49 protein-coding genes (2 of these 49 running past the window's edge) are annotated in these 56580 nt (G+C 72.0%); 15 read left to right on the top strand and 34 right to left on the bottom strand.

Annotated elements, in window-relative coordinates; genetic code table 11:
- Nucleotides 1-58, top strand: the 3' portion of a protein-coding gene (locus tag ACQF4J_RS11390) for a lysylphosphatidylglycerol synthase domain-containing protein (RefSeq protein ID WP_351567496.1). Its footprint begins 884 nt before the window's first position; 58 of the gene's 942 nt are visible here — the last part of the coding sequence; its start codon lies beyond the left edge, outside the window; its stop codon occupies nucleotides 56-58.
- Between the two features lie 31 nt (nucleotides 59-89).
- Here the strand turns inward: ACQF4J_RS11390 and ACQF4J_RS11395 are convergent, their stop codons facing one another.
- The 3 genes from ACQF4J_RS11395 to ACQF4J_RS11405 are packed head-to-tail and all read right to left on the bottom strand — an operon-like array spanning nucleotide 90 to nucleotide 2184.
- Nucleotides 90-857 (bottom strand): phosphatase PAP2 family protein, encoded by a 768-nt coding sequence (locus tag ACQF4J_RS11395; RefSeq protein ID WP_427165566.1) that lies wholly within the window; start codon nucleotides 855-857, stop codon nucleotides 90-92.
- A gap of 47 nt (nucleotides 858-904) precedes the next feature.
- Complete coding sequence (locus ACQF4J_RS11400; protein ID WP_351567490.1) at nucleotides 905-1522, bottom strand: phosphatase PAP2 family protein; 618 nt, start codon at nucleotides 1520-1522, stop codon at nucleotides 905-907.
- Nucleotides 1519-2184, bottom strand: coding sequence for a DedA family protein (locus ACQF4J_RS11405; protein WP_351567487.1), 666 nt, complete (start codon nucleotides 2182-2184; stop codon nucleotides 1519-1521). Before ACQF4J_RS11405 ends, ACQF4J_RS11400 begins: the two co-directional genes overlap by 4 nt.
- A 131-nt stretch (nucleotides 2185-2315) precedes the next feature.
- On the opposite strand from ACQF4J_RS11405, the gene ACQF4J_RS11410 reads away from it, so the two are divergent.
- From ACQF4J_RS11410 to ACQF4J_RS11420, 3 genes are all read left to right on the top strand, one after another.
- Nucleotides 2316-2741 carry a BlaI/MecI/CopY family transcriptional regulator gene (locus ACQF4J_RS11410; protein ID WP_351567485.1) on the top strand — a complete coding sequence of 142 codons (426 nt, stop codon included), beginning with the start codon at nucleotides 2316-2318 and terminating at the stop codon, nucleotides 2739-2741.
- Between the two features lie 52 nt (nucleotides 2742-2793).
- Nucleotides 2794-3744 (top strand): M56 family metallopeptidase, encoded by a 951-nt coding sequence (locus tag ACQF4J_RS11415; RefSeq protein ID WP_351567482.1) that lies wholly within the window; start codon nucleotides 2794-2796, stop codon nucleotides 3742-3744.
- A gap of 250 nt (nucleotides 3745-3994) precedes the next feature.
- Nucleotides 3995-5848, top strand: a complete 1854-nt coding sequence (locus ACQF4J_RS11420) for a M1 family aminopeptidase (RefSeq protein ID WP_427165567.1) — start codon at nucleotides 3995-3997, stop codon at nucleotides 5846-5848.
- Between the two features lie 63 nt (nucleotides 5849-5911).
- On the opposite strand, the gene ACQF4J_RS11425 is transcribed toward ACQF4J_RS11420, so the two are convergent.
- The 4 genes from ACQF4J_RS11425 to ACQF4J_RS11440 form a co-directional block, all read right to left on the bottom strand.
- Nucleotides 5912-6703 carry a COG4705 family protein gene (locus tag ACQF4J_RS11425; RefSeq protein ID WP_351803185.1) on the bottom strand — a complete coding sequence of 264 codons (792 nt, stop codon included), beginning with the start codon at nucleotides 6701-6703 and terminating at the stop codon, nucleotides 5912-5914.
- A gap of 227 nt (nucleotides 6704-6930) precedes the next feature.
- Nucleotides 6931-8019: an ABC transporter substrate-binding protein gene (locus ACQF4J_RS11430; protein ID WP_351567473.1), complete on the bottom strand. Its 1089-nt coding sequence runs from the start codon at nucleotides 8017-8019 to the stop codon at nucleotides 6931-6933.
- Nucleotides 8020-8079: 60 nt separating this feature from the next.
- Nucleotides 8080-8958, bottom strand: a complete 879-nt coding sequence (locus tag ACQF4J_RS11435; protein WP_351567470.1) for an ABC transporter permease — start codon at nucleotides 8956-8958, stop codon at nucleotides 8080-8082.
- Nucleotides 8955-9815 carry an ABC transporter ATP-binding protein gene (locus ACQF4J_RS11440; RefSeq protein ID WP_351567467.1) on the bottom strand — a complete coding sequence of 287 codons (861 nt, stop codon included), beginning with the start codon at nucleotides 9813-9815 and terminating at the stop codon, nucleotides 8955-8957. Before ACQF4J_RS11440 ends, ACQF4J_RS11435 begins: the two co-directional genes overlap by 4 nt.
- 246 nt (nucleotides 9816-10061) lie before the next feature.
- On the opposite strand from ACQF4J_RS11440, the gene ACQF4J_RS11445 reads away from it, so the two are divergent.
- Together ACQF4J_RS11445 and ACQF4J_RS11450 are read left to right on the top strand one after the other, a co-directional pair.
- On the top strand, nucleotides 10062-11726 hold the full coding sequence (locus ACQF4J_RS11445; RefSeq protein WP_351567464.1) for a sensor histidine kinase: 1665 nt from the start codon (nucleotides 10062-10064) through the stop codon (nucleotides 11724-11726).
- Entirely contained in the window at nucleotides 11726-12415 is a 690-nt protein-coding gene (locus ACQF4J_RS11450; protein WP_351567462.1) for a response regulator, read from the top strand. Before ACQF4J_RS11445 ends, ACQF4J_RS11450 begins: the two co-directional genes overlap by 1 nt.
- Nucleotides 12416-12433: 18 nt before the next feature.
- Here the strand turns inward: ACQF4J_RS11450 and ACQF4J_RS11455 are convergent, their stop codons facing one another.
- The 4 genes from ACQF4J_RS11455 to ACQF4J_RS11470 all read right to left on the bottom strand — a co-directional run bounded on the left by ACQF4J_RS11455 (nucleotide 12434) and on the right by ACQF4J_RS11470 (nucleotide 17410).
- Complete coding sequence (locus ACQF4J_RS11455) at nucleotides 12434-12943, bottom strand: O-acetyl-ADP-ribose deacetylase (protein ID WP_351567459.1); 510 nt, start codon at nucleotides 12941-12943, stop codon at nucleotides 12434-12436.
- A gap of 69 nt (nucleotides 12944-13012) precedes the next feature.
- A complete protein-coding gene (locus ACQF4J_RS11460) occupies nucleotides 13013-14425 on the bottom strand; it encodes a phytoene desaturase family protein (protein WP_351567456.1) in 1413 nt (470 codons plus the stop codon).
- A 44-nt stretch (nucleotides 14426-14469) separates the two neighbouring features.
- Entirely contained in the window at nucleotides 14470-15402 is a 933-nt protein-coding gene (locus ACQF4J_RS11465; RefSeq protein WP_351567453.1) for an inositol monophosphatase family protein, read from the bottom strand.
- Nucleotides 15403-15580: 178 nt separating this feature from the next.
- Nucleotides 15581-17410: a gamma-glutamyltransferase family protein gene (locus tag ACQF4J_RS11470; protein WP_351567450.1), complete on the bottom strand. Its 1830-nt coding sequence runs from the start codon at nucleotides 17408-17410 to the stop codon at nucleotides 15581-15583.
- Between the two features lie 204 nt (nucleotides 17411-17614).
- Here ACQF4J_RS11470 and ACQF4J_RS11475 point away from each other — a divergent pair, with 204 nt between their 5' ends.
- A complete protein-coding gene (locus tag ACQF4J_RS11475; RefSeq protein WP_351803189.1) occupies nucleotides 17615-18607 on the top strand; it encodes a phospholipase D-like domain-containing protein in 993 nt (330 codons plus the stop codon).
- A 43-nt stretch (nucleotides 18608-18650) separates the two neighbouring features.
- Here ACQF4J_RS11475 and ACQF4J_RS11480 read toward each other — a convergent pair whose 3' ends face one another.
- Together ACQF4J_RS11480 and ACQF4J_RS11485 are read right to left on the bottom strand one after the other, a co-directional pair.
- Nucleotides 18651-19313, bottom strand: coding sequence for a response regulator transcription factor (locus ACQF4J_RS11480; RefSeq protein WP_351567435.1), 663 nt, complete (start codon nucleotides 19311-19313; stop codon nucleotides 18651-18653).
- Between the two features lie 136 nt (nucleotides 19314-19449).
- Complete coding sequence (locus tag ACQF4J_RS11485; protein ID WP_351803191.1) at nucleotides 19450-20556, bottom strand: sensor histidine kinase; 1107 nt, start codon at nucleotides 20554-20556, stop codon at nucleotides 19450-19452.
- A 166-nt stretch (nucleotides 20557-20722) separates the two neighbouring features.
- On the opposite strand from ACQF4J_RS11485, the gene ACQF4J_RS11490 reads away from it, so the two are divergent.
- A complete protein-coding gene (locus ACQF4J_RS11490) occupies nucleotides 20723-21727 on the top strand; it encodes a carboxymuconolactone decarboxylase family protein (protein ID WP_351567429.1) in 1005 nt (334 codons plus the stop codon).
- Nucleotides 21728-21976: 249 nt separating this feature from the next.
- Complete coding sequence (locus ACQF4J_RS11495) at nucleotides 21977-22636, top strand: hypothetical protein (RefSeq protein WP_351567426.1); 660 nt, start codon at nucleotides 21977-21979, stop codon at nucleotides 22634-22636.
- A gap of 26 nt (nucleotides 22637-22662) precedes the next feature.
- On the opposite strand, the gene ACQF4J_RS11500 is transcribed toward ACQF4J_RS11495, so the two are convergent.
- From ACQF4J_RS11500 to ACQF4J_RS11540, 9 genes are all read right to left on the bottom strand, one after another.
- Nucleotides 22663-24189: an NCS1 family nucleobase:cation symporter-1 gene (locus ACQF4J_RS11500; protein WP_351567423.1), complete on the bottom strand. Its 1527-nt coding sequence runs from the start codon at nucleotides 24187-24189 to the stop codon at nucleotides 22663-22665.
- A gap of 279 nt (nucleotides 24190-24468) precedes the next feature.
- Complete coding sequence (locus ACQF4J_RS11505; protein ID WP_351567420.1) at nucleotides 24469-25488, bottom strand: TIGR03842 family LLM class F420-dependent oxidoreductase; 1020 nt, start codon at nucleotides 25486-25488, stop codon at nucleotides 24469-24471.
- Between the two features lie 11 nt (nucleotides 25489-25499).
- Nucleotides 25500-26903 carry a dihydropyrimidinase gene (hydA, locus tag ACQF4J_RS11510; protein WP_351803193.1) on the bottom strand — a complete coding sequence of 468 codons (1404 nt, stop codon included), beginning with the start codon at nucleotides 26901-26903 and terminating at the stop codon, nucleotides 25500-25502.
- Nucleotides 26904-26937: 34 nt separating this feature from the next.
- Nucleotides 26938-27780 (bottom strand): nitrilase-related carbon-nitrogen hydrolase, encoded by an 843-nt coding sequence (locus tag ACQF4J_RS11515; protein WP_142143855.1) that lies wholly within the window; start codon nucleotides 27778-27780, stop codon nucleotides 26938-26940.
- 155 nt (nucleotides 27781-27935) lie between these two features.
- The gene (locus ACQF4J_RS11520; protein ID WP_351567414.1) at nucleotides 27936-29495 is read right to left on the bottom strand and encodes a PucR family transcriptional regulator; all 1560 of its coding nucleotides are present in this window, start codon (nucleotides 29493-29495) and stop codon (nucleotides 27936-27938) included.
- A 157-nt stretch (nucleotides 29496-29652) separates the two neighbouring features.
- Complete coding sequence (locus ACQF4J_RS11525; protein WP_351567411.1) at nucleotides 29653-30936, bottom strand: aspartate aminotransferase family protein; 1284 nt, start codon at nucleotides 30934-30936, stop codon at nucleotides 29653-29655.
- Entirely contained in the window at nucleotides 30933-31775 is an 843-nt protein-coding gene (locus tag ACQF4J_RS11530; protein WP_351567408.1) for a nitrilase-related carbon-nitrogen hydrolase, read from the bottom strand. Before ACQF4J_RS11530 ends, ACQF4J_RS11525 begins: the two co-directional genes overlap by 4 nt.
- A 193-nt stretch (nucleotides 31776-31968) precedes the next feature.
- Nucleotides 31969-33855, bottom strand: a complete 1887-nt coding sequence (locus tag ACQF4J_RS11535; RefSeq protein ID WP_427165568.1) for a hypothetical protein — start codon at nucleotides 33853-33855, stop codon at nucleotides 31969-31971.
- Between the two features lie 126 nt (nucleotides 33856-33981).
- Nucleotides 33982-34233, bottom strand: a complete 252-nt coding sequence (locus ACQF4J_RS11540) for a helix-turn-helix domain-containing protein (RefSeq protein ID WP_351567402.1) — start codon at nucleotides 34231-34233, stop codon at nucleotides 33982-33984.
- Between the two features lie 57 nt (nucleotides 34234-34290).
- On the opposite strand from ACQF4J_RS11540, the gene map reads away from it, so the two are divergent.
- Together map and ACQF4J_RS11550 are read left to right on the top strand one after the other, a co-directional pair.
- Nucleotides 34291-35058, top strand: coding sequence for a type I methionyl aminopeptidase (gene map / locus ACQF4J_RS11545; RefSeq protein ID WP_427165569.1), 768 nt, complete (start codon nucleotides 34291-34293; stop codon nucleotides 35056-35058).
- Nucleotides 35059-35389: 331 nt separating this feature from the next.
- Complete coding sequence (locus tag ACQF4J_RS11550) at nucleotides 35390-37918, top strand: ATP-dependent Clp protease ATP-binding subunit (protein ID WP_351803197.1); 2529 nt, start codon at nucleotides 35390-35392, stop codon at nucleotides 37916-37918.
- Nucleotides 37919-37964: 46 nt separating this feature from the next.
- Here ACQF4J_RS11550 and ggt read toward each other — a convergent pair whose 3' ends face one another.
- The gene (gene ggt / locus ACQF4J_RS11555; RefSeq protein WP_427165570.1) at nucleotides 37965-39767 is read right to left on the bottom strand and encodes a gamma-glutamyltransferase; all 1803 of its coding nucleotides are present in this window, start codon (nucleotides 39765-39767) and stop codon (nucleotides 37965-37967) included.
- Between the two features lie 117 nt (nucleotides 39768-39884).
- Between ggt and ACQF4J_RS11560 the strand changes: the two genes are divergently transcribed.
- Nucleotides 39885-40649, top strand: a complete 765-nt coding sequence (locus tag ACQF4J_RS11560; RefSeq protein ID WP_351567391.1) for a hypothetical protein — start codon at nucleotides 39885-39887, stop codon at nucleotides 40647-40649.
- Between the two features lie 115 nt (nucleotides 40650-40764).
- Nucleotides 40765-42330, top strand: a complete 1566-nt coding sequence (locus ACQF4J_RS11565) for a CocE/NonD family hydrolase (RefSeq protein ID WP_427165571.1) — start codon at nucleotides 40765-40767, stop codon at nucleotides 42328-42330.
- Nucleotides 42331-42378: 48 nt separating this feature from the next.
- On the opposite strand, the gene ACQF4J_RS11570 is transcribed toward ACQF4J_RS11565, so the two are convergent.
- Together ACQF4J_RS11570 and ACQF4J_RS11575 are read right to left on the bottom strand one after the other, a co-directional pair.
- Nucleotides 42379-42549, bottom strand: a complete 171-nt coding sequence (locus ACQF4J_RS11570; RefSeq protein ID WP_351567385.1) for a hypothetical protein — start codon at nucleotides 42547-42549, stop codon at nucleotides 42379-42381.
- 102 nt (nucleotides 42550-42651) lie between these two features.
- On the bottom strand, nucleotides 42652-43059 hold the full coding sequence (locus ACQF4J_RS11575; RefSeq protein ID WP_351567383.1) for a DUF6278 family protein: 408 nt from the start codon (nucleotides 43057-43059) through the stop codon (nucleotides 42652-42654).
- A 166-nt stretch (nucleotides 43060-43225) separates the two neighbouring features.
- Here ACQF4J_RS11575 and ACQF4J_RS11580 point away from each other — a divergent pair, with 166 nt between their 5' ends.
- A complete protein-coding gene (locus ACQF4J_RS11580) occupies nucleotides 43226-44986 on the top strand; it encodes an SGNH/GDSL hydrolase family protein (protein ID WP_427165572.1) in 1761 nt (586 codons plus the stop codon).
- Between the two features lie 4 nt (nucleotides 44987-44990).
- On the opposite strand, the gene ACQF4J_RS11585 is transcribed toward ACQF4J_RS11580, so the two are convergent.
- The 8 genes from ACQF4J_RS11585 to ACQF4J_RS11620 form a co-directional block, all read right to left on the bottom strand.
- Nucleotides 44991-45770, bottom strand: a complete 780-nt coding sequence (locus ACQF4J_RS11585; protein WP_351567379.1) for an exodeoxyribonuclease III — start codon at nucleotides 45768-45770, stop codon at nucleotides 44991-44993.
- 53 nt (nucleotides 45771-45823) lie between these two features.
- Entirely contained in the window at nucleotides 45824-46459 is a 636-nt protein-coding gene (locus tag ACQF4J_RS11590; protein WP_351567376.1) for an MBL fold metallo-hydrolase, read from the bottom strand.
- A gap of 49 nt (nucleotides 46460-46508) precedes the next feature.
- Nucleotides 46509-47819, bottom strand: coding sequence for a 4-carboxymuconolactone decarboxylase (gene pcaC / locus ACQF4J_RS11595; protein WP_427165573.1), 1311 nt, complete (start codon nucleotides 47817-47819; stop codon nucleotides 46509-46511).
- Between the two features lie 144 nt (nucleotides 47820-47963).
- Nucleotides 47964-48731: a respiratory nitrate reductase subunit gamma gene (narI, locus tag ACQF4J_RS11600; RefSeq protein WP_351567370.1), complete on the bottom strand. Its 768-nt coding sequence runs from the start codon at nucleotides 48729-48731 to the stop codon at nucleotides 47964-47966.
- Nucleotides 48728-49375: a nitrate reductase molybdenum cofactor assembly chaperone gene (gene narJ / locus ACQF4J_RS11605; RefSeq protein ID WP_351567367.1), complete on the bottom strand. Its 648-nt coding sequence runs from the start codon at nucleotides 49373-49375 to the stop codon at nucleotides 48728-48730. Before narJ ends, narI begins: the two co-directional genes overlap by 4 nt.
- The gene (gene narH, locus ACQF4J_RS11610; RefSeq protein ID WP_427165574.1) at nucleotides 49372-51045 is read right to left on the bottom strand and encodes a nitrate reductase subunit beta; all 1674 of its coding nucleotides are present in this window, start codon (nucleotides 51043-51045) and stop codon (nucleotides 49372-49374) included. Before narH ends, narJ begins: the two co-directional genes overlap by 4 nt.
- Complete coding sequence (locus ACQF4J_RS11615; protein WP_351803207.1) at nucleotides 51045-54752, bottom strand: nitrate reductase subunit alpha; 3708 nt, start codon at nucleotides 54750-54752, stop codon at nucleotides 51045-51047. The genes narH and ACQF4J_RS11615 overlap by 1 nt, the downstream gene beginning before the upstream one ends.
- Nucleotides 54753-54855: 103 nt before the next feature.
- Nucleotides 54856-55332, bottom strand: coding sequence for a hemerythrin domain-containing protein (locus tag ACQF4J_RS11620; RefSeq protein ID WP_427165575.1), 477 nt, complete (start codon nucleotides 55330-55332; stop codon nucleotides 54856-54858).
- Between the two features lie 185 nt (nucleotides 55333-55517).
- Here ACQF4J_RS11620 and ACQF4J_RS11625 point away from each other — a divergent pair, with 185 nt between their 5' ends.
- Nucleotides 55518-55982, top strand: coding sequence for a pyridoxamine 5'-phosphate oxidase family protein (locus ACQF4J_RS11625; protein WP_351567356.1), 465 nt, complete (start codon nucleotides 55518-55520; stop codon nucleotides 55980-55982).
- Between the two features lie 24 nt (nucleotides 55983-56006).
- Here ACQF4J_RS11625 and ACQF4J_RS11630 read toward each other — a convergent pair whose 3' ends face one another.
- Nucleotides 56007-56580: the 3' portion of an Acg family FMN-binding oxidoreductase gene (locus ACQF4J_RS11630; RefSeq protein WP_427168581.1), read on the bottom strand. Its footprint extends 404 nt past the window's final position; only the last 574 of its 978 coding nucleotides appear in the window; its start codon lies beyond the right edge, outside the window — the gene reads right to left on this strand; its stop codon occupies nucleotides 56007-56009.

Below are 56580 nucleotides of genomic sequence, written 5' to 3' on the forward strand. Positions count from 1 at the left end.
TCCCCTGGTGCCGGGGCTGCTGGTGCTGGGCGGGCTGGTGCGGGCGAAGGCCCTGTGAGGGGCCGGCGGTTCACGCCGCCGACGGGGGCTCAGCCTTCCCGGGACGTCGGCGCGGGCGGCGGTTCGGGTGTGGGCCGGGAGGGCGCCGATGGCGCCCGGGCCTCTTCGGCGTCCTGCGGCGCCGTACCGGACTTCCCGCCCGCCCACGACCACTGCGGCCGCCACCGGGTCAGGGCCCAGCCGCACAGGCTCAGCCAGGCGGTCGCGAGCAGCCAGCCCCCGAGGACGTCGCTGGCCCAGTGCACGCCGAGGTAGACGCGGGTCGCTCCGACGGCGGCCGCCCAGCACACCGCGAGCACACAGGTCGTACGCGCGAGGTCGGGGCGCGAACGGCGGGTGACGGCCCAGCAGAGCAGGCCCGCGGCGAGGGCGGAGGTCGTGGTGTGGCCGGAGGGGAAGGAGTACCCGGAGGCGGACGCGACCCAGTCGGCGGGGTTGGGCCTGGCCCGCGCGAAGGACTCCATCACCGCTTCGCGCACCAGTTGCCCGGCGAGCAGCACGGCCAGGGCGCACGGCACCGTTCTCAGCCGCTCACGGGCATCACGCCCCGCGATCAGCCCGGCCGCGGCGACGATCAGGTACGGCCAGAGTCCCGTCCCGGTCGCGGTGATGCCCCGTGCGAGGGCCTGCGCGACCGGTGGCCGGTGTCCGACGGCCCAGGTGTGCACGGCCCCGTCGCCGGGGAGCGGGACCCCGTGCCGTACGCCCACGAGGACCGCGAGGCAGGCGAACAACGCGGCACAGAGGACTCCGGCCCGGAACGTCCCGGACCGCACCGTCCGACGCGCCTCACTCACGTTGGCCCCTCGACGCCGACGCCCACGACGACTCCTCTCACGTACGGTCAGCCACCGCTCTGCACGCCCGTCACCAGCTCCCCGACCCGGGTCCCGGCCGCCCGTTCCACCAAGGGCGCCGCCCGGTCCGCCAGCAGCATCAGCGGCCATGCGAGCAGGGCGCCGAACGCGAGCCCCACCGCCACGTCGTGCGGATAGTGCACACCGACCCAGACCCGGGAGACGGCCATCAGTACGGCGGCCAGGGCCGCGATGCGGCCCAGGAGCCGGTCGGTCAGGGCCACCGCGACCGCCGCGGCCCCGGCGATCACCGCGTGGTTGCTGGGGAAGGACCAGTCGCCCACCGCCGGGCACGCCTCGACGGTGACCGTGTGCAGCGTGCGGCAGGGCCTGTTCTCGGCGACGGCCGACTTGACCAGGACGTCGACGACGTAGCAGAGCACGACGACCACGGGGGCCGCCAGGGCGCGGACCATCCGGGCCTGCCCGGCGCCGCGGGCCCGCCACCAGGCGGCGAGCATCAGCACGCCGAACAGGGCGAGGCCGTAGTCGGACCAGACGGCGACCGTGGTGTCCACGGCGTGCGGTGTGTCGCGGGCCAGGCGGGTGATCCAGAGGTACAGGCCGCCGTCGACCGAGGCGCCACCGAATGCGAGAGAAGTCATGGGGAGACCTCCGAAGAGGTGCGGCGGGCACGCGCGCGACGTGCCTCGAGAGCGAGCGGGGTCAGGGAGACCAGGACCACGACGGCGACCATGGGCAGGAGATAGCGGTCGACGTTCGGGACCGAGGAGCCCAGGGCGTAGCCGCCGAGCACGAGACCGACCGTCCACACCAGGCCGCCGACCACCTGCCAGAGCGTGAAGGTCCGCACCGGCACGTCCAGCGCCCCGGCCAGTGGGTTCAGCACGGTGCGCACCACCGGCACGAAGCGGGCCAGCACGACCGCCTTCGCGTGGCCGTACCGCGCGAGCAGTACCTCGGCCCGGGCCGCGCCCTCGTGCAGCTTCCTCGCCCTGCTGCGCGCCAGCAGCGCACGGCCTCCGCGGCGCCCTATCCAGTACCCGGTCTGCGCCCCGAGCAGGGCTCCCACCGCGGCCGCGGGCAGCACCTGCCCGAGGGAGAGGTGCACCGATCCGCGGACACCGTTCGCGCACAGCAGTCCCGCCGTGAACAGCAGCGAGTCCCCGGGCAGGAAGAAGCCGACCAGCAGGCCCGTCTCGGCGAACAGCACCGCGGCGACGCCGAGGGCGCCGAACGCGGACAGCAGGGACCCGGCATCCAGGACGTTCACCGCTTGGGCCACGGCGAACTGGGCAGCTGCCATGCGGGCGACCCCTCTCATACTGGAACTCATACTGGAAAGCGGACGGGGCGGGTGGCGGCCCGCTCCGAGCGACTACAGTCATGTAGACCGTCTACTGCACTGTAGACGAATAAGTGTCGAGGAGCGTTCCCATGCCCCACGGGCAGATTGACGAGCCGTTCGACGGCCCGGACGACGGGCGCCCGGAACGGCGGCCGGCGGGCGAGCTGGAGGCGAGCGTCCTGGCCGCGCTGTGGGCGGCCGACGGCCCGCTCACCCCCGGCGCCGTCCAGCTGGAGCTCGGCGACGGACTGGCCCGCACCACCGTCACCACGATTCTCACCCGGCTGCACGCCAAGGGCGCGGTCACCAGGGCGCGCTCCGGGCGCGGCTACGCCTACGCCCCGGCCCAGGACTCCCCCGGCCTGACCGCCCGCCGCATGCACGCCGAACTCGACAAGGACGAGGACCGCGGCACCGTCCTCGCCCGCTTCGTATCCGATCTGAGCCCCGAGGACGAACGGTTGCTGCGCGGACTGCTGGCGGACGGCGCCGCGGGCCCGGACGACACCGCGTGACCGACCGCTCGGAGTCGTCCGGCGCGACGGCGGCCTCTGGAGGAACCCTGTGATGTACGCCGTGTGGCTCCCGCTCCTGGTACCGCTGCTGGCGGTGCCCGTGGCCCGTCGCGGCGCCGAACTGCTGCCGCCGCGGACGGCCGCGTGGGCACTGACCGCCCTGGCGCTGGTGCTCGCCGGCTCCAGTACGGCGGCGCTGGCACTGCTCGCGCTGGACGGCGCCCTGCGGCTGCCCTTCGTGGCGGCGCTCGGCCACTTCTCCCCGCACCTGCTCGGCGGCGGTTCGCCCGCCACCGTGCCGGCCGCGGTCCTCGCCGCCCTCGTGCTGGCCGGCCTGGGCGTGCTGGTGCCCTGGCGGGCCCGCCGCCATCTGCGGGAACTGCGCACCGCCCACCGCCAGTACGGACACCGGCCGAGCGCGGGCGACCTGTGGGTACGGCCCGACGTCCGTCCCGACGCCTACGCGCTGCCCGGCCGGCCCGGGCGCATCGTGGTGACCACCGGGATGCTGCGTGCCCTCAGCGCCCGGGAGCGTGAGGTGCTCTTCGCGCACGAGCGGGCCCATCTCACGGGCCGCCACCATCTCTTCCTCGCCGGCGCGGAGTTGGCCGTGGCGCTGCATCCCGCCCTGCGCGGCCTGCGCGCGCCGCTGTCGTACGCCCTGGAGCGCTGGGCCGACGAGTCCGCCGCGCGGGCGACGGGCGACCGCGCCCTGACCGCCCGCGCGGTCGGCCGCGCCGCGCTCGCCGCCGGCGCGGCGGGCCCCGCGCCCCGGCCGCGACTGTCCCTGACGGCCACCGCGGGGCCGGTCCCCCGCCGTGTCACCGCGCTGCTGAACCGGTCCGCGCCCGTCGGCCGGGCCCTTCCGCGCGCCCTGGCCTGCCTGCTCCTGGCCTGTGTCACGCTGTCGGCCACCGCGGCCCTGGAGGCGGCCACCGACCTCCACCACGGCATCGAGACCGCCCAGGGCGAGACCGGCCACCTCTCCACCCACGGCGGCTGAGAGCGGACCCGAGACCTCCGTCCACGCCGCGGCTCCCGCGTGACCGGCTCACCGGTGACACCCGCCGCGTGAGGGTGCGGCACGACCGTGCCCTTCCCGGCCGGCACGGCAATCCCCGCTGAGCCCCTGTATGTGGCATGCTCCCGACAAGCAGTTCATGCACGCAGTCCACGACCGCCCCCGGCGCACCCCATCCGGCCGGGCGGCCGCCGAGCAGGCCGCAACCCCGGCCGCCGTAAAGGAGTCACGCGTGAGAACCATCCCCCACAGATCCGTCGCCGTGCGCGCCCTCGCCGTCACCGCGCTGGCCGCCGTGTCCCTTCTCCCCGCAGGTCCCGCGACCGCCGCGCCCGACACCGCGGCCGCCTGCACCCCGGCCCAGGTGGTCGCCAACGGCGGCTTCGAGAGCGGTACTTCACCGTGGACGCAGTCGTCCACCAGCGTGATCACCAGCCGCTCCGGCGAGACCGCGCACGGCGGCACCACCTACGCCTGGCTCGACGGCACCGGCGGCACCCACACCGACACGCTCTCCCAGAGCGTCACGATCCCCTCCGGCTGCTCCACCGCCACCGTGTCCTTCTGGCTGCACATCGACACCGCCGAGACGACCTCCTCGACCGCCTACGACAGGCTGACGGCGAAGATCGGCGGCACGACCCTGGCGACGTACTCGAACCTCGACAAGAACACCGGGTACGTGAAGAAGACCCTCGACGTCTCGTCCTTCGCGGGCCAGACGGTCACCCTCGCCTTCACCGGCACCGAGGACTCCAGCCTCCAGACCAGCTTCGTCCTCGACGACGTCGCCCTCGACACCTCGGGCGGCACGACCCCGCCGGCCGACTCGACGCGCACCCCGGCCGCCCCCTCGTACACCGTCAGCCTGAGCAGCAACACCGCCGGCACCGTATGGACCGGCCACGAGAGCGCGACCTTCACCAACGCCTCCTCGACGGCGCTGAGCGAGGTGTACCTGAGGCTGTGGGACAACTACCACGGCACCTGCGACGCCATGCCGATCGCCGTCACGAACGTCAGCGGCGGCACGGCCGGTTCGCTGTCCGTGGGCTGCACGGCCCTGCAGGTGACCCTGCCCACGCCTTTGACGCAGGGGCAGTCCGCCACCATCGGCTTCGACCTGGGCATCACCGTGCCCAGCGGCGCCGACCGGTTCGGCCACGACGGGGCGTTCAGCTTCATCGGCAACGCGCTGCCCGTCCTCGCGGTCAAGGACGGCTCCGGCTGGCACCTGGACCCGTACACGAACAACGGCGAGTCGTTCTACTCCCTCGCCGCCGACTTCAAAGTGACCCTCGACCACCCGAGCGCCCTGCTGGTCCCGGCCACCGGCACCTCCGTCGACACCCCCGGCTCCAGCGGACGCACCGTCACCACGGCGACGGCCTCGAAGGTGCGTGACTTCGCGTGGGCGGCCGGGCCGTTCAGCAAGATCTCCGGCACCTCGTCCGCCGGCACCGCGATCAACGTCTACGCCGTCTCGGGCATCAGCTCCTCCGACGCCCAGTCGATGCTCAGCACGGCGAAGACGGCCGTCGACGCGCACGCCGGGCGCTTCGGGGCCTACCCCTACGGCGAGTTGGACGCCGTCATCGACAACAACTACTGGTTCGGCGGCATGGAGTACCCCGGCTTCGTGCTCGACCTCGTCAGCACCACCGCGCTCACCCACGAGATCGGCCACCAGTGGTGGTACGGCATCGTCGGCGACGACGAGTACAACAGCCCCTGGCTGGACGAGGCGTTCACCGACTACACCACCGACCTCGCTCTCGGCAAGACCGGCACCAACTGCTGGAACAGCGTCTCCTGGGCCTCGTCGGCGGAGAGGATCACCAACTCCATGGCGTACTGGGACGCCCACTCCTCCCGCTACTCCACCGTCGTCTACGGCTACGGCAAGTGCGCCCTGCACGACCTGCGCCGGCTGATCGGCGACACCGCGATGACCAAGTTGCTGAAGGACTACGCCGGTTCGCACTGGTACGGCGTCTCGACCACGGCCGACTTCAAGGCGGCGGCGCAGGCCGCGACGACGACGGACCTGACGTCGTTCTGGAGCACGCACCGCATCGACGGCTGAGGGGCGACCGCACCCCGAGGCTGCCGGCCCTCCGTAGGGCCGGCAGCCTCGGCGTGCGTCGGGTCAGACCGCCGTGCCGCCGGGCGCGTCGCGGCGGGAGAGGGCCAGGTAGCCGACGAAGAAGGCGATGGCCACGGTCCAGGCGAGGGTGACCGGGCCCAGTCCCAGACCGAGGCCGCCCCGGGCGTGCCCGAGGGCCATCCAGTCGGCGAGGGAGGCGCCGAGGGGACGGGTGATGACGTACGCCGTCCAGAAGGCGGGGACGGCCTTCAGGACCGTGAGGCGGTGGGCGACGGCGGGCACGCAGATCGCGACGGCGAAGAGGATCACCGATCCGAGGTAGCCGAAGCCGACGGTCGCGGTGAGGTCCCCGGCGGCGGTGCCGAGGGCGAAGGTGGCGAGGACGGCCGCCCAGTAGAAGGCCTCCCGGCGCCGGGTGCGGATGCCGTGGATGGACAGGGTCCCCTCGACGGCGTACCAGAGGGCGAAGACGGCGGCGAGCGCGGCGAGGAAGAGCGGCGTGGACACCAGGTAGGGCACGCCGAGGCCGACGTGCAGGACGTCGGCGGCCATCGTGCCGAACACGCTGACCATGACGACGGCCGTCCAGTACACCCAGGCGACATAGCGGCGGACGGCGAACTGCACGGCCAGGGAGGCGGCCAGAGCGAGGCCGCCGAGCGCGACGGCGGGCACCGGGCCGAGCAGACGGGCCAGGAGGTCCGAGGCGGTCTCGCCCATTCCGGTGGTGAGCACCTTGACGATCCAGAAGTACACGGTGACTTCCGGCACCTTGTTCGCCATGGTGCGCAGGGGAACGAGTGGCCGGTCGTCGAGGAGGTGCTCTGTGGTCATGCAGCGCACGATGACACAGGGAACTGCCCGCGCCACAGGTGTCTTTGCCATTGCTTTGGGGCTTGTGGTGCATGCCTTTCACCAGGGCGCGACCAGCCTGAACGCAACCTGAACATCCCAGCGAAGTCCCTGGTCAGGCCGGCCGGACGGGTGCTAAGCGGGTCTCGGGGAACGGCGGCGGCCGCCCGGGGTGCGGTGTGCCCGGGCGGCTCCGTGGGTGGCGGGGCTCAGCCGTCGGATCCGGCCGGGGTCGTGGTGGTGGTGAAGCCCTCCTTCTTGTTGGCCGCGACGGCGAACTCGTTGGTGAACGTCTTGCCCAGGTCCACCGACGAGGTCACGTTCCCGACCAGCCGCTCGGTGGCCAGCGCGGTCTTCGGACCGCCGGCCGGCATGATCCCGTCCGGCAGGAACTGGCCCTTGTCCTCGTTCAGGGCGCTGACGTAGTCGGCCTTGGTGACCAGCTGGTTCTGCACGAACGACGACGGCAGCTTGCCGGCGATGTCGGCCGCGCTGTGCGTGTCGATCCAGTGCATGGTGGCCACGAGCGCGTCGACGACCTTCTGCACGGTGTCCTTGTGCGCGTTCACCCAGTCGGTGCGGGCGAGGACGCTCGCGCCCGGGAACGCGCCGCCGAGCGCCGCCTTGGCGCCGTCGGTGGTGGCCAGGTCGACCGCGGAGGTGCCGACGCCCTTCTTCTGGATCGCGGCGACCGTGGGCTGCGTCGTCATGACGCAGTCGGCCTTCCCGTTCTGCAGGGCGGCCACGGCGGTGGAGCCCGCGCCGACCGCGAGCCGGTGGAACTGGTTGGTCTTCACGCCCTTCTCGGCCGCCATGAACTGGGTGAGGGTGTCGGTGCCCGAGCCCAGGTCGGTGACGCCGAGCGTCTTGCCCTTGAAGTCCGCCGCAGACTTCACGCCGCTCTTCTTCGTGCACATCTCCCGCTCTCCGGGCGCTCCGGACAGCTGGACGACGTCCTCGACGGCCTTGCCCTTGGCCTGGAACTCGATCGTGTGGTTGTACCAGGCGCCGGCCATGTCCACCTGGCCCGAGGCCATGGCCTCCTCGGCGCCGACGCCGCCGTTCTGCTCGGTGCTCAGCTCCACCTTGACGCCGTACTTCTTGTAGAGGCCGAGGTTCTGGGCGAGCTGGTAGGGCAGGTAGATCTGCTTGTCGATGCCGCCGACCATGAGCTTGACGGTCGGGGTGGAGCCGCCGGAGCCGGCGGAGACGGAGCTGCCGGAGTTGCTCGAACAGGCGGTGGCGGCGCCGAGGGCGAGGACGGTGACGATCGACGCGGTGAGGGTTCTCTTGAGCATGGCGGGGCCTGCACCTTTCGGGGTACGGGGGTGGGTGGAGAAGGGAGGGAGGCGGGAGCGTCAGAGGCTGTTGGCCTCGGAGGGCGCCGGCGGGCGCCAGGCGAGCAGCCGGTGTTCGAGCTTGCCGATCAGCCACTCGGCGCCGAGCACGATCACCGCGATGACGAGCATCGTGGCGAAGACGCCGTTGGGATCGAAGTTGTTCTGCGCGGTCTTGATGACCAGGCCCAGTCCGCTCTGCGCGCCGAGCACCTCGCCGACCAGCGCGCCGACGATGGCGAACCCGAAGGCGCTGTGCAGGCTCGCGATGATCCAGGTCAGCGCGGAGGGCACGATGACGTGCCGGGTGATCTGCATCCGGGAGGCGCCGAGCACCCGGACGTTGGCCAGGACGTTGCGGTCGACCTCGCGCACGCCCTGGAAGGCGTTGAAGAAGACGATGAAGAACACCAGCACCGCGGCCAGCAGGATCTTCGGTGTGACACCGATACCGAAGGCGACGATGAAGATCGAGCCGAGGACGATGCGCGGGATGGCGTTGACCATCTTGATGTAGGGGCCGAGCACGTCGGAGAGGTAGCGGCTCTGCCCGAGCGCGACACCGAAGACGACCCCGGTGAGCGCGCCGACGACGAAGCCGGCCAGCGCCTCCTGGAGGGTGGTCCAGATGTTCGCGTAGAAGGAGCCGAACTGGGTGCCGTGCCGGAAGAGGTCGACCAGCCGCTGCCAGATGCCCGAGGGCTGCCCGAAGAAGAACGGGTCGACGACGCCCCAGGTGGTGAAGGCCTGCCAGCCGCCGATCACGAAGACCGCGAGGCCGGCCCGGCCGGCCCACACCAGGGCGACCCGGCGCCGGGCGGCGCGCCGCGCGGCGGTCGCGGCCGGGCTCTTGTTCCCGTCGGCGACGGGAACCGCGGGGGCGGTGGACGTCGTGCTCATTCCGTGCCTCCCGCGGTGAGTGCGTAGGCGCGCTCGACCTCTTCGCGCAGCGTGTCCCAGATCTGGTGCTGGAGTTCGATGAAGCGGGGCTGGAAGCGGATCTCCTGGACCGCGCCGCGCGGGCGGGGCAGGTCGATGTCGAAGACCGCCTTGACCGAGCCGGGACCGGACGTCATCACGACCACCCGGTCGGCGAGCGCGACCGCCTCGTCGAGGTCGTGGGTGATGAAGATGACGGTCGGCCGGATCTGCTCCCACAGGCTCAGCAGCTCGGTCGACATGATCGCCTTGGTCTGCACGTCCAGGGCGCCGAACGGCTCGTCCATGATCAGGATCTCGGGTTCGTTGATCAGGGCCGCGGCCATGGCGACGCGCTTGCGCATACCGCCGGAGAGCTGGTGCGGGTAGCGGTCCTCGAAGCCGGCCAGACCGACCCGGCGCAGCCAGTCGCGCGCCGAGGCCTGGGCCCGCTGCCTGGGCACCCCGCGGAAGACGGGGCCCATCAGTACGTTGCCCAGGACGGTCTTCCAGGGCAGCAGCGCGTCGGTCTGGAACATGAAGCTGACGCCGTCGGTGATGCCGTCCACCTCGCGTCCGCCGACCCTGACCGAGCCCTCGCTGGGCCGGTCGAGCCCGGACACCATGCTCAGCGTCGTGGACTTGCCGCAGCCGGTGGGACCCACCACGGCGCAGAACTGGCCCGGCTCCACGGTGAACGACACGCCTTGCAGCGCCGTGAACACCTCACCGGCAGGGGTCAGGAATCGCTTGGTGAGCCCGGAGATCTCGATGCGTGCGTCCTTCTGGTCCGCCGCACCGGCGCCCGGGCTCCTCGCGACATCGTTTCGCGAAGCCATGTGGGGGCCGCTTCCTTCCTTCGTTCGGGGTTCCTCGCAGGCCGAGGAAGGCAGACGCTAGAGGCGGCCGGGTGTTACGTCGCTGTTTCCGAGCTATCTCGCGATAGTCGCGTAAAGCCGGGTTCTGCTCGTTCTGCTCACCGGACGAGGGGTGGGCAGCATCTCGGCCATCGTGCACAATCGCGCCACTCGGGTACGGCGCACCGCTGTCCCGGCAGGACGCACGACCGGCATGAAGAGGCACCCGTGACACCCATCCGTTTCCGGACAGGCCGCGGCGGAAAGCGGAGGCTTTCCACCCGGATCCTCGCCAACCAGCTGGTCATCCTCGCGCTCACCGGCCTGATCGGCTTCGTCCTGTTCGCCTTCGCGCAGCGGGCCGAGCTCGACCGCTCCTACGAGCAGCGGGCCCTGGACATCGCCGAGACCACGGCCGCCGACCCGCAGATCAAGCGGGCCATGGAGCGGGGCGGCGGTGGCGACGTGGTGCAGACCGTCGCGGAGCGGATCCGCCGGGCGTCCGGGGCGTCGTACGTGGTCGTGATCGATCTGCACGGCGTACGGCACTCGCACCCCATCCCGGCCCTCATCGGCGAGCCGGTCGCCGAACCGGTCGTCGTGAAGGACGGCCGTACGCACGTCGGCACCGACCAGGGCGCCACCGGACGGTCCGCCAACGGCAAGGCGCCGCTGTACGGGCCCTCCGGCACGCTCGTCGGTGAGGTCTCGGTGGGCATCCCGGAGCACGACGTGCTCGGCGAGCTGTGGCGTGAGCTGCCCACCTTCGGGCTGTACGCGGCCATCGCCACCGCGATCGGTGCGGCGGCCGCCTATCTGCTGGCGCGGCGGCTGAAGCGGACGACGTTCGGCCTGGAGCTGGAGGAGATCGCGGGCCTGCTCCAGGACCGCGAGGCGATGCTGCACGGCATCCGGGAGGGCGTGGTGGCCTTCGACCCCGACGGCAGGATCACCGTCGTGAACGACGAGGCCCGGCGGCTGCTCGGCCTCGGCAGCGCGCTCGGCCGCACGCTCACGGACGTGCTGCCCGACGGCCGGCTGCGCCGTGCCCTGGACGGCACCCTGACCGGCGGTGACGTCAGTGTCCTGACCGACGACCACTGCCTCGTCGTCAACCGCATGCCGGTCGCGCTGCACGGCCGTGAGCTGGGGGCCGTGGTGACCGTGCGGGACCGTACCGAGCTGATCGGGCTGCTGCGCGAGCTGGACTCCGTGCGTGGGCTGACCGACGCGCTGCGCGCGCAGCAGCACGAGTTCACCAACCGGATGCACACGCTGGCCGGCCTGCTGGACATCGGCGAGCACGAGTCGGCGTACGAGTACGCCATCGAGACGGCCCGTTCCGGGCAGGCGCTCACCGAGGCCGTGCGCCGGCACATCGGGAACCCGCTGATGGTCGGGCTGATCGTGGCCAAGACCACCGTCGCGGCCGAGCGCGGGGTGCGGGTGGTCCTGACCGACGACTCCGCGCTCGGCGACGACCCGCCGCATCTGCGGCGCCTGCTGACCATCGTCGGCAACCTGCTCGACAACGCCATCGACGCCACGGCCGAGGCCCCGCCCGCCGACGGCGGACGCCGGATCCGGCTGACGCTGACGGAGGGCGACGAGCTGATCGTCGTACGGGTGGCGGACAGCGGTCCGGGGATCGCTGCGGGCACCTCGCGGTCGATCTTCGAGGACGGCTGGTCCACGCGCCCGGAGCGGGGTACCGCGCGCCGTGGGCTGGGGCTGGCGCTGGTGCACCGGCTGGTGCAGCGGCACGGCGGGACCATCACCGTCAGCGAGGGTCCGGGCGCGGTCTTCACGGTCGTGCTGCCGCAGCCGGACACGGCACCGGCGGTGCGGGACGCGCTGTTCACGTCCGCGCTGCCGGCGGGAGGCGACCAGTGATGATCAGGACGCTCGTGGTGGACGACGACTTCCGGGTGAGCCAGATCCACAGCGACTACGTGCGCCGGGTCCCGGGCTTCGAGGTGGCCGGCGAGGCGGCTTCCGTGGCCGAGGCGCTGGCCGCGGTCCGTGACCTGCGCCCGGATCTGCTGCTGCTCGACATCTTCCTGCCCGACGGCAGCGGGCTCGACGTGCTGCGGCGGCTCAGCCAGGACCAGGGCGGCACCCGCCCCGACGCCCTCATGATCACCGCCGATCACGACATCTCCTCGGTGCGGGCCGCGATGAAGCTCGGCGCGGTCGGCTATCTGGTGAAGCCGTTCGGCTCCGCCGATCTCGCCGAACGCCTCACCGCCTACCGGCAGTTGCGCGACCGGGTGGACGCGCTCAGCCGGGCGGCCACCGCCGACCAGGCCGACGTCGACGCCCTCTTCAGCGCCGCCCGCCCACCCGCCGTCCCCCGCATCCCGGCCAAGGGCCACTCCGCACCCACGCTCACCGCGATCCATCAGGCCCTGCGCACCGCCCAGTGCGACCTGTCGGCCGCGGAGGCCGCCGAGGCGACGGGCGTCTCCCGCGCCACGGCCCAGCGGTACCTGTCCTACCTCGTCAAGGAGGGCACGGTCCGGCTGGAACTGCGCTACGGCACCAACGGCCGCCCGGAACACCGCTACCGCATCGCGCGCTGAACCGCGGCGGCGGGTACGTCAGCCGAGTCGGCGGGCGAAGGTCTCGTACGCCGCGTCGTCGAAGAGGACGAACCGCACCTCTTCGACGGCCGTCGGCGTCCCGCGCACCGTCTGAACCGCGATACGGGCCGCGTCGTCCATCGGCCACCGGTACACGCCGGTGGAGATCGCCGGGAACGCGACCGTCGCGGCGCCCAGTTCGTCGGCGACCCGCAGCGACTCCCGGTAGCAGGAGGCGAGCAGGTCGGAGCGGTCCTCGGTGGCCGACCAGACGGGGCCGACCGTGTGGATCACCCACCGCGCGTCCAGCCGCCCGGCGGTCGTCGCGACCGCCCGGCCGGTGGGCAGGCCCTTGCCGTAGTGCGACGCACGGAGGCTGCGGCACTCCGCCAGGATCTCCGGACCGCCCCGCCGGTGGATGGCGCCGTCGACGCCACCGCCGCCGAGGAGGGAGGAGTTCGCCGCGTTGACGACGGCGTCGACGGACTGCTGCGTGATGTCGCCCCGCACGAGGATGATGCTGGTCATGGCTGCCTGTATACCCGACATCGCCGGGTAGGCGGGGCGCTCACTCGTGCCGGTCGGCGCGGACGCGCGTCACCCCGTCCGGCGGAGTCTGCGCCAGACCGCCTTCGCCGCGTTGTGGCCGGACATGCCGTGGACGCCCGGGCCCGGTGGGGTCGCCGAGGAGCAGAGGAAGACCGCCGGGTGGGGGGTGTGGTACGGGAAGAGGGAGAGTTTGGGGCGCAGCAGGGTCTGCAGTCCCGACACCGCGCCGGTGCCGATGTCGCCGCCGACGTAGTTGGCGTTGCGGGCGGCGAGTTCGGGGGGGCCAGCCGTGGCGCGGGCCAGGACGCGGTCGCGGAAACCCGGGGCGAAACGCTCCAGTTGGCGTTCCATGACGTCCGTGAGGTCGCCCGTCCAGCCGCTCGGGACGTGCGCGTACGCCCAGAAGACCTGCTTGCCCTCGGGTGCCCGGGTGGGGTCGACGACGCCGGGCTGGACGGTGATCATGAAGGGCCGGTCGGGTGCCCGGCCCTCCCGGGAGGCCGCGCGCAGGGCGGCCCCGATCTCCTTGCTGTCCGCGCCGATCTGGACGGTGCCCGCGGCCCGGGCCGGTTCGGCGGTCCACGGAACCGGGCCGTCCAGCGCGTAGTCGATCTTGAAGACGCCGGGGCCGTACTTGTAGTTCTCGTAGGAGCGGCCGAAGCCGGCGATGCGGGCCAGGGCGGTGGGTGAGGTGTCGAAGACGTAGGCACGCGCGGGCGGCAGGTCGTCGAGGCGCTTGACCTCGTAGTCGGTGTGGACCAGCCCGCCGAGGTCCTTGAGGTAGGCGGTCAGGGCGTCCGAGATGGACTGGGAGCCGCCCTCGGCGACGGGCCAGCCGCGCGCGTGGGCGGCGAGCGCGAAGACGAGACCGATGGCGCCGGTCGCGAACCCGCTGAGGGGGGCCATCACATGGGCAACGAGGCCGGCGAAGAGGGTCTTGGCCGGCTCGTCGTGGAAGCGGCGGGTGAGCCAGGTCGACGGCGGCAGACCGGCGAGTCCGAAGCGGGCGAGGGTCACCGGGTCGCGGGGCAGCGCGGTCAGCGGCAGGGACATGAAGTCGCGCGTGAGGGTGTCCCACTTGGGCAGGAACGGCGCGACCAGCCTGCGGTACGCGCCCGCGTCCCGGGAGCCGAACGACGCGGCCGTCTCGGCGACCGAGCGGGACAGCACGGCGGCGCTGCCGTCGAGGAAGGGGTGGGCCATGGGCAGCTCGGCGTGGAGCCACTTCAGGCCGTACCGCTCCAGGGGCAGGGCGCGGAACGCCGGGGAGTTGATGCCGAGCGGGTGGGCGGCGGAGCACGGGTCGTGCCGGAAGCCTGGCAGGGTGAGCTCTTCGGTGCGGGCGCCCCCGCCGACGGTGCCGCGGGCCTCGAAGACGGCCACGGAGAAGCCGCGGCGGGCCAGCTCCACGGCGGCCGTCAGTCCGTTCGGCCCCGCACCCACCACGACAGCATCGAGCATCGACGGCACCTTCGGACCCCTTCGTCAGCCGACGGCCATGGGGATCAGGATATGCCGGGGGTCTGACAGCGCCCGGGCTCGGGTACCGCCTGCCGGGACCGTCCCTCGGGTCGGGCCGCGGCCGACAGCAGCCCCACGACCCTGCGGGCCGTGGCCGCGTCGCGGGCCGCGGTGAACGGCAGGGCGTTGCCCCCGGTGATGCGGAACGGCTCGCCGGTGACGGTCAGGTGGACGCCGCCCGCCTCCTCGACCAGCAGGAGGCCCGCGGCGTGATCCCAGGCCGCCTCCCAGGAGAAGGCGGTCGCATCGGACTCGCCGCGGGCGATGGCGAGGTACTCCAGTCCGGCCGAGCCACAGGCGCGCGGCGCGACGCCGTCGGTCCACAGGCCGAGCAGGCCGCGCTTCTGGTCGTCGGTGGTGTAGTCCGGGTGGGAGGTGGCCACTTGGAGGTCCCGGCCGGGTGCGGGCCGGCCGGCGTGGAGCCGCTCGCCGTCGAGGTAGGCGCCCTGGCCCCTTACGGCGGTGGCGAGTTGTCCGAGGGCCGGTGCGTACGTCCAGGAGGCGAGCAGGACGCCGTGGTGCGCGAGCGCGACCAGTGTGCAGAATTCGGGGTCGCCGTGCACGAACTGACGGGTGCCGTCGACGGGGTCGACGATCCAGACCGGGGCGTCGCCACCGATCGCCTCGTACGTCGCCGGGTTCGCGTGCACGGCCTCCTCGCCGACCACGACGGACCCGGGCAGCAGGGCGCCGAGCGTCTCGGTGAGGTACCGCTCGGCCAGCCGGTCCGCATCGGTCACCAGGTCGTGCGGTCCGTTCTTCTGGTCGACCTCGTGCGCGGCGAGCCGGCGGTAGCGCGGCATGATCTCGGCCGCGGCGGCCGCGCGGACCACCTCCGCCACGTCGGCGGCGTGCTTGGCGAGGAACTCTTCGTGCCCGGCGAGAAACTCTTCGTTGGTTTCCGTGTCTTCGATCACGGCTCCATGAGAACACGCCCCACTGACAATCCCCGCCCGGCCGGTGGACGCCCGGTGGAATCGGGGTGAACTCGGGGATTCGCGAACTCGGGATTCGACCACTCGGGATTCGACCACTCGGGATTCGACCACTCGGGGATTCGGCCACTCGGGGATTCGGCCACTCGGGGATTCCGGTTCAGCGGCCGACGGCGTATCCCTGCATGCCGCGCGGGTTCGCCGCGGCCGACAGGATGCCGGTGCGCGGATCGCGTGCGACCGCGCACAGCCGTCCCTCGGACCACGGGTCGCCCACGGTGACGTGGTGGCCGCGCCGGCGCAGCTCCTCGACGACGTCCGCGCCCGTCCGTGACTCCACGGTCACGCTTCCCGGTCGCATGCCGCGCGGGTAGAAGGAGCCCGGGAAGCTGTCGTTGTGCCAGTTCGGGGCGTCGATCGCGCCCTGCAGGTCGAGGCCGCCGCGGACAGGTCCGCGCAGCGCGACGGCCAGGAAGAAGTGCAGCTGCCACTGGTCCTGCTGGTCGCCGCCGGGCGTGCCGAACGCCAGCACCGGGACGCCGTCGCGCAGGGCCATGGAGGGGGTGAGGGTGGTACGGGGGCGACGGCCGGGGGTGAGCGAGTTCGGCAGGCCCTCCTCCAGCCAGGTCATCTGCAGCCTGGTGCCGAGCGGGAAGCCCAGCTCGGGCACGACGGGATTGGACTGCAACCAGCCGCCGCTGGGGGTGGCGGCGACCATGTTGCCCCAGCGGTCGACGACGTCGAGGTGGCAGGTGTCGCCCCGGGTGGTGCCGTCCGTCGAGACGGGCGGCTCACCGGGCACCGGGGAGGCCGGGCCCTTCGCCACGGTGGGCTCCCCCACTCCCATGGGGCTGAACCCCGGCTCGTCGGTGACCACCTTGTGCGCGTGCGCGCTGAGCCGCGGTGCGCGTCCGCCGGGGCTGCCGGGGCGCAGCTCGTAGGAGGCCTTGTCGCCGACGAGGGCGCGCCGGGCGGCGTTGTACCCGGCCGACAGCAGCTCGTCGAGCGGGACTTCGGCGGCGTCGCCGTACCAGGCCTCGCGGTCGGCCATGGCGAGTTTGCAGCCCTCGATCAGCAGGTGGAGGTAGTCGGCGGAGCCGTACGCGGGCAGCTCGGCCGGGAGCAGGGCGAGCTGCTGGAGCAGGACGGGGCCCTGGCTCCAGGGGCCCGCCTTGCACAGGGTCCAGCCGTTCCAGTCGTACGTCGCCGGGCTCTCGTAGGTTGCGGACCAGCCGGCGAGGTCGGCGGCCGTGAGGGTGCCGGTGTGGCGCTCGCCGCTGGTGTCCATGGTGGGGCGCGCGGACTGGCGTACCAGGGCCTCGGCGATGAAGCCTGAGCGCCAGACCTCGCGCGCGGCCTCGATCTCGGCGATCCGGTCGCCGCTGCCCGCGACCTCGGCGAGGAGCCGTTTCCAGGTGGCGGCGAGGGCGGGGTTGCGCAACAGTTCACCGGGGTGCGGGGCGCGTCCGCCCGGCAGGTACACCTCGGCCGACGAGGTCCACTCCGTCTCGAACAGCTCGCGGACCGTCTCGACGGTCGCCCCCACGTTCTCCACGGGCGCGTGCCCGTGTTCGGCGTATCCGACGGCGTATGCCAGGACGTCGGCGAGGGTCTTCGTCCCGTGGTCGCGCAGGAGCAGCATCCAGGCGTCGAAGGCGCCGGGGACGGCGGCGGCGAGCGGCCCGGTGCCGGGCACCAGGTCCAGGCCGAGTCCCCAGTAGTGGGCCACGGTCGCCCCGGCGGGGGCGACGCCCTGTCCGCACAGCACCCGCACTTCGCCGCCGGCCGGGGCGAGCAGGATCGGCACCTCTCCGGCGGGGCCGTTGAGGTGCGGCTCGACGACGTGCAGCACGAACGCCCCGGCGACGGCCGCGTCGAAGGCGTTGCCGCCGTCCTCCAGCACGGCCATCGCGGACTGCGCGGCGAGCCAGTGGGTGGAGGACACCATGCCGAAGGTGCCCTGGAGGGTCGGCCGGGTCGTGAACTGCATCTCTCACCTCGCCGCTCGCGCGCCCCGGTCGTTCCGGAGCGCGATCACACCTGTGGGGCTGCCTCTACCCGTCCGAGGGGCCTACGAAGATTTTGCGATCCCTCGGGCGCTTCATGAGCCGTCCTCCACCTCTTCGTTCTACGCGCGTGGTGTCATGCTCACGCCCACCCCCCACACGGGCATCAACTCGACTAGGAGTCAGGCATGTTGTCGAAGGTCCTCCGTCGTGCGGGCGTGGCCCTGGCGGCCGGCGCCGCGGTGATCGCCACCGCCGTTCCGGCCAACGCCGCGAGCTACACCGCGTTCGCCTTCTCCCTCAGCGGCAGCGAGCCCACGATCTACGACTTCATCAACTCGGCCACCACATCCCTCGACATGACGATGTACGAGCTGGAGGACAGCACCGCGGTCGACGACCTCATAGCCCTGGAGAACAAGGGCGTCACCGTGCGGGTGGTCCTGGACCAGGCCCACAAGTCCGCCAACAACTCCGCGTACACCGCACTGACGAACGCGGGCGTGGGCGTGGCCTGGTCGCCGTCGGGCTTCGTCTACACCCACCAGAAGACGATCACCGTGGACGGCACCAGGTCGCTGGTCCTCACCGGCAACCTGACCTCGCAGTACTACGCGACCGGCCGCGACTACGGCGTCTTCACCGACGACACCCGTGACGTCGCCGCCATCGAGAAGGTCTTCAACGCGGACTACGGGGGCACCTCGGTCACGCCCACCGACGGCGACCACCTGCTGTGGTCGCCGACCGACTCCCGCAGCCGTCTGCTGTCCGTGATCAACGCGGCCACGAAGACGCTCGACGTCGAGGAGCTGGAGTTCAGCGACAGCACGGTGGTCAACGCCATCGTGGCCAGGGCGAAGGCCGGCGTCACCGTGCGCGTGGTGCTGGAGACGCCGGGCAGCTATTCCAGCCAGGTGTCCGCGGTCAAGGCGGCTGGTGGCAAGGTCGTCGGCTACTCCGACCCCAACGGCTTCTACATCCACGCCAAGGCCATGGTCGCCGACTACGGCCTGTCCACCCAGGAGGTGGAGGCGGGGTCCATGAACATCAGCAGCAACTCCCTCTCCAACAACCGGGAGTTGGGGATCATCCTCACGGGTACCGGGGTGGCGCAGTCGGTGGCCACGACCATCGAGAACACTTTCGCCGGCGACTACGCGGGCGGCACGGCGGCGTAGCCGTGCCGGACCGGCGCCACTCCGGCCGTGAGCGGGTGACCGTTCACGGCCGGCGTGGCGCCACCAGGCCCGACTCGTAGGCGAAGACGACCAGTTGGGCCCGGTCGCGGGCACCGAGTTTCGTCATGGCCCGGCTGATGTGGGTCTTGGCCGTGAACGGGCTGACGACCATGTGTTCGGCGATCTCCTCGTTGGTCAGACCCCTGGCGGCCAGGGCCGTCACCTCGCGTTCGCGGCGGGTCAGGCAGTCCAGGCCGGGTGCCGTCGCCCGGTCCGGCGGCCGGGAGACGAACTCGCCGATCAGGGTGCGGGTGACCGACGGGGAGAGCAGGGCCTCGCCCCGGGCGACCACCTCGATGCCCTGCAGCAGGCCGGCCGGTTCGGTGTCCTTCAGGAGGAAGCCGCTGGCGCCCGCCCGCAGCGCCTCGAAGACGTACTCGTCGAGGCCGTAGTTGGTGAGGATCACCACGCGTACGGCCGCCAGGGCGGGGTCCGCGGCGATCAGCCGCGTGGCCTCGATGCCCGTCATCACGGGCATCTGGACGTCGATCAGCGCGATGTCGGGGACGTGCGCGCGGACGAGGGCGAGGCCCCGCTCGCCGTCCGCCGCCTCACCCACCACCTCGATGCCGTCCTCAGCCTCCAGCAGGGCGCGGAACCCCGCACGCATCAGCGCCTGGTCGTCGACGAGCGCGACCCTGATCACGTCGACTCCCCATTCGGCAACGGCACTCGGCACGCAAGGCCGCCCCCGGCCCCCCGCCCTCCCCGACGGGCAGCCGCCCCCGAGCACCCGGCCTCCCCGACCGGCGGTCGCCTGCCTGCCCCGACGCCGGCCCCGCTCATCCCGCCTCCCCCAGCGGCAGCCGTGCCCGCACCGCGAAGCCGCCCTGCGCGCGCGGGCCGGCGTCCAGTGTGCCGCCGAGAGCGGTGACGCGTTCCCGCATGCCGGTGAGGCCCACGCCGGGTGCGGGAGGGCGGGCCGGGTCGGCGGCGCCGTCGTCCTCGACACGTATGGCGAGGTCGTCGCCGCCGTAGTCGAGGCGGACGCTCACCTTGGCCGGGCCCGCGTGCCGGGCCGCGTTGGTCAGGGCCTCCTGCACGATGCGGTAGACGGCGCGGTCGACGGTGGCCGCCAGCGGCCGTTCCTCGCCGGTCACGGTGAGTTCGGCGGTGAGACCCGCAGCACAGGCCCGCTCGACCAGCAGCGCGGGGGTGCCGGTGGGCTCGTCGTCGGAGCGCAGGATCTCCAGGGTGGCACGCAGTTCGCGCATGGCCTCGCCGCTCGCGTCCTGGATGGCGAGCAGCGCGGGCGGTATGTCCTCGCCGCGTTTCCTTGCCAGGTGGACGGCGACGCCGGCCTGGAGCTTGACGATCGAGATGCTGTGGGTGAGGGAGTCGTGCAACTCCCGTGCGATGCGCAGGCGTTCCTCACCGGCGCGGCGCAGGGCGGCCTCCTCCCTGGTCCGCTCGGCCTCCAGCGCGCGCCGCTCGGTCTGGCGGAGGTAGGCCTGCCAGTTGCGGTCGGCCTGTCCCGCGACCACGGCGCACAGGAACCAGCCGGCGAGCAGCGCGGTCCGCTCGACCACGCCGTGCGTCGTCGGGCCCGTCGCCAGCCACGCTCCCAGGAAGACCCCGCTCGCCGCGGCCGCCCAACCCCGGTGTCCCGCACTGGCCGTCGTGGCCACGGCGACGAAGACCGGCAGGGCGGAGAGCGGGCCGGGGTGCGCGTGCAGCACGTACCCGGCTCCGCACAGCGCGGCGACGACGGCCACCGTGCGCGGGACCAGGCGGTGGAACGCGAGGACGGCCGAGGACAGGACGACGAGGGCTTGGTCGACGGCCGTGGTGTCCCGGCCGAAGGCTGCCGTGGTCACGGCGAGAGCACCGACGACGACGGCGAGGGCCACGTCGGCGAGCCCCTTGCGTGTGGTGAAGTGCCCGCTCATGCAGGCACAGTAGAGGGCGGCGCCGACAGTGGCGTCACCCCTGTGGACGGCTCCCCGACTACTCCCCACGCAGTAGAGCGGGGCTCAGGCGGCCTCGCCGTCGTAGCGCCAAGTGCCTCCGCGGGGACGACGCCCGGGCCCGCCCCTGCCACGCATGCTGCTGTACATGTCCACACCGTTCAGGTACACACAGCCACCGTCGGCCAAGTCGGCCACCGGCCGGGTCGCCGAGGTCCACGCGCAGATCGCCGCCGACTTCGGCATCGACCGCCCCGCCACCTTCATGGTCCTGTCCTCGGCGCCCGAACTCCTCGTTCCCGCCTGGGCGCTGATGCGCGAGTCGCTGATCGCCGGCCCCGGCAGCCGCACCGGCAAGGAGTTGGCGGCGCTCGGGGTCTCGCTCTCCAACAACTGTCCGTTCTGCGTGGACGCGCACACCGTCCTGCTGCACGCCACCGGCGACCACGCGCTGGCCGAGCGGCTGGCCCGCGGCGACGATCCGGAGAGCGAGGAGCACACGCGCGTGCTCGACTGGGGGCTCGCCAGCCGTGTCCCGGGGGCCGCGCCGCGGCCGTACCCGTTCCCCGAGGAGCACGCGCCCGCCTACCTGGGGACCATGCTCACCTTCCACTTCATCAACCGCATCGCCTCGGCGCTGCTGTCCGAACAGCTCATGCCGGGCGGCGTCCAGCGTTTCCGGGCGGTGCGGAGCCTCGCGGGCCGCGCCCTGGGCCGTACCGTCCGCCGCGAGGCCGAGCCCGGGGCGTCCCTGCCGCTGCTCGACACGCTCGGCCCCGGACCGGACTGGGCCCTCGGCTCCCCCGTGGGCCCGGCCTACGCGGCGCTGCGCGCGGCCGCCCGCACCGGCGCCGAACTCCTCGAACCGGCCGAGCGCACCCTCGTCCACCACGCCCTGCACGAGTGGAACGGCGAGCACCCGTCGGCCGTCCTGCGCGGCTTCCCGACCCGGCGTGAGCGGCCCGGCGCGCGCCTGGCGCTGCTCGCCGCGCTCGCGCCGTACCGGATCACCGACGAGGACGTGGCCGCCTGGCACATGCCCTGGCACAACGACGAGCAGCTGGTCCGGCTCGTCGCGTACGGCGCCTTCGCGGCCGTGGACCGCATCGAGAACGCACTCGCCCTGCCGGCGGCGCAGCGGGCCACGCCATGACGACGACCATCCGCGAACCCTTTATTCGATTTCGGAGGCTTTGAAGGGGTTTTATGGGCATACGAGGGGATCGTCGCCGCTTGCTCGGGCGGCGTCCGGTTGGTCACGGCCCCTCGGCACCGGCCTCCGTGACCGCCCGAGCACGGAGCGAGTTGACACTTCCGTCTCACAGGGACTCATGTGAGACTGGCGCTCCGTCCGCAGTGCGGACCCCCTTCCGCACACCGTCCCCCACCGAGAAGTGTGCCCGTGCGTGAATTTCCCCTGCCGCTCGCTCTGACCGCGCGCCTGTCCCCCGTCGTCGTGCTCGCCGCGGTGGGCTGGGCACTGACGTCCAGCCCGGCGACGCCGGCCGACCAGCACAACGAGGCGCAGCAGAAGAGCACTTCGACGCCCTCCGCGCCGTCGACGGCGGCAGCGGCGACCAAGTCGTACAGCGCCTCCCCCGCGCCGTGCGGCAGCGTGGCCACGGCCACGCTCAAGTCGCTCGTCCCGGGCGCCAAGACGGCCGGGAAGGAGATCAGGTCGACGGACGAGAAGCTGCGCCGCACCTGCTCCTGGAACGCCCTCAAGGGCTACGACTACCGCTGGCTCGACGTCTCCTTCGAGGTACTGGACTCCGACGCGGCGGCCCAGAAGGAGTACAAGGAGAGGACCGCGGAGAAGAGCGGCGGAGGTGCCGTGCCGGGGCTCGGGGACGCGGGCTACTCGGTCGTGAACCTCAGCACCGAGGACAAGCAGCAGACCCGGGAGGGCGTGGTGATCGCCCAGGTGTCCAACGTCCTGGTGGTCACCACCTACAACGGCAGTGACTTCGAGACGAAGAAGGCACCCGGCACGGACGAGATCAACAAGGGTGCCATCAAGGCCGCGAAGGACGCCGTGACCGCGCTGAAGGGCGGCCGGTAGCGTTCACCGGCCGCCCTTCGGGGGGTTCAGGCCTCCAGGCGCTGTCTGCCGCGCAGCAGCATCAGGGCCAGGTAGACGGCCATCGAGGTGCCCAGGCCCACCGCCCAGCCGTAGTCGGCGAGCGGCTGCAGTGCCGGGACGGGCCGTCCGTCGATCAGCGGTTTGAAGCTCGCGCCGCCGATCGCCAGCACGCCGCCCGTCACGAAGGCGACGACGGCCCGCCAGTTCCAGCCGCCCTCGTACCAGTAACGGCCGCCCGAGCGGTACAGGTCGACCAGGTCCAGCTTTCCGCGGCGCAGGATCCAGTAGTCGGCGATGAGGATGCCGGCGACCGTGCCGAGCAGGCCGCCGACCAGGCCGAGCCAGGTGAAGATGTAGCCCTGCGGGTCGGAGTACAGCTTCCACGGGAAGATCAGCACGCCGATGATGCAGGTGGCGAGCGCCCCGGCCCGGAAACTGACCTTCCTGGGCGCGATGTTGGAGAAGTCGAAGGCCGGCGAGACCAGGTTGGCGGCGATGTTCACGGACAGGGTCGCCACCAGCACGGTCACCAGGGCGAACAGCAGGCCGAAGACGTTGTCGGTCTTGGCGGCGAGCTGTACCGGGTCCCACACCGCCTGGCCGTAGACCTTCTGCGAACCGGAGGTGACCAGCACCGACAGCAGCGCGAACAGCGTCATGGTGGTGGGCAGTCCGAGGGCCTGGCCCCAGGTCTGCGCCTTCTGGCTCCTGCCGTAGCGGGTGAAGTCCGGGATGTTCAGCGACAGGGTGGACCAGAAGCCGATCATGCCCATCAGGGAGGGCCAGAACAGCTTCCAGAAGTCGCCGCCCCAGCCGAGCTTGGAGGGCTGGTCGAGCAACGGGCCGAAGCCGCCCGCCTTGTTGCTCATCCAGACCAGCATCACCAGCGCGCCGACGATGACGAAGGGCGCCGCCCAGTTCTCGAAGCGGCGGATCGTCTCCATGCCGCGGTAGATGATGGCGACCTGGATCGCCCAGAAGATCGCGAACGACAGCCACATCGTCCAGGCGTGGCCACCGATCTTACCGGCGTCGGACCAGCCGTTGCCGATGAGCTTGCCGGCCAGGAAGTAGATCGCCTCGCCGCCGATCCAGGTCTGGATGCCGAACCAGCCGCACGCCACCAACGCCCGCACCACCGCGGGCAGGTTGGCGCCGCGGACGCCGAAGGAGGCACGCGCGAACACCGGGAACGGGATGCCGTACTTCGGCCCCGCGTGCCCGGTGAGCAGCATCGGGATCAGCACGATCACATTGGCCAGGGCGATGGTGAACACCGCCTGCTTCCAGTCCATGCCGACGGCGATCAGACCGGAGGCGAGGGTCCAGGAGGCCGTGTTGTGGGCCATGCCGACCCACAGGGCGGAGAAGTTGTACGTGGTCCAGGTGCGCTTCTCGATCGGAACAGGGAGCAGGTCCTCGTTCGCGTACGGGCCGCTGGGCAGCGGTGACCCCGGCGCGATCTCCACGCGTCCGTCGGCGAGGGTGACTTGAGCGGTCGGCGGTATGGCCGTGGGAGCGGTGTCGGTCATGGGCAGGCCAATCGATGAGGGGCGGTCCGGAAAGGCCGTGCGGGCCGGCGGGGCCGGGGAGGGGCGGGTGGGTCCCCGCGTCGTTCGGTGCGTGCTCTCGGTCTGCCGGACGAAGGTCCTCGTAGCGGAGCTACTTGGGCCTTCGTCCGGTGCGCCGGGAGTGCGTGCCGGGCGGCGTGGGGATGTGCCCGCCCCTCCCCGGCCCCGCCATCCCCTCCCCGGGGAGGTGGGGAGGGGAGTTCTGGAGTGGGGGGATGGGGGTGAGCGGTTCGGGGAGGGTCAGGCGTTGACGGCCGGGATGACCTGCCGGCCGTATGCGTCGATCACGGCTTCCTGGGCGTCGTGCATGTCGTAGACGGCGAACTGGTCGACACCCAGCTCGCGCAGGGCGTTCAGCTTCTCGATGTGCTTCTCGACGGGTCCGATCAGGCAGAACCGGTCGACGATCTCGTCGGGCACGAACTGGGTGTCGGGGTTGTCGGCGCGGCCGTGGTGGGAGTAGTCGTACCCCTCGCGGGCCTTGATGTAGTCCGTGAGTTCGTCGGGTACGGCGGCGGAGTGCTCGCCGTACTTCGAGACCAGGTCGGCGACGTGGTTGCCGACCATGCCGCCGAACCAGCGGCACTGCTCCCGGGCGTGGGCGAGGGCCTCGGGCGAGTCGTCCTCGGTGACGTAGGCGGGCGCGGCGACGCAGATCTTGACGTCGGCGGGGTCGCGGCCCGCGGCCACGGCCGCGTCCTTCACGGCCTTGACCATGTACTCGGTCAGGTAGAGGTCCGCCAGCTGCAGGATGAACCCGTCGGCCTCCTCGCCGGTCATCTTCAGGGCCTTGGGCCCGTACGCGGCCATCCACACCGGCAGTTCGGCGCCGGGCTTGATCCACGGGAACCTGACGACCGCGCCGCCGAGGTCGGCCTCCTCGCCCCGGCCGAGGGCCCGGATGACCTTCATGGCCTCGCTGATGCGGGCCAGTGTGTTGGGCTTGCGGCCGGCGACGCGCATCGCGGAGTCGCCGCGGCCGATGCCGCAGACGGTGCGGTTGCCGAACATGTCGTTGAGCGTGGCGAAGGTGGAGGCGGTGACCTCCCAGGTGCGGGTGCCGGGGTTCGTCACCATCGTGCCCACGGTCAGCTTCTGCGTGTTCGCCAGGATCTGACTGTAGATCACGAACGGTTCCTGCCACAGCACGGCCGAGTCGAAGGTCCAGCCGTAGGTGAAGCCGTTGCGCTCGGCGCGCTTCATCAGGCTGACGACCCTCGAGGCCGGCGGGTCGGTCTGCAGGACGAGTCCGAAGTCCATGTGCGCCACTCCTAGTTGAGGTACTGACAGGTGGAGCGCGGGGTGTAGACGCCGTGTCCGGCGCGTCCGGTGTACTCCCGCTCGGTGATGACGGGTTCGCCGCGCGAGAGGACCGTCTCGACCCGGCCGGTGGTGCGCTTCCCTTCGTACGCCGAGTAGTCGACGTTCATGTGGTGGGTCTCGGCGGACATGACCTGCTCGGCGTTCGGGTCGTAGATGACGATGTCCGCGTCGGCGCCGGGGGCGATGGTGCCCTTCGTCGGGTACATGCCGAACATCCGGGCCGGGGTGGCGCAGGCGATCTCGATCCAGCGGCGGCGGCTGATGTGTCCGTCGACGACGGCCTGGTGGAGCAGGTCCATGCGGTTCTCGACGCCGGGGAGGCCGTTCGGGATCTTCGAGAAGTCGCCGCGCCCCAGTTCCTTCTGGCCCACGAAGCAGAACGGGCAGTGGTCGGTGGAGACGACCTGGAGGTCGTTCGTCCTGAGCCCCTGCCACAGTTTGGCCTGGTGCTCCTTGGGGCGAAGCGGCGTGCTGCACACGTACTTCGAGCCCTCGAAGTCCGGCTCGGCGAGGTTGTCGGTCGACAGGAACAGGTACTGGGGGCAGGTCTCGCCGAACACCGGGAGCCCCTCGTCGCGCGCCCGCGCCAGCTCGGCCACCGCCTCCATCGCCGAGACGTGCACGACGTACAGCGGCGCCCCCGCGACCTGGGCGAGCCTGATGGCGCGGTGGGTGGCCTCCGCCTCCAGCAGGGCTTTGCGCACCTCGCCGTGGTAGCGCGGGTCGGTCTCCCCGCGGGCCAGCGCCTGCTCCACCAGCACGTCGATCGCGATGCCGTTCTCGGCGTGCATCATGATCAGTCCGCCGTTCTCGGCGGAGCGCTGCATGGCGCGCAGGATCTGGCCGTCGTCGCTGTAGAAGACGCCGGGGTAGGCCATGAACTGCTTGAAGGAGGTGACGCCCTCCTCGACGAGCAGGTCCATCTCCTTGAGCGTCTCCTGGTTGACGTCGGAGACGATCATGTGGAAGCCGTAGTCGATCGCGCAGTTGCCCTCGGCCTTGGCGTGCCAGGCGTCCAGGCCCTCGCGCAGGGAGCGCCCGACGCTCTGCACGGCGAAGTCGACGATCGTGGTGGTGCCGCCCCAGGCGGCGGCCCGGGTGCCGGTCTCGAAGGTGTCGGAGGCGAAGGTGCCGCCGAACGGCAGTTCCATGTGGGTGTGGGCGTCGACGCCGCCCGGGATGACGTACTTCCCGGTGGCGTCTATCGTCCGCTCGGCGGCGAAGGCCTCGGCGGCAGGAGTGCCGGAGGCGGCGAGGGCGGCGACACGGCCGTCCTCGATCAGGACGTCGGCGTGGATCTCGTCGGACGCGGTGATGACGAGGCCACCACGGATGACGGTGCGGCTGCTCATTCTCCCTCTCCTGCCGTGCTCGACACTGGTGTGATTACGGGGCGGTGATCGGGGCGTACGCGTCGGGCCGGCGGTCCCGGAAGAACTGCCAGCGGTCGCGGACCTCGCGCAGCTTGGCCAGGTCCAGGTCGCGGACGACGAGTTCGGTCTCCTTGTCGGAGGCGACCTCGCCGACGAACTGGGCCTCCGGGTCCACGAAGTAGGAGGTCCCGTAGAAGTCGTTGTCGCCCAGGTCCTCCACGCCGACCCGGTTGATCGCGCCGACGAAGTACTCGTTGGCGACGGCCGCCGCCGGCTGCTCCAACTGCCAGAGGTAGCGGGACAGTCCGCGCGAGGTGGCCGAGGGGTTGAAGACGATCTCGGCCCCCTCCAGGCCCAACGCCCGCCAGCCCTCCGGGAAGTGGCGGTCGTAGCAGATGTAGACGCCGATCCTGCCGACGGCCGTCTCGAAGACCGGCCAGCCCACGTTGCCGGGCCGGAAGTAGAACTTCTCCCAGAAGCCCGGAACCTGGGGGATGTGGTGCTTGCGGTACTTGCCGAGGTAGGAGCCGTCCGCGTCGATCACGGCGGCCGTGTTGTAGAGGACGCCGGGCTGCTCCTCCTCGTACATCGGCAGGATCAGGACGAGGCCCAGCTCCCTGGCGAGCGCCTGAAAGCGCTTGACGATCGGGCCGTCGGGGACCTGCTCGGCGTACTCGTAGAACGCCTTGTCCTGGACCTGGCAGAAGTAGGGTCCGTAGAACAGCTCCTGGAAGCACAGGACCTGGGCGCCCTGCGCGGCCGCGTCCCGGGCCGCCTGCTCGTGCACCTGGATCATCGACTCCTTGTCGCCCGTCCACGCGGTCTGGAAGAGGGCGGCGCGAATCACTCTGCTCATCGGGACCTCCGGTCGCTCGGTGTGCGAGAAGAGTAGGAAGTCCGGAAACCGGCTTTGAGTTGCACGGTGTCACGTCTGCAGGCGTGCCGCGTGCCACGGTGTCACCCTGTCGTGGACCCATGTTTCACCGCCGTTTTCCCAGGTCGTCGCATGTTTCACCCCTGTTGCGCGTCATGCGCGAGGAGCGCGATGTGCACCGAGGCCGCCTGCTCGAAGTCGTCGAGGTCGACTCCCAGCCGGCCCTGTATGGCCTCCAGCCGGCGGTAGAGCGCGGGCCGGGAGACGTGGTGGAGCTGGGCGGTGCGGGACTTGTTGCGGCCGGTGGCGAGGTAGGTGCGCAGCACCGACAGCAGGTCGTCGTCGGCCGGGCACAGCAGCCCGTCCAGCTCCCGCTCCGCGAACGACTGCACATGGGGGTCGTCCCGCAGCAGCCGGATCAGGCCGCGCAGGTGCACGTCCCTCAGGCGTACGACGGCCGGGAGGTCGAGAACGGCCGAGGAGTCCGCCACGGCGTCGGCGACGTGCTGCGCCTCGCGCAGTCCGGCGGGCACGTCGTCCCAGGCGGTGCGCGGGTCGGCGGCGGCCACGGCCGTCCGGGCGGCCTCCGAGCGCAGCCGGGTCGCGAAGTTGGCCACGAGCACGGTGGCGTCCTGGTCCCGCGCCAGGCTCAGCAGCACGGCGGTGGCCCCGTCGGCCAGCTCGGCGACGATACCGGGCAGCCCCAACAGCCGTAGCACCCGCTCCAGTTGGGCGGGGTCGCCGTCCCGTACGACCAGCGGTACGAAGGTGCGCCGGTTGACGGGAAGTCCGGCGGCCCGCGCGCGGGGCAGCAGTTGGCGGGCCGGTACGACACCGCTGACGAGGTCGGTCAGCAGGCTCTGCGCCGACTGCTCCTCCCAGGTGTGGGCGGAGTTGCCGCCGAGCATGCGGTGCAGGACGAGGGCTTCGGCGGCACGGTCGGCGAGCAGCCGTCCGGTGGCGGTGTCGCCCCGGTGCCCGCACAGCACGATCTGCCCCCAGCGCTCCCCGCGACCGCCCAGCTCGGCGCGGATCCAGCCGTCGCCCTCGCTGCCGCCGGCCTGCCGGGCGATGCGCTCCCAGTCGCGCAGCACGTCGTCCACGGCCGGCCGTTCCCCGGCGGTGGCGAGGACGCGGTGGGCGAGGTTGGTGACGACGACCGGGCAGGCGCTGTGCTGGGCGACCTCGTCGAGGAGGCGTTGCAGCGGGGCACCGGCGGTGATGAGGCCGGTCAGGGCGGTCCGTACGGACTCCGACAGACTGACGGCGGCGAACTTCCGCCGCACCAGCCGGGCCTGGACCTCCTCCGTCAACTCGGCGAAGGGGAAGGGTCGGTGCAGGACGACCATCGGCAGCCCGCACCGCTCGGCGGCCCGGCGCATCACGTCCGGGGGCGAAGGGAAGGCGCGCCCCAGGCCGAGGACCACGGCGGCCGCCTCCGCGCGGTGCAGGGACCGGATGTACTCGGCCTGCTTCTCCTCGTCGCCGGCGAGGAGCACGCCGGTAGTGAGCACCATCTCGCCGCCGCTGAGCATCACGCCCACGTCGGGTGCCTCGGCGACGTGCACCCAGCGCACCGGCCGGTCGAGCTGGCCCGCGCCGGCCACCACCTCGGGCTCCCCGGCGAGCACCCGCTCCAGGGTCAGCACCTGGCGCACCGACAGGGCGGGTTCGAGGGTCCCGAAGGTGGTGGTCATGGCGGTCTTCCCCTTTGTCTGTGGCTCGGTTCACCTCCGGGGCACCGGAGCCCGTGTCGAGAACCCGACCGTGCTCAGCCCTTCGGGCCTCCGCGCGCTCGATCTCTCGGCACAGGCGCGCCCCTTCGGCTCACTCGCCCTGCACTTCTGCCTGCTCTTATGTGAGGCTCCTCAGAGCGGATTCGAGGATCGCGGCGCCTTCCTCGGCCTCCGCGACGGTCAGGGACAGCGGCGGGGCGATGCGCAGGGCGCTGGTGTTGTGGCCGCCGCCCTTGCCGATCAGCAGCCCGCCCGCGCGGGTCGCCTCCAGCACGGCGGCCGCCGCGTCCGGATCGGCCTGGTCGGTGCCGGGCCTGACCAGTTCGACGCCGAGCATCAGTCCGCGCCCGCGCACCTCTCGTACGTGCGGGACCTGCGCGGCGACGGCCCGCAGCCGCTCGGCGAGCAGTCCGCCGACGCGCCGGGCGTTGCCCTGCAGGTCGTGCTCCAGCAGGTAGTTGAGGTTGGCCAGGCCCGCGGCCATGGTGATCTGGGTGCCGCCGAACGTCGAGATGCTGTTGGCGTCCAGGCAGTTCATGATCTCGGCGCGGGCGACGACTCCGCCGATGGAGCTGCCGTTGCCGATGCCCTTGGCGAAGGTGAGGATGTCCGGCGGCCCGTTCTGTCCGTGCGCCTGCCAGCCCCAGAAGTGGTCGCCGGTGCGGCCCCAGCCGGTCTGCACCTCGTCGGCGATCCACAGGATGCCGCGCTCGGCGAGGACTTCACGGAAGGCCGCGTAGAGACCGTCCGGGCCCGATGTGAAGCCGCCGACGCCCTGGATCGGCTCGGCGATCAGGGCCGCGGGCGGGCGGGTGTGGCCGAGCAGGTCCTTGAGGTCGTCGACGCAGGCCGCGATGAAGTCGGCATCGCTCAGGGAGGCGTACGGGCCGCGGGTGCGGACGCCGCCGTGGACGTAGAGCGTCTGCAGCGGGGACAGCGAGGTCGGCGACCAGCCGCGGTTGCCGGTGATGCCGACCGCACTGAAGGAGCGGCCGTGGTAGCTGTTGCGCATCGCCAGGATCGTGTTGCTGCGCCGGTGGGTCGTGGCGAGCAGCAGCGCGGTGTCGTTGGCCTCGGTGCCGGAGGTGGTGAAGAAGACGCGGGCGTCCGGGATGCCGCTCAACTGGGCGATGCGCTCGGCGAGTTCCACCATCTGGCGGTTGAGGTAGAGAGTCGACGAGTGGAGGATGCGGCCCGCCTGCTCGCTCACCGCCTTCGTCACCTCGGGCAGCGCGTGCGCGGTCATCGTGGTGAGGATGCCGCCGAAGAAGTCGAGGTACTTGTTGCCGTCCGAGTCCCAGACGTGGCGGCCCTCGCCGTGGGTGATCTCGATCGGGTCCTCGTAGTAGAGGGCGAGCCAGTCCGGCAGGACGGATCGATGGCGTGCGTAGAGGTCGCTCACGGCTGCACCAGCCCCTCGTAGGCGTCGGGTCGTCGATCACGGTAGAACGCCCACTGCCGGCGCACTTCCTCGATCAGGTCGAAGTCCAGGTCGCGGACGACGAGTTCCTCCTTGGTGTCGCTGGCGACGTCGCCCACGAACTGGCCGCGCGGGTCGACGAAGTAGCTCGTCCCGTAGAAGTCGTTGTCGCCGTACTCCTCCTGGCCGACGCGGTTGATGGCGGCGATGAAGTACTCGTTGGCGACGGCCGCGGCGGGCTGCTCGAGCCGCCAGAGGTAGGAGGACAGGCCGCGGTGGGTGGCCGAAGGGTTGTACACCAACTGGGCGCCGTTGAGGCCGAGTTGCCGCCAGCCCTCGGGGAAGTGGCGGTCGTAGCAGATGTAGACGCCGACCTTGCCGACCGCCGTGTCGAAGACCGGCCAGCCGATGTTGCCCGGCTTGAAGTAGTACTTCTCCCAGAAGCCCTTGACCTGCGGGATGTGGTGCTTGCGGTACTTGCCGAGGAAGGTGCCGTCGGCGTCGATCACGGCGGCGGTGTTGTAGTAGAAGCCGGCCTGCTCGACCTCGAAGACCGGGACGACGACGACCATGCCCGTCTCCCGGGCGAGCTCCCGCATACGGCGGACGGTCGGCCCGTCGGGCACGGGCTCGGCCCAGCGGTAGTGCTCGGGTTCCTGGACCTGGCAGAAGTAGGGGGCGTTGAACACTTCCTGGAAGCCGATGACCTTCGCGCCCTGTCGGGCCGCCTCGCGGGCGTGCTCCTCGTGTTTCGCCACCATGGACTCGGTGTCGCCGGTCCAGGTGGCCTGGACCAGAGCGGCACGTACGACGTTGGCCATGAGCTGCTCCTTCGGCGGGGACGTCAGAGCCTCTACGCCCGTAGACACGGCCGTAGAGGGATGAACGTAAGCCTCCGGGAGGGCCTTGCCAAGACCATCGCCGTCAACCCGCTGAGTCGATCATGTTTCGCACTCCTGTGGGTGATCGGATGGGCCGGTGGGAGGGGGGTGTCGAGCGTTTCGCGAGAGGTTGTCAGGCGGTGAAACCGGCCACCCGGAGGGCGTGCACCAGATCCCAGTGTCGCTCGTCCGACACGCCGTGCGCGGCCTCCAGCAGAAGGGGCACGAGGGTACCCGGATCGGGTTCCGCGCTGCGGGCCGCCTCCTCCGGGGTGCGGACGCGGACGTAGGCGTCGAGCAGCGCGACCACCTCGCGCCGCCGCCCCTCGGCCGCCAGCCCCAGCACGGCCTGCCCGATCTCCGCGGCGGGCCGGACGACACCCTGCCGCAGGATCTGCTCACCGTCGGCCGCGCGCCCGGCCGCGACCAGGGCGTCCGCCGCGGCGACCAGCCGGTCGGCGGGCAGCGAGGCGGCCTCCCACAGCAGCGTCGTCCAGTCGAAGCCGAGCCCCGCGTCGTGCAGCTCCGCGGCGAGCAGCGGGAACCGGGCGGCGGGCCAGTGGGCGGCCTCGACGAGCAGTGCGTGCGCGTCACCGCTGCGCCCCTCGGCACGCAGCCGCACGAGCCTGCCGACCGCCTCGGCGACCTCCCGCGGCCCTGCCGCGTCCAGCGGCTCCACCTCGGGCTCCGGCCGCCGCTCGGGGGCCTCGGCGGCCCCGGCGAACCGGGCTCCGCGCGGGGTGCGGCCCCCGGTGACGGCGGGGTCAAGAACGGCGGACGTTGCACTCGGCGGCGCGACGACGGGAGCGACCTCCTCGACCATCCCGGCGAACCGAGCACTACCGCGGCGGCGTTTGCGCTGCTTGGGGGTGGGGGGTGCCGGAGTGGGCGATGCGGGGGTGGGAGCGTCGGGGGCAGCGGCACCGGAGCCGGGGATGTCGGCGGCCGGGGCCTCGAAGCCGGGGCTTCTGCGGGCAGCGGCGTCGAAGCCCGGGGCTTCAGAGCCGCGGGCATCGGAACCGCGGGCATCGGAACCGCGGGCACCGGAACCGCGGACTTCGAAGGCGCCGGCATCGAAGACGCCTGCATCGGAGCCGCGGGCTTCAGGTGCTCGGGCATCCAAGCCTCGGGCATCCAAGCCTCGGGCTTCGAACGCTCGGGCGCCGGAGCCGCGGGCCTCGAAGGCGCGGGCATCGGAACCGCGCGCCTCAGAGCCGCGGGCGCCGGAACCGCGGGCCTCGAAGGCGCCCGCCTCAAAGCCGCGGGCACCGGAACCGCGGACTTCGAAGGCGCCGGCATCGGAACCGCGGGCCTCGAAGGGGCTGGCATTGGAGCCGCCGGTCTCGAAGGGGCGGGGCTCGAAGACGGAAGCTTCGGGGGTGAAGGGGGTGCCTCGGGCCGCCCAGGTGTCGTCGGGCGGTGCGGGCTCCCCCGGTGAGGTGCCGTCGACGCGGTACGCGGGGCTCTCCGGCAGGCGGCCGCGGCGCGGCGCCGACTCCCGTTCGCTCACCGCGCGCCGGTCCGCCTCGGCCGTCCGGGCGCGGAGTTCGGCGCAGCGGGCGGTGGCGCGGTCGTGGTCGTCGCGGGCCCAGGCGAGGTCGAGACGGAGGGCGTCGGCCTCCTGGCGGGTGGTGGCGGCGGCGAGGAGACGGCCCAGCTCCGCCTGCCGTTCGGCGGCGTAGCGCTGTTCGCGGAGCATGACGTCGAGCCGGTCGCCCAGGGCGTCCCGGCCGCCGGGCCGGGCGTCGTACGCGGTGAGCGCGGCGGTGTGCAGCGCGCGGGCCCGCTGCAGTTCCGGGGCCGCGGTGCCGGGGCCGAACGACGCGGCAAGATCGTGCAGCAGCGCCTCCATGACGTCCCACGGCGGCACCTCGCGCCCGTCGAGACAGGCCCGCATCCCGTCGGGATCGCGCTGCCAGAACACCGCGCACCAGCCGCCACGCTGGTCCAGGCGCGCCAGCAGGCCATTCAGGTAGTTCGCGAACTCCCGCACCTGTCCCGGGAGTTGATCCACAGCCATCGCTCAACTCCCGCCAGACCGGAGCACTCCGGTTCCGTAGGCAACACCAGTTGTGTTACGGCGGTGCTACGAGCAGTTTGCAACGAGCGCGCGGAGAGCTCATTACGGGATCTTGACCGATGAGCGTCACGCGGGCAGCAGAGCGCACTGTTCCACGAGGTCGTCCATCGACAGACCGAGCGTCCGGACGAGCGCGGCGACGGTGAAGAACGCCGGCGTCGGCGCCCGGCCCGTCTCGATCTTGCGCAGGGTCTCCGCGGAGATCCCCGCCGCCGCGGCGACGTCCGTCATGCTCCGCCCGCCGCGGGCCTCGCGGAGCAACCGCCCAAGACGCTCGCCGCGTTCGCGCTCTTCGGGGGTGAGAGGGGTGCGCACCATGCCGTCATTCTAATCCCGCATTTCAATCCGGTCGAATAAGCCGGTATAGTAATTGGCATGGTGGAGCTGAAAACAGACACATCGATCGACGCCATGTACGCGGCGGGCCAGGTGCTCGGCCGGACCCTGACGGCCGTACGGCAGGCCGCGGACGTGGGCGTTACCCTGCTGGAGCTGGACGAGGTGGCCCGCGGGGTGCTGCGGGAGGCCGGTGCCTCCTCCCCCTTCCTCGGCTACCGCCCCTCCTTCGCCCCGGTCCCCTTCCCGGCCGTCATCTGCGCCTCGGTGAACGACGCGATCGTGCACGGCATCCCGACCGGCTACCGGCTGCGCGACGGCGACCTCGTGTCCATCGACTGCGGGGCCGAACTGGACGGATGGGCGAGCGACTCGGCGATCAGTTTCGTCGTGGGCGAGCCGCGCCCGGCCGACGTACGACTGATCGAGACGGCGGAGCGGGCGCTGGCGGCCGGCATCGAGGCGGCGGTGGTCGGCAACCGCACCGGCGACATCGCGCACGCGATCGGCACGGTGTGCCGGGACGCCGGATACGGCATCCCGCAGGGTTTCGGCGGCCACGGCATCGGCCGCCGGATGCACGAGGACCCCTCGGTGCCCAACGAGGGCCGCCCGGGCCGCGGTTTCCCGCTGCGCCACGGCATGGCCCTCGCGATCGAGCCGATGCTGATCGCGAGCGGCCGGGACGGCTACCACGAGGCCCCGGACGGCTGGACCCTGCGCACGAACGACGGCTCCCGCGCGGCCCACGTGGAACACACGGTGGCGATCACCGACGCCGGGCCGCGGATTCTCAGCGAGCGGTGAGGCCCGCGCCCGCGAGTGCGCGGTGAACCGCGCACCTTGGGCAAGGACCACCCAAGGACGACCACCCAAGGAGCACCGAAGGACCGCCGAACGACCACCGGGGGACCACCGAGCGGCCCCCCTCGGCCCCCACCGGCCCGCTGGACGTGCCCGAGGGGGGACCACCGAGCGCCCCCCCTCGGCCCCCCATCGGCCCGCTGGACGTGCCCCCGTCCGGGGGCCGTGCCAAGGTGGTGTAACCGGGCCCTGCAGGGGCACCCGCGTGGACCGGCACGTCGATCAGCGAGCGCGTCCCGCCAGGCGCCGGGACGCCGGAACGGAACGAACGCTCATGACCAGCGGTTTCCCCGGTCCCGGCGACTTCGGATCGGACCCCTTCCAGGAATTCTTCGCCCGCTTCTTCGGCGGGCCCCGACAGGGCCCCCGGCAGATCGACATAGGCCGCCTGCTCAGTCAGCCGGCCCGGGAGCTGGTCCGCGGCGCCGCCCAGTACGCGGCCGAGCACGGCAGCCGGGACCTGGACACCCAGCATCTGCTGCGGGCCGCGCTGACCGCCGAGCCGACCCGGAGTCTGCTCAGCCGGGCCGGCGCGGACCCCGACTCGCTGGCGTCGGAGATCGACGAACGCTCCGGCCCCGTCCAGCACACCCCCGAGGAGGCGCCCGCGCCCACCTCGCTGTCCCTGACCCCGGCCGTCAAGCGCGCCCTGCTGGACGCGCACGACCTGGCGCGGGCGAGCGGCGCCGGTTACATCGGCCCCGAGCACGTCCTCAGCGCGCTCGCGGCCAACCCCGACTCGGCCGCCGGGCACATCCTCAACTCGGCCCGCTTCGCCCCGTCCGGGCTGCCGCCCGAGCAGCCGGACACGGCCCAGCCCCGCCCCGAACGGCCGCGCTCGACGGGCACGCCCACCCTCGACAAGTACGGCCGCGACCTGACCGACCTGGCCCGGCAGGGCCGTATCGACCCGGTGATCGGCCGGGACGACGAGATCGAGCAGACCATCGAGGTGCTCTCCCGGCGCGGCAAGAACAACCCGGTGCTCATCGGGGACGCGGGCGTCGGCAAGACCGCCATCGTGGAGGGGCTCGCCCAGCGGATCGCGGACGGGGACGTCCCGGACGTGCTGATCGGCCGTCGGGTGGTCGCCCTGGACCTGACCGGTGTCGTCGCGGGCACCCGGTACCGGGGCGACTTCGAGGAACGGCTCAACAACATCGTCGGCGAGATCCGCGCCCATTCCGACCAACTGATCATTTTCATCGACGAGTTGCACACCGTCGTCGGCGCGGGCGGTGGTGGCGAGGGCGGTTCGATGGACGCGGGCAACATCCTCAAGCCGGCGCTGGCCCGGGGTGAGCTGCACATCGTCGGGGCGACGACGCTGGAGGAGTTCCGCCGCATCGAGAAGGACGCGGCCCTGGCCCGCCGCTTCCAGCCCATCCTGGTGCCCGAGCCCTCCGTCCCGGACGCGCTCGAGATCCTGCGCGGTCTGCGCGACCGCTACGAGGCCCACCACCAGGTCCGCTACACCGACGAGGCCCTGGTCGCCGCCGTCGAGCTGTCCGACCGCTACCTCTCCGACCGCCGCCTGCCCGACAAGGCCATCGACCTGATCGACCAGGCGGGCGCCAGGGTACGGCTGCGCGCCCGCACGAAGGGCACGGACGTACGGACCCTGGAGCGCGAGATCGAGCAGCTGACCTGCGACAAGGACCAGGCGGTCGCCGACGAGCAGTACGAGCGGGCGACCCAGCTGCGGGACCGTATCGCGGAGCTGAAGCAGCGGATCACCGACACCTCGGGCAGTGACGAGGCCGACGAGGGCCAGCTGGAGGTGACCGCCGAGGCGATCGCGGAGGTGGTGTCCCGGCAGACGGGCATCCCGGTCGCCAGCCTCACCCAGGAGGAGAAGGAGAAGCTGCTCGGCCTGGAGGGGCACCTGCACGAGCGGGTCGTCGGCCAGGACGAGGCGGTCGCCGTGGTCGCCGAGGCGGTCATGCGCTCCCGCGCCGGGCTTGCCAGCCCCGACCGTCCGATCGGCAGCTTCCTCTTCCTCGGGCCGACCGGCGTGGGCAAGACGGAACTGGCCCGCGCGCTCGCCGAGGCCCTGTTCGGCAGCGAGGAGCGCATGGTCCGCCTCGACATGAGCGAGTACCAGGAGCGCCACACCGTCAGCCGTCTGGTCGGCGCCCCGCCCGGTTACGTCGGCCACGAGGAGGCCGGCCAGCTCACCGAGGTGGTCCGCCGGCACCCGTACTCGCTGCTGCTCCTGGACGAGGTGGAGAAGGCGCACCCGGACGTCTTCAACATCCTGCTGCAGGTGCTCGACGACGGCCGCCTGACCGACTCCCAGGGCCGCACGGTCGACTTCACCAACACGGTCATCGTGATGACCAGCAACCTCGGCTCCGAGGCCATCACCCGGCGTGGCGCGGGCATCGGCTTCGGGGCGGGCGGCGCTGACGCCGACGAGGAGGCCCGGCGCGAGCAGATCCTGCGTCCGCTGCGCGAGCACTTCCGCCCCGAGTTCCTCAACCGGATCGACGAGATCGTCGTCTTCCGCCAGCTGACGGGCGATCAGCTCCGGCGCATCACCGATCTGTTGCTGGAGCGGACCCGCCGCCTGATGCAGGCGCAGGACATCACGGTCGACATCACGGACGCGGCGGTGGACTGGCTTGCGGAGCGCGGCTACCAGCCGGAGTACGGCGCCCGCCCGCTGCGCCGCACGATCCAGCGCGAGGTGGACAACCGGCTCTCCCGGCTCCTGCTCGACGGCACGGTCAAGAAGGGCGGCCGGGTGACGGTGGACGTGGCCGACGGCGGCCTGGAGTTCCGCCCCGGGCAGGCGGCCTGAGAGCGCGGGGACTGCGCGAGCGGCCCCCGCGCCTCGTAGTCGTGATCTACCGGGCCGGGTCCACCACCTGGGCCGACCCTCCGCCGCGTCGTACGGTCTCGGCGGCGGCCAGCCACTTGCCGCCCGGCAGCCGCTGGACACCGGTGGCGGCCCCGATCTCGGGGTTCAGCGAGAACGTGTGGCCGATGGCCTCCAGCCGGGTCCTCAGGTCGCTGTTGTAGAGGCCGGGTTCGAGCTCGGTCTTGGCGGCGTTGCGCTGGCTTGCCCGCGGCGCGGCGATCGCGTCGACCAACGGCAGACGGCGGTCGAGGAATTCGGTCAGCACCTGCAGCACCGTGGTGATGATGGTCGCCCCGCCCGGCGAACCCACGGCCACCACGGGCCTGTTGTGCCGGTCCAGGACGATCGTCGGTGAGATGGACGAGCGCGGACGCTTCCCGGGGCCGGGCAGGTTCGGGTCGTGCACGGCGGGATTGGCCGGGGCGAAGGAGAAGTCCGTCAGCTCGTTGTTGAGCAGAAAGCCGCGCCCGGGCACGGTGATGGCGCTGCCGCCGGTCTGCTCGATGGTCAGCGTGTAGGACACCACGTTGCCCCACTTGTCGGCCACCGTCAGATGGGTGGTGTTCTCGCCCTCGTACGTCGTCGGAGCCGCCGTGCCGCCGGAGCCGCACGCCGCGGGATGCCGGGGGTCGCCCGGTGCCACCGGACTGGTCAGCACCGCGTCGTCCTTGATGAGGCACGCCCGCGAGTCGGCGTACTTCTGCGACAGCAGTTCCTTCGTCGGTACGTCCTCGAAGGCGGGGTCGCCGACCCAGCGCCCACGGTCGGCGAACGCGATCCGGCTCGCCTCGATGTAGTGGTGCAGGTACTGCGCCTCACTGGCCTTCGAAAGGTCCGTGTTCTCCAGGATGTTGAGGGCTTCGCCGACCGTGGTGCCGCCCGAGGAGGAGGGGGCGATCGAGTACACCTTCAGGCCGCGGTACGCCGTCTCGGTGGGCGCCTGGAGCTTGGCGCCGTAGGCCGCGAGGTCCTTCTCGGTGAGCTTGCCCGGTCGCGCGTTCCATCCCGACGCCGGGTCCACCGGGGGCTTCTCGACCGTGTTCACGATCTCCCGCCCGAGGTCGCCGTGGTAGATCGACCCGGCGCCCTTTCTGCCCAACTCCCAGTATGTCTGCGCGAGTTCGGGATTCTTGAAGGTGGAGCCGACCACCGGCAGCGCGCCGCCCGGCAGGAACAGCTTCGCCGTGTCCGGGAAGTACCGGAAGCGGGTCTCGTTCGCGGCGGTCTGGGAGCGGAAGGTGTCGTCGACGACGAACCCGTCGCGGGCGATCCGCTCGGCGGGCCTGAGCACCGTGCCGAGTCCTCTGCTGCCCCACTTCTCCAGCACCGTCTGCCAGGTGGCGGGCGTGCCAGGTGTGCCGACGCTCAGGCCGCTGCTGACGGCGTCGGCGAAGGCGAGCGGCTTGCCGTTCTCGACGAACAGGTCGGAGTCGGCGGTCAGTGGCGCGGTCTCGCGGCCGTCGATCGTATGCACCGTACGGTGTTTGGCGTCGTAGTAGACGAAGTAGCCGCCGCCTCCGATGCCGGAGGAGTAGGGCTCGGTGACGCCGAGCGCGGCGGCCGTGGCGACGGCCGCGTCGACCGCGTTGCCGCCCTTCCTGAGGACCTCGATGCCGGCCGCGGAGGCGTCCGCGTCGACGCTCGCGACGGCTCCCCCGTAGCCGACGGCGACCGGGACCTTCGCGGGGGTTCCCCTCGTCGCGTCGGCGGGTGGCGCCGCCGCCCCCACCGACACCACGGCGGCCGAGATCGCCAGGACCGACAGTTTTCTCGCGACAGGGCGACGCATCCGTACCTCCAGTGAAGGGCCGTCCGGGCAGCCTATGTCATCCTCATGGCCACGTCAGGAAGGCGCGGGAGCATGCCTCGAACACGGGTTTGCGTGGGCCCGCTAGCATGCGCGCCCATGAATGACGACGTACGCAACATCGTCCTGGGAGTGATCGCGGCGGGCATCAGTGCCGCGCTCGGCTGGCTCGCCCGCACCTACCTGTGGAAGCGCAGACTCCGCCGCAAACAGGCGTTCTTCGGGCTGCCGGACAACTCCGAGACGCTGCTGGTGGTGAACCGGGACGCGGGCAGCCCGGATCTGGCGGTGCACCGCTACGACGTCTTCGCCCTGCTGGAGCTGTCCGCGCTCATCAAGGACTGCGGGGCGAACGCGCAGGTCGTCACTCAGGACGCGGCGCAGCAGGGCTTCGGCGAGCGGACCGAGTTCTGCGTGGGCGGGCCGGGGTCGAACCGGCGGATGCTCGCCCACATGTCGGCCATGCTGCCAGGGGTGCGCGTGAACATCGATCCCGAACCGGGCCCGGACCGGGGCGCGTTCCAGATCGGAACCGAGCGCTACCGGATGGAGCCCGGCATCACCGAGTTCGTCCTGCTGGCCCGGATCACCACGGGACAGTCCCGCCCGGTGTTCCTCTTCTGCGGCCAGCGCGCGATCACCAACCAGGCCGCGACGCGCTATCTCGCCCGCCATCACGAGCAGTTGGCGCGCAAGTACGGCAACAAGTCCTTCGTACTCCTGCTCAAGGTCGTCAACTCCCAGGCGTACGGCCCCGATGTCGTGGAACTGGTCGCCGACGTGACGCGGGCGGCGCAGACTCCCCCGCCGGCCCCGGCCGCGACGACGACGCCGGCTCCACGCAACTCCCACCGCTCGTCCTGAATTGATTCACACCCCAACAATCGTTACTGGCACGTAACTTACCGACGGGTTACTTCCGGTAAAGAGGTGCGGTTACCGTCTGGTCACTTTGCTCTGACCAAGTGAGGAGTGACCCGTGGGACACCATCGCAGGGCCCTGCGCACGACCGCCGTGGGCGCCGTCTCGGCGTCGTTGATCGCCGGTGGCGTCCTCGGGCTCGCCCCCGCTGCCCAGGCGACGAACGCCGTCCGCTTCGTCGACATCACCGGCGACGGCGGCACGGTGCTGAAGGCGAACGTCACCATGCCCGCGGGCGCCGACGGCACGCGTCGCTACCCGCTGATCGTGCTCCCCACGAGCTGGGGCTTCCCCCAGGCCGAGTACCTCGTCCAGGCCCAGAAACTCGCCGACTCCGGCTACATCGTGGTCGGTTACAACGTGCGCGGCTTCTGGCAGTCGGGCGGTCAGGTGGAGGTGGCCGGACCGCAGGACACGGCCGACGCCTCCAAGGTCATCGACTGGGCGCTCGCCAACACGCCGGCCGACGCGGCCCACATCGGCATGGGCGGGGTCTCCTACGGCGCCGGGATCAGCCTGCTCGCCGCCGCGCACGACAAGCGGATCAAGGCGGTCGCCTCGCTGAGCGGCTGGGCCGACCTGATCGGCTCGATCTACTCCGGCCGCACCGAGCACGTCCAGGCGGCGGCCCTGCTGGACGGCGTGAGCGTGGTCACCGGCCGGCAGGACCCCGAGGTCCGGCAGGTCTTCGACGACTTCTACGCTTCCAACCTCGCCAAGGAACAGGACCTCATCGACTGGGGGAAGAAACGTTCGGCCGCCACTTATGTGGACCAGCTGAACAAGAACGGCGCCGCCGTCCTGATGGCCAACGCCTGGGGCGACACGGTCTTCCCCGTCAACCAGTACGCCGACTTCTACGAGAAGCTGACCGTCCCCAAGAGAATGGAGCTCCGCCCCGGCGACCACGCGACCGCCGAGCTGACCGGCCTGTTCGGACTGCCCAACGACGTCTGGACGGACACCGAGCGCTGGTTCGACCACTACCTCAAGGGCACCGACAACGGCATCGACCGCGAGGAGCCGATCCAGCTCAAGCCCCGCTCCACCGGCGGCTACGAGGGATACCCGGACTGGAAGTCGGTGGGCGCGACCCGGAGCAGGATCGCCCTGGGCGGCACCACCACGATCCACACCAACGTCGACTCCGGAGCGGACGGCGGGATCGTCTTCCTGTCCAGCATCCTCGACCAGGTGGCCCAGATGCCCCCGGTCGCCGCCATCCCCCTGCTCCCCCGGCGCTGGGCGGCCGTATGGCAGTCGGAGAAGTACGCCACGGCCCGCCAGGTGCGCGGCACCGCGAAGCTGCACACCACGCTCACCCCGACCAAGGAGAGCGGCACCCTTGTCGCCTACCTCTACGACGTGGGGCCGCTCGGCCTCGGCAAGCTGGTCAGCAACGCGCCGTACACCTTCCACGGCCGCACGCCCGGTGAGCCGTTCGGCGTCGACCTGGAACTGTTCTCCACGGCCTACGACGTACCGGCGGGGCACCGGCTGGCCCTGGTCGTCGACACGGTCGACCCGCTCTACATCGAGCACAACCCGTCCGGCGCACAGCTGACCTTCTCCTCGCCGGCGGACGACCCGTCGTACGTGTCGATTCCGCTGCGCGAGCAGTGATCTCCGGCCGCCGCCGGGCGGGTTCGGCTCTGTCGGTTTTCGCGCGGTTCAGTGCTGGAGGATCTTCGACAGGAAGTCTCTGGCGCGCCTGCCGCGCGGTCCCGTGAAGAACTCGTCCGGTGCGCGGTCGCCGGCAGACCGCGCCGGGACCCCGAGCACCTCCCCCTCACCGTAGTTCTTTTCGACGTCACGCAGCTCGATCAACCGATCGACGGCCATACGCAGCCCTACTCACTCTCAGCTGTGTCGTGGATGCCGCAAACTATCCAGGCCCGGCGTCCAGTTGATGTACGACACGCACTTTTCGGGCATTAGCCGTATTTACGACTCGGCGACCTCGGCGTACAGCTGCGACAGCTCGGGGGCGCCGCTGGCCGCCCACTCCTGGCCGGATTCCACGACGTCGAACTCCCGGCCGGATTCGAGCAGGACGACGGGCTGGCCGTCGGAACGGATCTCCCAGGCGGCGCCGGGCACCGTACGCACGATGACCGTGCCGAGGTACAGCCCCGCGTCGTTGCCGAGCCAGGGCAGCACCTCCTCGTCGTCCCGCCAGCGCGGCACGACCTGGTCCAGGGCCTCCAACGACGCCGCGGAGTCGTCGAGTTGTACGCCCTCGCGGGACGCCAGCGACCGAAGCAGCTCACACTCGGCGAGGAGTTCCGCGATGCCTTCGGGATCGAGGGCGCCGTACTCCTCGTGCCGGTGGCCCAGAAAAGGGATCTTCATACGCCCAGCGTGTCACTCGCACCGGCGTGCGCACCACAGGCGCGCGGATGGTCACTTCGGGGTGATTTCGCGCCGAGTCCGTGCACGCCTCGTTGACGGACCCCTCGCGTCTCTCTAGCTTCACCCTGCGTCTTTCGTCCCACCGGTGAGCGGGAGGAGTCGGAGCGTGAGCCGACGGGTCCGGGGCCGCACGATCGCCCTTGTCCTCTGCGCCGCCCTGGTGCCGGCCGTCCCGGCCGGGGCCGTCTCCGGGCGCCCGGCGAAGCCGCTGCCGCTGGAGCGGCTCTTCGACAACAGGGCCGTCAGCGACGACGCCCGGCCCGCCGCTGCGGACCTCGACGGCTTCGGTGACTCCCTGTCGGCGGGCGACCTGGCAGCCGCGGGATGGACGCCGGGCCGTGCGCTGACCGTGCAGGGCGCCCGGCTGTCCTGGCCGGACCGGCAACCGGGCGAGCCGGACAACGTGCGGGCCGACGGACAGTCCGTGCGGGTGCGCGGGCGCGGCGACGCGCTCGCCTTCCTGGTCACGGGCACCGGCGGGGGCGATCCGGGCGGCGCGGGCTCGGTGTCGTACACGAACGGCACCCGCTCCTCGTACGTGCTGACGGCTCCCGACTGGCGCACCGGGCCGCTCGCCACGAAGGCGATGGCGCTCCCCCACGTCAACACCCCCGGCGGCCGGCTCACCGAGCGGGCCCGGCTGTACGTCGTGACGGTACCGCTGGTGGGCGGGCGCACGGTCGACTCGGTACGGCTGCCGCGGGCGACCGGCCTGCACGTCTTCGCGCTGGCGGTCCGGGCGTCCGGGGCGGGCTGGACGGGGAGCTGGGCGGCGGCGACGTCCGGGTATCCGGCCGTGGGGCCGTGGAGCGACCGGACGCTGCGGCTGGTGGTCCACACCTCGGCCGGAGGTCCGAGGGTGCGACTGCGGTTCGACAACACCTTCGCGGCGGCGCCCGTGCGGATCGGCAGCGCGACAGTGGCCGTGCAGGCGGCCGGGGCGGCGGCACTGGACGTGCCGGTGCCGCTGTCCTTCCGGGGAGCGGCGGGGACCGAGATCCCCGCGGGGGCGCAGGCGTTCAGCGATCCGCTGTCCTTCGCCGTGCCGGAGGACACCGACCTGCTGGTGAGCTTCCACCTGCCGGACTCGGTGACGGCCGCGCCCGTGCACCGGGTCGCGGTGCAGCGGTCGTACGTGAGCGCGCCGGGCGACCACACCGCGGAGGTTTCCGCGGCGGCGTTCACCACGACGCTGACCAGCTGGCCGCTGCTGACCGGCGTGGACGTCGCCGGTGGGCCGGGGTCGGTGGCGGTGATCGGGGACTCGATCACCGACGGCACCGGATCGACGCGGGACGCGAACCGGCGCTGGCCCGACGTGCTGGCCGACCGGCTGCACGAGCAGGACCAGGTCCCCCGCTACGGAGTGCTCAACCTGGGCGTCTCCGGGAACCGGGTGGTGACCGACGGATATCCCGGGGACGGCGTGTCCACGGACACCGGCGGCGTGAGCGCGTTGCACCGCTTCGACCGCGACGTCCTCGCCCGGACCTCGACGCGCACGGCGGTCGTCTTCGAGGGCGTCAACGACGTGCGGAGGGGCACGACGGCACGGCAGGTGATCGCCGGGCTGCGCGAGCTCGCCGGCCGGGGGCACGCGCGGGGGCTGCGGATGCTGGTGGCGACCGTCGTGCCGTGCGAGGGGGAGGCCCGGTGCACCCCCGCCGTGGACGCCGAGCGGGTCGCGGTCAACGAGTTCATCCGGGCCACGGACGCGTTCGACGGCGTCCTCGACTTCGACGCCGTGGTCCGCGACCCCGCCCGTCCGGCGCGGATGCTGCCCGTGTACGACAGCGGGGACCATCTGCACCCGGGCGACGCGGGGCTGGCGGCCCTCGCGCGGTCGGTGGACCTCAGGCTGCTGTGAGGCGTCAGACGTCCAGGTCCACGACCACCGGCGCGTGGTCCGAGGCGCCCTTGCCCTTGCGCTCCTCCCGGTCCACGTACGCGTCCGAGACCGCCTTCGCGAACGGTTCGTTGCCGTACACCAGGTCGATGCGCATGCCGCGGTTCTTGGGGAAGCAGAGCTGGCGGTAGTCCCAGTACGTGAAGGGGTGGTCGTACTTCAGGGGGCGCGGGACCACGTCCGACAGGCCCGCCTCGCGCAGGGCGGCGAGGGCGGCGCGCTCGGCCGGGGTGACATGGGTGAGGCCCTCGAAGGCGGCCACGTCGTAGACGTCGTCGTCCGTCGGCGCGACGTTGTAGTCGCCGAGGACCGCGAAGGGGCGGCTGCCGGCCGCGTCACCGGCGACGGCGGCCTTCAGGGCCTCGAACCACTGGAGCTTGTAGGCGTAGTGCGGGTGGTCCACCTCGCGGCCGTTGGGCACGTACACCGACCAGACGCGGACCTTGCCGCAGGTCGCCGAGATCGCGCGGGGCTCCGTGGAGCCGTCGTAACCGGGGTCGCCGGGCAGGCCCTTGACCACGTCCTCGAGGCCGACGCGGGAGAGCACCGCCACGCCGTTCCACCTGCCGGTCGCGTGCACCGCCGCCTCGTAGCCCAGCTCGCGCAGCTGGTCGAACGGGAACTGCTCCTCGGCCAGCTTGGCCTCCTGCAGGCAGAGCACGTCGGTGCCGCTGCTCTCCAGCCAGGCCAGGAGCCGCGGCAGGCGGGCGGTGATCGAGTTCACGTTCCAGGTCGCGATGCGCATGCCCCACAACCTACCGGCAGGCACTGACAACGCCTCCCGCCCGCCGTCCGGGCTCAGACCTCCGCCGAGCCGCCCGGTGTCAGCCGCAGGTGCTCCGAGCCGCCCAGGGCCCCGATCTGGCGGTCGTAGATCGGGCGGGCGAGGTCGGTGAGCAGGGCGTCGTGGATGTCGTAGGCGCGCTGCGGGCGGACCTCGCGGACGTAGTCGATGACCTCGGAGATCTTGTTCCAGGGGGCCATCACGGGGAGCATCAGCGTCTCGACGGGGTGGTCGGGGACGGTGAGGGCGTCACCGGGGTGGAAGACCCTGCCGCCGTCGATCAGGTAGCCGACGTTGGTGATGCGCGGGATGTCCGGGTGGATCACCGCGTGCAGCTCGCCGTGGACCTGGACGTCGAAGCCTGCGGCGGTGAAGGTGTCGCCGTGGCCGACGGTGTGCACGCGGCCGGGGAAGGCGGCCGAGATCTGCCCGGCGACGGAGGCCAGGGTCCAGATCTCGGTGGCCGGGTCGGCCTCCATGGCCGCCCGCAGCCGCCCCTCGTCGAAGTGGTCGGGGTGCTCGTGCGTGACGAGGATCGCGTCCGCGCCGAGCGCGGCGTCCTCCTCGCTGAATCCCCCGGGGTCGAGGACGAGCGTGCGCCCGTCCTTCTCGAGGCGCACGCACGAGTGCGACTTCTTGGTGAGCTTCATGGGTCCATCCTGCCGCCGTGCCCGCCCGCCGGCCCACCCGGCCCGGGGGTCACTCCTCGGGTGTGGTCTCCTCCCGGATGACCTGCTGCGCCACCTTGAAGGCGCTGTTCGCCGCCGGTATGCCGCAGTAGACGGCCGCCTGCAGCAGCACCTCCTTGATCTCGACCGGGGTGAGGCCGTTGCGCAGGGCGGCCCGGGTGTGGGTGGCGAGGTCGTCGAGGTGGCCGCCGGCGACGAGGGCGGTGAGGGTGACACAGCTGCGCGAGCGCCGGTCGAGGCCGGGCCGGTTCCATATCTCGCCCCACGCGTATCTGGTGAGGAGTTCCTGGAAGTCCCCGGAGAACGCGTCGGTGTCGGCCAGCGTCCGGTCGACGTGCGCGTCGCCGAGCACCTCGCGGCGGACCTTGATGCCGGTGTCGTACAGGTCGGTGTGCCCGGTCCCCTGCGAGGGGATGGCGGCGGGCGGTGCGATCTCGGCGATGGGCACGGGCTGCCGGGGCTGCGGCTGGGCCGCGATGGCGGGCTTGACGGGGGCCGCCGGGATCGCGATCTGGCCGGTGGAGGACTCGACGTAGCCGGGCTGCCAGGCGGTGGAGAAGTGCCGGACCAGCAGGTCGGTGACGGCGGCGGGCTGCTCGACCGGCACCAGGTGGGAGGCGCCCGGGACGACGGCGAGGCGGGCGTCCGGGATGCCCGCGACCAGGGTGCGGGCCTCGGCGGGTCCGGTCACCTGGTCGTCGGAGCCGACGAGGACGAGGGTCGGCACCCCCACCCGGCCCAGCTCGGCCCGCACGTCGAACGCGGCCAGCGCCTCGCAGGCGGCGATGTAGCAGCCGGGGTCCGTGGTGCGCACCATCTGCACGGCCCAGTCGGTGATCGCGGGCTGCGTCGCCGCGAACCCGGTGGTGAACCAGCGGTCGGGGGAGGTACGGGCGATGGGGTCGAGCCCGTTGGTGCGCACGATCACCCCGCGCTGGCGGAACTCGTCCGCCGTGCCGAAGCGCGGCGAGGCGGCGATCACCGCGAGCGAGGCGAGCCGCTCCGGGTGGCGCAGGGCGAGCTCCAGGCCGAGTCCGGCGCCGAGCGCGCAGCCCGCGTAGCCGAAGCGCCGCACGCCGAGCCGGTCGAGGGTGGCCAGCAGCCGCTCGGTGAGCTCGGTGACCGACCCGGCCGGGTAGGCGGGCGCGCCGCCGTGTCCCGGCAGGTCGAAGCGGAAGACACGCCACTGCCTGGTCAGCTCCGGCACCTGGCGGTCCCACATGTGCCAGGTGGTGCCCAGGGAGGGACCGAGGATCAGGACGGGGGCGTCTTCCGGCCCGTCGAAGCGGTATTGCAGGGTGTTGGACGAACTCTCACTCACCCGGCTCACGCTGCCACATCTCACTGTGCCCCTATGACGCAGGTCGTGAGGATGCGGGTGGGATCGGGTGAAGGCCTCGGGAGTGGCATGGCGCTCCGGGCGCCGGATGATCTCCGCCGCTGCCGCCACACTCGGGCGAGGCGGTCACCCGACGCGTTCCCAGCCGCGGCGTGGCGCGCGGGCGCCGAGCCGGTCGTCGCGGCTGCGGTAGACGATGTAGGGGCGGGTGAGGTAGCCGAGCGGCGCGGTGAGCATGTGCACGAGGCGGGTGAAGGGCCAGGCGGCGAAGAGGAGCATGGCGCTGACGGCGTGCAGCTGGAACAGGACGGGGGCGCCGGTCATCCGGTCCGGGTCGGGCCGGAGGGAGAAGACGCCGCGGAACCAGAGGGAGATGGTCTCGCGGTAGTCGTACCCGCCGCCGACGAGGTTCGCGGCCACGGTGGCCGACAGGCCGAGCGCGATGGTCGCGGTCAGCAGGACGTACATGGCCTTGTCGTTGCGGGTGGTGGCGGAGAAGACGGGGCCGACGGTACGGCGGCGGTAGACGAGGATCGCCAGTCCGCCGAGCGTGCACACACCCGCGATCGTGCCCAGTACGACGGCCGAGGCGTGGTAGGCGTCCTCGCCGATGCCCGCCGCCTCCGTCCAGCTCTTGGGGACGACCAGGCCGCCGATGTGGCCCAGCAGCACGACGAGGATGCCGAAGTGGAACAGCGGGCTGCCGATGCGCAGCAGGCGCCGCTCGTACAGCTGGGAGGAGCGGGTGGTCCAGCCGAACTTGTCGTAGCGGTAGCGCCAGACGTGGCCGAGGACGAACACGGCGAGGGCCACGTAGGGCAGGGCGACCCACAGCAGGACGGCGCCGGTGCCGGGGCCGGCCGCGAGCGTGAGGGACTGTTCGGGCGTGGTCATCGGGTACCCCTCACCGTGGGGTCGGGCAGGAACTGCGGGGGCGCGTACGGGTCGAGGCCGACCTGTTCCTCGGGCGGCCCCTGCGCGGCGAGGCGCATGACGGCTTCCCGTTCGTCGCCACGCAGCGCCGGCAGGGTGGCGGACACCGAGTCCAGGACGTGCGCCCAGGGCGAGGCGGCGTCGCGCAGGGCGAGCCGCAGCAGCTCCAGGCCCGCGCGGTGATCGGTGAGCAGCCGGGTTCCGAGGGCGGGCTCGGCGGCGGCGAACTCGAGGACGACGGCCAGGTGGTCGGGCAGTTCGTCCTCGGTGAGCCGCCACCCGGCCCCGGCATAGGTCTGCTTCAGACGCAGCAGGGCGATGCCGCGTTTCCTGGTGTCACCGTGCGCGTAGTACGTCAGGAAGAGGCAGCAGCGTCTGCGGTGGTCGAAGGTGGCGACGTAGTCGGCGGCCAGCTCCGGCAGCGGGGTGCGGCCGGCGTGCTCGGCGAAGCGCCCGAGGGGACGTGCGACCGGTCCGGGCTGGGAGGCGGCGACCCCGAGGGCCAGGTTGAGGCGGTCGGAGAGCTGCTCGTCGGGATAGGCCAGCAGTAGCGACTGCGCCTGCCAGGCCAGGGCGTTGCGGGAGTCGGTGGCGGTGGGCCTCATGACGCGGAGCCCTCCCCGTCGTCCCCGGTGGGTGGGAACAGGCCGGGTGGGGAGCCCCTGCCGTCCCAGTTGAGGAGGTTGACCCGGGTGGCCTTGTCGACGGGGGCGGCGGGGGTCTCCGCGGTCTGCCGGTCACGCAGGGCCCGGTAGTTCTCCACCGCGATCGGCGCTGCGCCTCCGGAGGTCTCGCCGAAGGGGCCGGAGCCGCCCATGCCGGGGCCGCCCTCGTAGTCGAGGCTGCACTCGGTGGCCGACTCCTCCAGCCGGTGGGCCTGTTCGGCGTGGGCCGGGGGGATGACGTAGCGCTCGTCGTACTTGGCGAGGGCCAGCAGCCGGTACATGTCGTACATCTGCTCCTCGCCCATGCCGACCGCCTCGGGGATGGCAGCGTCCGGTTCGCGGCCGAGGTTGATGTCGCGCATGTAGGAGCGCATGGCGGCCAGGCGGCGCAGCACCGCGTCCACCGGGCCGGGGTCGCCGGCGGTGAAGAGCCGGGCGAGGTAGTCCACCGGGATGCGCAGGGCGTCGACGGCGGCGAAGAGGTTCGTGTGGTCCTCGGCGTCGTGGCCGGTGTCGCGGACGGCGTCGACGACCGGGGACAGCGGCGGGATGTACCAGACCATGGGCAGGGTGCGGTACTCCGGGTGCAGCGGCAGGGCGACCTTGTAGGTGTTGATCAGGGCGTGGACCGGGGAGCGCCGGGCGGCCTCGATCCAGTCCCGGGGGATTCCGGCCTTCTCCGCCGCACGGACGACGTCCGGGTCGGCGGGGTCGAGGAGCACGCCGCGCTGGGCCTGGTAGAGGTCCTGCTCGTCGGGTGTGGAGGCGGCCTCGAGCACCCTGTCGGCGTCGTAGAGGACGAGTCCGATGTACCGCAGCCGGCCGACGCAGGTCTCGGAGCAGACGGTGGGCAGGCCGACCTCGACGCGCGGGAAGCAGAAGGTGCACTTCTCGGCCTTGCCGGTGCGGTGGTTGAAGTACACCTTCTTGTACGGGCATCCCGTCACGCACATCCGCCAGCCCCGGCAGCGGTCCTGGTCGACCAGGACGATGCCGTCCTCGGTCCGCTTGTAGATGGCGCCGGAGGGGCAGGACGCGGCGCACGAGGGATTGAGGCAGTGCTCGCAGATGCGCGGCAGGTAGAACATGAAGCTCTGCTCGAACTCCAGCTTGATCCTGTCGGAGATCTCGCGCAGCAGCACGTCCTTCTCGCCCGTCGCCGCGGAGCCGCCGAGGTCGTCGTCCCAGTTCGCCGACCAGGCGATCTTCATGTCCTTGCCGGAGATCAGGGACTTGGGGCGGGCGACCGGGGTGTGCTCCTGCAGCGGGGCGTTGGTCAGGGTCTCGTAGTCGTAGGTCCACGGCTCGTAGTAGTCGTCGAGGGTGGGCAGCACCGGGTTGGAGAAGATCTGGATCAGTTTCCTGAACCGGCCGCCCGCCCTGAGCCCGAGCCTGCCCTTCTTGTTGAGTTCCCAGCCGCCCTTCCAGGTGTCCTGGTCCTCGTAGCGGCGGGGGTAGCCCTGGCCGGGGCGGGTCTCGACGTTGTTGAACCACACGTACTCGACGCCCGTGCGGTTGGTCCACGCCTGTTTGCAGGTGACCGAGCAGGTGTGGCAGCCGATGCACTTGTCGAGGTTCATCACCATCGCCATCTGGGCCATGACGCGCATCAGTACTCCACCTCCTGGTTCTCGCGGCGGCGGATGACGGTGATCTCGTCCCGCTGGTTGCCGGTGGGGCCGAGGTAGTTGAAGGCGTACGACAACTGGGCGTAGCCGCCGATGAGATGGGTGGGTTTGATCAGCAGGCGGGTCAGGGAGTTGTGGATGCCGCCGCGCCGGCCGGTGGTCTCGGTGCGGGGCACGTCGATCAGGCGGTCCTGGGCGTGGTGCATGTAGACGGTGCCCTCGGGCATGCGGTGCGAGACGACCGCGCGGGCGGCGACGACGCCGTTGCGGTTGACCGCCTCGACCCAGTCGTTGTCCCGCACGCCCACTTTGGCGGCGTCCTCGGTGCTCATCCAGATCGTCGGGCCGCCGCGCGAGAGGGACAGCATGAACAGGTTGTCCTGGTACTCGGAGTGGATGGACCACTTGTTGTGCGGGGTCAGGTAGCGCACGGTCAGGCCGAGTTCGCCGTTCTCCCCCACCCTTGGTTCGCCGAACAGCGCGTGCATGTCCAACGGCGGCCGGTAGACAGGGAGTTGTTCGCCCAGGGCGGCGATCCAGTCGTGGTCGAGGTAGAAGTGCTGGCGGCCGGTGAGGGTGTGCCAGGGCTTGAGGCGTTCGACGTTGACGGTGAACGGGGAGTAGCGGCGGCCGCCGGTCTCCGAACCGGACCATTCGGGGCTGGTGATGACCGGGACGGGGGCGGCCTGGGTGTCGGCGAAGGTGATCTGTTTGCCCTCGTGCTCGGCGGCCAGGTCGGCCAACGGCCGTCCGGTGCGGGCCTCCAGGGTGTGGAAGCCCTGGGTCGCCAGGTGGCCGTTGGTGGTTCCGGACAGGGCGAGGATCGCCTCGCAGGCGTCCACGTCCCGGGCGAGCGAGGGACGGCCGTCGGCCGCCGAGCCGCGTACGACGCCGTTCTTGTGCCGCAGGTATTGCAGCTCCTTGTCCAGGTGGAAGGTGACGCCCTTGGTGGTGGCGCCCAGGGAGTCCAGCAGGGGGCCGAGGGCGCCCATCCTGTCGGCGGTCGCGCCGTAGTCCCGCTCGACGGTGACGAGCCTGGGCATGGTGCGACCGGGTTCGGGCTCGCACTCGCCCGCCTTCCAGTCGCGGACCCGGCCGTGCGGGTTGGCCAGTTCGTCAGGGGTGTCGTGCAGCAGCGGCGCAGCCACCACGTCCTTGCGCACGCCGAGGTGCCCGGCGGCCTGGCGGCTGAACTCGCGGGCCAGGGTGTGGAAAGCGTCCCAGTCGGTGCGGGTCTGCCAGGGCGGGGCGATGGCCGGGTTGAACGCGTGCACGAAGGGGTGCATGTCCGTGCTGGACAGGTCGTGCTTCTCGTACCAGGTGGCGGCCGGCAGCACGACGTCGGAGAAGACGGTCGTGCTGGTCATGCGGAAGTCCAGGGTCAGCAGCAGGTCGAGTTTTCCGGCCGGGGCCTCCTCGCGCCACACCACGTCCTTCGGGCGGGCCTCGGGCGGGGCCTCGGCGGCGCGTACCGAGGACTCCGTGCCCAGCAGGTGCTTGAGGAAGTACTCGTTGCCCTTCGCCGAGGAGCCGAGCAGGTTGGCCCGCCACACGGTGAGCACCCGCGGGAAGTTCTCGGGCGCGTCCGGGTCCTCGCCCGCGAACCCCAGCCGGCCGGCCTTCAGCTCCGCCACCACGTGCTCCGCGGCCGTGCGCCCGGCCGCCTCGGCCTCGTCGGCCAGGTCGAGGGGGTTGCGGTCGAAGGTCGGGTACGACGGCATCCAGCCCATGCGAGCCGAGGCGGCGACGACATCGGCGGTGGTCCTGCCGGCGAACGGGCCGGCGGAGCCGGGCGCCGCGAGGGTGTCGGCGGAGAACGGGTCGTAGCGGAACTGGTCGGCGTGCAGGTACCAGTAGGCGGTCTGGATCATCTGCCGGGCCGGGCGGTTCCAGTCGGCCGCGGTCGCGATCGCCGAGTAGCCGGTGATCGGGCGGACCTTCTCCTGGCCTACGTAGTGGGCCCAGCCGCCGCCGTTGACGCCCTGGCAGCCGGTCAGCGTGGTCAGCGTCAGGAACGCCCGGTAGATGGTGTCGGAGTGGAACCAGTGGTTCGTCCCCGCCCCCATGATGATCATGGAGCGGCCGCCGGACTCCTCGGCGTTGGCCGCGAACTCCCGGGCGATCCGGGCCGCCTTGCCCGCGTCCACCCCGGTGACGGCGGCCTGCCAGGCGGGGGTGTACGGCTCGCTCGCGTCGTCGTAACCGTCGGGCCAGCGGCCGGGCAGTCCGGCGCGTGCCACGCCGTACTGGGCGAGCAGCAGGTCGTAGACGGTGGTCACCAGGCGGCCGGCCACCCGCCGCACCGGCACACCGCGCAGCAGCCGGTCCGCGCCGCCGTCGGTGTCGAAGCGGGGCAGCTCCAGCGGCACGGGGTGCTCGCCGCCGCCCTCCGCGGACAGCAGCGGGTCGACGCCACCGAGGTCGAGGTTCCAGTTGCCGGCGCCCGTCTCGCCGTAGCGGTCGCCCAGGGTGCCGTTCGGCACGACGGGCCGCCCGGTCGCGCCGTCCAGCAGCACCGTGCGGAACTCGGCGTGTTCCGTCGCGGCGTGCTCGCCGCCGAGGTCGGCGGCGGTCAGGAACTTGCCCGGTGTGTACGAGCCGTCCTCGCGCTCCTCGAGGGTGACCAGGAAGGGCAGGTCCGTGTACCGCTTGACGTAGTCGGTGAAATACCGGGTGGGCCGGTCGACGAAGAACTCCTTGAGGACGACGTGGCCCATCGCCATCGCCAGCGCCCCGTCGGTGCCGGGCCGGGCCGCGAGCCACTCGTCGGCGAACTTGACGTTGTCGGCGTAGTCCGGGGAGACCGCCACCACCTTCTGACCGCGGTAACGGGCCTCGGCCATCCAGTGCGCGTCCGGGGTGCGGGTGACGGGCAGGTTCGAGCCCCACATGATCAGGTAGCCGGCGTCCCACCAGTCACCCGACTCCGGTACGTCCGTCTGGTCGCCGAAGACCTGCGGCGAGGCCACCGGAAGGTCGGCGTACCAGTCGTAGAACGACAGCATCACCCCGCCCAGCAGCGAGTAGAACCGTGCCCCGGCCGCGTGGGAGACCATCGACATCGCCGGGATCGGTGAGAAGCCGGCCAGCCGGTCGGGGCCGTACTCCTTGATCGTGTGCACGTGCGCGGCGGCCACCATCTCCACCGCCTCGTCCCAACTCGCCCGGACGAGGCCGCCCTTGCCGCGCGCCTGCTTGTAGCGGCGGGCGCGTTCGGGGTCGGAGACGACGTCCGCCCAGGCCGCCACCGGATCGCCCAGGCGGGCCTTGGCCTCGCGGTACATCCGCAGCAGCACGCCGCGCACGTAGGGGTAGCGCACCCGGGTCGGCGAGTAGGTGTACCAGGAGAACGCCGCCCCGCGCGGGCAGCCGCGGGGCTCGTACTCGGGGCGGTCCGGGCCGACCGAGGGGTAGTCGGTCTGCTGCGCCTCCCAGGTGATGATGCCGTCCTTGACGTACACCTTCCACGAGCAGGAGCCGGTGCAGTTCACGCCGTGCGTGGAGCGCACCACCTTGTCGTGCGACCAGCGGTCCCGGTAGAACGCGTCCGCCTGGCGTCCGCCGCTGCGGTGCAGGGTGCGCAGGTCCTCGGAGATCTCCGCCCGGGTGAAGAACCGGCGTGAGCGCACCAGGGCGTCCGCCAGCTCGCCGTCCAGGCCCGCCCGTGTCCGGCTGGTTTCCGTGCCCACCGTGCAACTCCGCCCCGGGCGTGCAGGCCCGTTCGAGTTGTGATCGCGTCCGGCCGTTCACGACTCTACGACCGACGCCCCAGGGAAGGTCAACAGGCGTGAGTCAGTCGGTCGGCCCCGGCAGGACGCCGCCCGCCCGGGCGCGTACCTTCTCGACCGCTTCCCATTCCTCGGTGCCCAGGGTGGCGAGCGCGGCGGGGAAGACCCCGTCCTGCTCCTTCAGGATGTGATCACGCAGCACGGCCATCGCGGCCATCAGTCGCTCGGGCCAGGACGGATCGGAGGGGGTGACACCGCCGGCGGCCTCGGCGAGCACCGACTCGATGTGGCGGTGCTCGGCCTCCAGGGCGGCGATCTGCTCCGGGAAGTCGGGGGCCATCGCGGGGAACAGCCCGTGCTCCTCGACCCGTGTGTGGGGGCCGAGCACGGCGGTGATCTCGCGGGCGACCCGGGCCATCCGCGGCGCGTCGGCGTCCTGGTGGGCGCCGCGGAGGTGGCTGATCAGGCGGACGACCTCGTCGTGCTCACGGGTCAGCTCGTCGATGGACGCCAGGGACTGGCAGCCGCAGTACTCGCACACCGGTGTCTCTCCTCGATCCCGTGCCCGGACGCCCGCGCCGCGAGGGCGCTCCGTCCACCACTGTGCGTCCCCGGGTCCGTCGGCGGCAGGGGCCATCGGTCCCCGGCCGAGGACGGACGTCCCGCCCGTCGTACTGGGGCCGGTCGGCCCTATCCCGTTCGTACACGCCCACCGACGATGGACTGATGTTCCAGACAGACAGCTTCCGCGTGCTCGACCGGCAGGAGAGTCTGCGCCTGCTGGCCAGGGTGCCGGTCGGGCGCGTCGTGTACACCCGTCAGGCGCTGCCCGCGGTCCTGCCCATCAACTTCTCCCTGGACGCGGACGACGCCGTCCTGATGTACACGTCGCCCGCCTCGGACCTGGTGCGGGCCGTCGACGGCGTCGTGGTCGCCTTCGAGGCCGACGAGTTCGACGCGGTGACCCGGTCCGGCTGGAGCGTGATCGTCACCGGACGGGCCCACGTGGTGACCGACCCCGCCGAACACGAGCGGCTGTCCCGGATCGGCCCCATCTCCTGGATGCCCCCGCAGGACGGGGTCTTCCTCCGGATCGAGGCCGAGATGGTCACCGGGCGCGAGCTCGACGGCGTCCTCGACGCGGCGCCGAACGGTGCCGGCGCGCCGCACCCCGCGGGGACCGGCGCCTGAACGGCGTGCCGTCCCCGGTGGGGGTCAGCCCCGCGGATCGCTTCGCGGGGTGCGGGCCCCGTCCCGTCCGTAGCCGAGCCTGATCAGGATGTGCGGGTGGCACCGGCCGGCCCGCGGCAGAGCCGCCGCCCTGCGCAGGTCGGGCCATTCCATGGCCTGGTGCAGCAGGGAGGTGCGCAGGCCGCGCGCGGTCGCCGTGAGCAGCACGTACTGCAGGGCCTGGCCCGCCCGCAGCCAGTCCTCCCGGCGGTCGTGGGACGTCCACAGCAGGGCCGTCTGGACATGGCGTTCGAACCCCAGGGCGGGCAGGCGGGGGCCGGGCAGGTGGCCGGTGAAGTCCCGCATCGGTATCCGGGCGGCCGCGTCGGGCGGGCCGAGGGCGGTGACGGGGATGCCGTAGGGGATGTCCGACCCCGGTGTCCTGAGCCAGGTCCGGGTCTCGGCGATGCGGTCGGGGTGGGCGTGGTTGCGTGCCTCGGCCGCGGCGGTCAGCCGCAGCAGCCGCCTCGTCCCGGCGATGTCCGGCAGGTGCAGGCGCGCTCCGGCGGCGTGCGCGGCCGTCACCATCTCCGCCACGACGGCGTCGGGCACCGGGCGC

The organism is Streptomyces sp. C1-1 (assembly GCF_050214755.1).
Classification (GTDB): Bacteria; Actinomycetota; Actinomycetes; order Streptomycetales; family Streptomycetaceae; genus Streptomyces.

Coding starts and splice junctions, on each gene's coding strand:
- ACQF4J_RS11560 (WP_351567391.1), top strand. CDS start 39,885: ATGAATGACGACGTACGCAACATCGTCCTGGGAGTGATCGCGGCGGGC.
- ACQF4J_RS11505 (WP_351567420.1), bottom strand. CDS start 25,488: ATGGACTTCGGACTCGTCCTGCAGACCGACCCGCCGGCCTCGAGGGTC.
- ACQF4J_RS11460 (WP_351567456.1), bottom strand. CDS start 14,425: ATGCTCGATGCTGTCGTGGTGGGTGCGGGGCCGAACGGACTGACGGCC.
- ACQF4J_RS11515 (WP_142143855.1), bottom strand. CDS start 27,780: ATGAGCAGAGTGATTCGCGCCGCCCTCTTCCAGACCGCGTGGACGGGC.
- ACQF4J_RS11590 (WP_351567376.1), bottom strand. CDS start 46,459: ATGAAGCTCACCAAGAAGTCGCACTCGTGCGTGCGCCTCGAGAAGGAC.
- ACQF4J_RS11400 (WP_351567490.1), bottom strand. CDS start 1,522: ATGACTTCTCTCGCATTCGGTGGCGCCTCGGTCGACGGCGGCCTGTAC.
- narJ (WP_351567367.1), bottom strand. CDS start 49,375: ATGAGGCCCACCGCCACCGACTCCCGCAACGCCCTGGCCTGGCAGGCG.
- ACQF4J_RS11430 (WP_351567473.1), bottom strand. CDS start 8,019: ATGCTCAAGAGAACCCTCACCGCGTCGATCGTCACCGTCCTCGCCCTC.
- ACQF4J_RS11540 (WP_351567402.1), bottom strand. CDS start 34,233: ATGGTGCGCACCCCTCTCACCCCCGAAGAGCGCGAACGCGGCGAGCGT.
- ACQF4J_RS11485 (WP_351803191.1), bottom strand. CDS start 20,556: ATGAGCGGGCACTTCACCACACGCAAGGGGCTCGCCGACGTGGCCCTC.
- ACQF4J_RS11410 (WP_351567485.1), top strand. CDS start 2,316: ATGCCCCACGGGCAGATTGACGAGCCGTTCGACGGCCCGGACGACGGG.
- ACQF4J_RS11475 (WP_351803189.1), top strand. CDS start 17,615: ATGTTGTCGAAGGTCCTCCGTCGTGCGGGCGTGGCCCTGGCGGCCGGC.
- narH (WP_427165574.1), bottom strand. CDS start 51,045: ATGCGCGTCATGGCCCAGATGGCGATGGTGATGAACCTCGACAAGTGC.
- ACQF4J_RS11450 (WP_351567462.1), top strand. CDS start 11,726: ATGATCAGGACGCTCGTGGTGGACGACGACTTCCGGGTGAGCCAGATC.
- map (WP_427165569.1), top strand. CDS start 34,291: ATGGTGGAGCTGAAAACAGACACATCGATCGACGCCATGTACGCGGCG.
- ACQF4J_RS11535 (WP_427165568.1), bottom strand. CDS start 33,855: ATGGCTGTGGATCAACTCCCGGGACAGGTGCGGGAGTTCGCGAACTAC.
- ACQF4J_RS11520 (WP_351567414.1), bottom strand. CDS start 29,495: ATGACCACCACCTTCGGGACCCTCGAACCCGCCCTGTCGGTGCGCCAG.
- ACQF4J_RS11435 (WP_351567470.1), bottom strand. CDS start 8,958: ATGAGCACGACGTCCACCGCCCCCGCGGTTCCCGTCGCCGACGGGAAC.
- ACQF4J_RS11490 (WP_351567429.1), top strand. CDS start 20,723: ATGTCCACACCGTTCAGGTACACACAGCCACCGTCGGCCAAGTCGGCC.
- ACQF4J_RS11405 (WP_351567487.1), bottom strand. CDS start 2,184: ATGGCAGCTGCCCAGTTCGCCGTGGCCCAAGCGGTGAACGTCCTGGAT.
- ACQF4J_RS11415 (WP_351567482.1), top strand. CDS start 2,794: ATGTACGCCGTGTGGCTCCCGCTCCTGGTACCGCTGCTGGCGGTGCCC.
- ACQF4J_RS11455 (WP_351567459.1), bottom strand. CDS start 12,943: ATGACCAGCATCATCCTCGTGCGGGGCGACATCACGCAGCAGTCCGTC.
- ACQF4J_RS11625 (WP_351567356.1), top strand. CDS start 55,518: ATGTTCCAGACAGACAGCTTCCGCGTGCTCGACCGGCAGGAGAGTCTG.
- ACQF4J_RS11570 (WP_351567385.1), bottom strand. CDS start 42,549: ATGGCCGTCGATCGGTTGATCGAGCTGCGTGACGTCGAAAAGAACTAC.
- ACQF4J_RS11585 (WP_351567379.1), bottom strand. CDS start 45,770: ATGCGCATCGCGACCTGGAACGTGAACTCGATCACCGCCCGCCTGCCG.
- ggt (WP_427165570.1), bottom strand. CDS start 39,767: ATGCGTCGCCCTGTCGCGAGAAAACTGTCGGTCCTGGCGATCTCGGCC.
- ACQF4J_RS11470 (WP_351567450.1), bottom strand. CDS start 17,410: ATGCAGTTCACGACCCGGCCGACCCTCCAGGGCACCTTCGGCATGGTG.
- ACQF4J_RS11500 (WP_351567423.1), bottom strand. CDS start 24,189: ATGACCGACACCGCTCCCACGGCCATACCGCCGACCGCTCAAGTCACC.
- ACQF4J_RS11425 (WP_351803185.1), bottom strand. CDS start 6,703: ATGACCACAGAGCACCTCCTCGACGACCGGCCACTCGTTCCCCTGCGC.
- hydA (WP_351803193.1), bottom strand. CDS start 26,903: ATGAGCAGCCGCACCGTCATCCGTGGTGGCCTCGTCATCACCGCGTCC.
- ACQF4J_RS11575 (WP_351567383.1), bottom strand. CDS start 43,059: ATGAAGATCCCTTTTCTGGGCCACCGGCACGAGGAGTACGGCGCCCTC.
- ACQF4J_RS11530 (WP_351567408.1), bottom strand. CDS start 31,775: ATGGCCAACGTCGTACGTGCCGCTCTGGTCCAGGCCACCTGGACCGGC.
- ACQF4J_RS11440 (WP_351567467.1), bottom strand. CDS start 9,815: ATGGCTTCGCGAAACGATGTCGCGAGGAGCCCGGGCGCCGGTGCGGCG.
- narI (WP_351567370.1), bottom strand. CDS start 48,731: ATGACCACGCCCGAACAGTCCCTCACGCTCGCGGCCGGCCCCGGCACC.
- ACQF4J_RS11550 (WP_351803197.1), top strand. CDS start 35,390: ATGACCAGCGGTTTCCCCGGTCCCGGCGACTTCGGATCGGACCCCTTC.